This window comes from Tabrizicola soli (assembly GCF_015999335.1).
GTDB lineage: Bacteria > Pseudomonadota > Alphaproteobacteria > Rhodobacterales > Rhodobacteraceae > Tabrizicola > Tabrizicola soli.
In genome coordinates, this window is the sequence record NZ_JAEACP010000001.1 from 223,337 (window position 1) to 278,362 (window position 55,026).

Annotated in this window: 56 protein-coding genes and 1 tRNA gene (1 of these 57 running past the window's edge); 32 read left to right on the plus strand and 25 right to left on the minus strand. The window is 68.2% G+C overall.

Translation table 11 applies throughout. From position 1 onward, the window contains the following. The first annotated feature begins 108 nt into the window (after positions 1 to 108). The 4 genes from I7S92_RS01050 (at position 109) to I7S92_RS01065 (ending at position 4,831) form a co-directional block, all read left to right on the plus strand. A complete protein-coding gene (locus I7S92_RS01050) occupies positions 109 to 723 on the plus strand; it encodes a DUF6778 family protein (protein WP_197641616.1) in 615 nt (204 codons plus the stop codon). Positions 724 to 910: 187 nt separating this feature from the next. Continuing rightward, positions 911 to 2,305, plus strand: a complete 1,395-nt coding sequence (gene cysS / locus I7S92_RS01055) for a cysteine--tRNA ligase (protein ID WP_197641617.1) — start codon at positions 911 to 913, stop codon at positions 2,303 to 2,305. A 154-nt stretch (positions 2,306 to 2,459) separates the two neighbouring features. Further along, positions 2,460 to 4,082 carry a citramalate synthase gene (cimA, locus tag I7S92_RS01060; RefSeq protein WP_197641618.1) on the plus strand — a complete coding sequence of 541 codons (1,623 nt, stop codon included), beginning with the start codon at positions 2,460 to 2,462 and terminating at the stop codon, positions 4,080 to 4,082. After that, positions 4,079 to 4,831, plus strand: a complete 753-nt coding sequence (locus I7S92_RS01065) for a phytoene/squalene synthase family protein (RefSeq protein WP_197641619.1) — start codon at positions 4,079 to 4,081, stop codon at positions 4,829 to 4,831. Before cimA ends, I7S92_RS01065 begins: the two co-directional genes overlap by 4 nt. Before the next feature lie 69 nt (positions 4,832 to 4,900). Here the strand turns inward: I7S92_RS01065 and I7S92_RS01070 are convergent, their stop codons facing one another. Next, positions 4,901 to 6,109, minus strand: a complete 1,209-nt coding sequence (locus tag I7S92_RS01070; protein ID WP_197641620.1) for an MFS transporter — start codon at positions 6,107 to 6,109, stop codon at positions 4,901 to 4,903. 82 nt (positions 6,110 to 6,191) lie between these two features. Between I7S92_RS01070 and I7S92_RS01075 the strand changes: the two genes are divergently transcribed. Together I7S92_RS01075 and I7S92_RS01080 are read left to right on the plus strand one after the other, a co-directional pair. Continuing rightward, the gene (locus tag I7S92_RS01075) at positions 6,192 to 6,821 is read left to right on the plus strand and encodes a DNA-3-methyladenine glycosylase family protein (RefSeq protein WP_197641621.1); all 630 of its coding nucleotides are present in this window, start codon (positions 6,192 to 6,194) and stop codon (positions 6,819 to 6,821) included. Then, entirely contained in the window at positions 6,818 to 7,477 is a 660-nt protein-coding gene (locus I7S92_RS01080; RefSeq protein ID WP_197641622.1) for an alpha/beta hydrolase, read from the plus strand. Before I7S92_RS01075 ends, I7S92_RS01080 begins: the two co-directional genes overlap by 4 nt. A gap of 51 nt (positions 7,478 to 7,528) precedes the next feature. On the opposite strand, the gene I7S92_RS01085 is transcribed toward I7S92_RS01080, so the two are convergent. Continuing rightward, positions 7,529 to 8,128: an outer membrane protein gene (locus I7S92_RS01085; RefSeq protein WP_197641623.1), complete on the minus strand. Its 600-nt coding sequence runs from the start codon at positions 8,126 to 8,128 to the stop codon at positions 7,529 to 7,531. A 181-nt stretch (positions 8,129 to 8,309) separates the two neighbouring features. Then, the gene (locus tag I7S92_RS01090; protein ID WP_197641624.1) at positions 8,310 to 10,115 is read right to left on the minus strand and encodes an ABC-F family ATP-binding cassette domain-containing protein; all 1,806 of its coding nucleotides are present in this window, start codon (positions 10,113 to 10,115) and stop codon (positions 8,310 to 8,312) included. A gap of 137 nt (positions 10,116 to 10,252) precedes the next feature. Here I7S92_RS01090 and I7S92_RS01095 point away from each other — a divergent pair, with 137 nt between their 5' ends. From I7S92_RS01095 to I7S92_RS01105, 3 genes are all read left to right on the plus strand, one after another. Further along, positions 10,253 to 12,301 (plus strand): ASKHA domain-containing protein, encoded by a 2,049-nt coding sequence (locus I7S92_RS01095; protein WP_197641625.1) that lies wholly within the window; start codon positions 10,253 to 10,255, stop codon positions 12,299 to 12,301. A 136-nt stretch (positions 12,302 to 12,437) separates the two neighbouring features. After that, positions 12,438 to 12,899: an anti-sigma factor domain-containing protein gene (locus I7S92_RS01100; protein ID WP_197641626.1), complete on the plus strand. Its 462-nt coding sequence runs from the start codon at positions 12,438 to 12,440 to the stop codon at positions 12,897 to 12,899. A gap of 118 nt (positions 12,900 to 13,017) precedes the next feature. Further along, a tRNA-Gly gene (locus tag I7S92_RS01105) sits at positions 13,018 to 13,091 on the plus strand. Positions 13,092 to 13,137: 46 nt separating this feature from the next. Here the strand turns inward: I7S92_RS01105 and epmA are convergent. Then, positions 13,138 to 14,178: an EF-P lysine aminoacylase EpmA gene (epmA, locus tag I7S92_RS01110; RefSeq protein WP_197641627.1), complete on the minus strand. Its 1,041-nt coding sequence runs from the start codon at positions 14,176 to 14,178 to the stop codon at positions 13,138 to 13,140. A gap of 85 nt (positions 14,179 to 14,263) precedes the next feature. Here epmA and efp point away from each other — a divergent pair, with 85 nt between their 5' ends. From efp to I7S92_RS01125, 3 genes are all read left to right on the plus strand, one after another. Next, entirely contained in the window at positions 14,264 to 14,830 is a 567-nt protein-coding gene (efp, locus tag I7S92_RS01115; protein ID WP_197641628.1) for an elongation factor P, read from the plus strand. Between the two features lie 159 nt (positions 14,831 to 14,989). Then, the gene (locus I7S92_RS01120) at positions 14,990 to 15,772 is read left to right on the plus strand and encodes a formate/nitrite transporter family protein (RefSeq protein ID WP_197641629.1); all 783 of its coding nucleotides are present in this window, start codon (positions 14,990 to 14,992) and stop codon (positions 15,770 to 15,772) included. Between the two features lie 150 nt (positions 15,773 to 15,922). Beyond that, entirely contained in the window at positions 15,923 to 17,059 is a 1,137-nt protein-coding gene (locus I7S92_RS01125) for an acyltransferase family protein (RefSeq protein ID WP_206760971.1), read from the plus strand. A 91-nt stretch (positions 17,060 to 17,150) separates the two neighbouring features. Here I7S92_RS01125 and I7S92_RS01130 read toward each other — a convergent pair whose 3' ends face one another. Then, entirely contained in the window at positions 17,151 to 17,891 is a 741-nt protein-coding gene (locus I7S92_RS01130) for a DUF1684 domain-containing protein (protein ID WP_197641630.1), read from the minus strand. Beyond that, positions 17,891 to 18,703 carry a glutamate racemase gene (gene murI / locus I7S92_RS01135; protein WP_197641631.1) on the minus strand — a complete coding sequence of 271 codons (813 nt, stop codon included), beginning with the start codon at positions 18,701 to 18,703 and terminating at the stop codon, positions 17,891 to 17,893. The genes I7S92_RS01130 and murI overlap by 1 nt, the downstream gene beginning before the upstream one ends. Positions 18,704 to 18,897: 194 nt before the next feature. Between murI and I7S92_RS01140 the strand changes: the two genes are divergently transcribed. From I7S92_RS01140 to grxD, 7 genes are all read left to right on the plus strand, one after another. Then, positions 18,898 to 19,803, plus strand: coding sequence for a LysR family transcriptional regulator (locus I7S92_RS01140; protein WP_197641632.1), 906 nt, complete (start codon positions 18,898 to 18,900; stop codon positions 19,801 to 19,803). Positions 19,804 to 20,102: 299 nt separating this feature from the next. Next, positions 20,103 to 22,265 carry a phosphoribosylformylglycinamidine synthase subunit PurL gene (purL, locus tag I7S92_RS01145; protein ID WP_197641633.1) on the plus strand — a complete coding sequence of 721 codons (2,163 nt, stop codon included), beginning with the start codon at positions 20,103 to 20,105 and terminating at the stop codon, positions 22,263 to 22,265. Next, on the plus strand, positions 22,265 to 22,756 hold the full coding sequence (locus I7S92_RS01150; protein ID WP_197641634.1) for a GNAT family N-acetyltransferase: 492 nt from the start codon (positions 22,265 to 22,267) through the stop codon (positions 22,754 to 22,756). Before purL ends, I7S92_RS01150 begins: the two co-directional genes overlap by 1 nt. 27 nt (positions 22,757 to 22,783) lie before the next feature. After that, the gene (locus I7S92_RS01155) at positions 22,784 to 23,020 is read left to right on the plus strand and encodes a BolA/IbaG family iron-sulfur metabolism protein (protein ID WP_197641635.1); all 237 of its coding nucleotides are present in this window, start codon (positions 22,784 to 22,786) and stop codon (positions 23,018 to 23,020) included. Between the two features lie 11 nt (positions 23,021 to 23,031). Next, positions 23,032 to 23,343: a hypothetical protein gene (locus I7S92_RS01160; RefSeq protein WP_197641636.1), complete on the plus strand. Its 312-nt coding sequence runs from the start codon at positions 23,032 to 23,034 to the stop codon at positions 23,341 to 23,343. Positions 23,344 to 23,363: 20 nt separating this feature from the next. Continuing rightward, positions 23,364 to 23,612: a hypothetical protein gene (locus tag I7S92_RS01165; RefSeq protein ID WP_197641637.1), complete on the plus strand. Its 249-nt coding sequence runs from the start codon at positions 23,364 to 23,366 to the stop codon at positions 23,610 to 23,612. Next, positions 23,609 to 23,968: a Grx4 family monothiol glutaredoxin gene (gene grxD / locus I7S92_RS01170; RefSeq protein WP_197641638.1), complete on the plus strand. Its 360-nt coding sequence runs from the start codon at positions 23,609 to 23,611 to the stop codon at positions 23,966 to 23,968. The genes I7S92_RS01165 and grxD overlap by 4 nt, the downstream gene beginning before the upstream one ends. Before the next feature lie 49 nt (positions 23,969 to 24,017). Here grxD and I7S92_RS23425 read toward each other — a convergent pair whose 3' ends face one another. The 5 genes from I7S92_RS23425 to I7S92_RS01195 all read right to left on the minus strand — a co-directional run bounded on the left by I7S92_RS23425 (position 24,018) and on the right by I7S92_RS01195 (position 25,712). Next, positions 24,018 to 24,272: a CcdB family protein gene (locus tag I7S92_RS23425; RefSeq protein WP_197641639.1), complete on the minus strand. Its 255-nt coding sequence runs from the start codon at positions 24,270 to 24,272 to the stop codon at positions 24,018 to 24,020. A 43-nt stretch (positions 24,273 to 24,315) separates the two neighbouring features. Next, positions 24,316 to 24,441: a type II toxin-antitoxin system CcdA family antitoxin gene (locus tag I7S92_RS23430; RefSeq protein WP_197641787.1), complete on the minus strand. Its 126-nt coding sequence runs from the start codon at positions 24,439 to 24,441 to the stop codon at positions 24,316 to 24,318. A gap of 94 nt (positions 24,442 to 24,535) precedes the next feature. Further along, positions 24,536 to 24,853, minus strand: a complete 318-nt coding sequence (locus tag I7S92_RS01185) for an MliC family protein (protein WP_197641640.1) — start codon at positions 24,851 to 24,853, stop codon at positions 24,536 to 24,538. Then, a complete protein-coding gene (locus I7S92_RS01190) occupies positions 24,850 to 25,215 on the minus strand; it encodes a cell division protein ZapA (RefSeq protein WP_197641641.1) in 366 nt (121 codons plus the stop codon). The genes I7S92_RS01185 and I7S92_RS01190 overlap by 4 nt, the downstream gene beginning before the upstream one ends. After that, positions 25,215 to 25,712, minus strand: a complete 498-nt coding sequence (locus tag I7S92_RS01195; RefSeq protein ID WP_197641642.1) for a hypothetical protein — start codon at positions 25,710 to 25,712, stop codon at positions 25,215 to 25,217. Before I7S92_RS01195 ends, I7S92_RS01190 begins: the two co-directional genes overlap by 1 nt. 228 nt (positions 25,713 to 25,940) lie before the next feature. Here I7S92_RS01195 and tkt point away from each other — a divergent pair, with 228 nt between their 5' ends. Then, positions 25,941 to 27,956 carry a transketolase gene (gene tkt, locus I7S92_RS01200; protein WP_197641643.1) on the plus strand — a complete coding sequence of 672 codons (2,016 nt, stop codon included), beginning with the start codon at positions 25,941 to 25,943 and terminating at the stop codon, positions 27,954 to 27,956. 156 nt (positions 27,957 to 28,112) lie between these two features. After that, on the plus strand, positions 28,113 to 29,207 hold the full coding sequence (locus I7S92_RS01205; RefSeq protein ID WP_242070002.1) for an HPP family protein: 1,095 nt from the start codon (positions 28,113 to 28,115) through the stop codon (positions 29,205 to 29,207). Here I7S92_RS01205 and I7S92_RS01210 read toward each other — a convergent pair. Together I7S92_RS01210 and I7S92_RS01215 are read right to left on the minus strand one after the other, a co-directional pair. Further along, positions 29,195 to 29,689, minus strand: a complete 495-nt coding sequence (locus I7S92_RS01210) for a DUF2934 domain-containing protein (protein ID WP_197641645.1) — start codon at positions 29,687 to 29,689, stop codon at positions 29,195 to 29,197. The two genes, I7S92_RS01205 and I7S92_RS01210, sit on opposite strands and share 13 nt — an antisense overlap. Positions 29,690 to 29,739: 50 nt before the next feature. After that, positions 29,740 to 30,714, minus strand: coding sequence for a DUF808 domain-containing protein (locus I7S92_RS01215; protein ID WP_197641646.1), 975 nt, complete (start codon positions 30,712 to 30,714; stop codon positions 29,740 to 29,742). Positions 30,715 to 30,899: 185 nt separating this feature from the next. On the opposite strand from I7S92_RS01215, the gene gap (I7S92_RS01220) reads away from it, so the two are divergent. The 4 genes from gap (I7S92_RS01220) (at position 30,900) to I7S92_RS01235 (ending at position 33,492) form a co-directional block, all read left to right on the plus strand. Then, entirely contained in the window at positions 30,900 to 31,901 is a 1,002-nt protein-coding gene (gap, locus tag I7S92_RS01220; protein ID WP_197641647.1) for a type I glyceraldehyde-3-phosphate dehydrogenase, read from the plus strand. Between the two features lie 30 nt (positions 31,902 to 31,931). Then, the gene (locus tag I7S92_RS01225) at positions 31,932 to 32,075 is read left to right on the plus strand and encodes a hypothetical protein (RefSeq protein WP_197641648.1); all 144 of its coding nucleotides are present in this window, start codon (positions 31,932 to 31,934) and stop codon (positions 32,073 to 32,075) included. A gap of 82 nt (positions 32,076 to 32,157) precedes the next feature. Further along, a complete protein-coding gene (gene gap, locus I7S92_RS01230) occupies positions 32,158 to 33,159 on the plus strand; it encodes a type I glyceraldehyde-3-phosphate dehydrogenase (RefSeq protein ID WP_197641649.1) in 1,002 nt (333 codons plus the stop codon). Positions 33,160 to 33,321: 162 nt separating this feature from the next. Next, complete coding sequence (locus tag I7S92_RS01235; protein ID WP_197641650.1) at positions 33,322 to 33,492, plus strand: DUF1127 domain-containing protein; 171 nt, start codon at positions 33,322 to 33,324, stop codon at positions 33,490 to 33,492. A gap of 50 nt (positions 33,493 to 33,542) precedes the next feature. Here I7S92_RS01235 and coaD read toward each other — a convergent pair whose 3' ends face one another. The 4 genes from coaD to I7S92_RS01255 all read right to left on the minus strand — a co-directional run bounded on the left by coaD (position 33,543) and on the right by I7S92_RS01255 (position 36,668). After that, a complete protein-coding gene (gene coaD, locus I7S92_RS01240; RefSeq protein ID WP_197641651.1) occupies positions 33,543 to 34,034 on the minus strand; it encodes a pantetheine-phosphate adenylyltransferase in 492 nt (163 codons plus the stop codon). 71 nt (positions 34,035 to 34,105) lie between these two features. Further along, complete coding sequence (locus I7S92_RS01245) at positions 34,106 to 34,540, minus strand: CBS domain-containing protein (protein WP_197641652.1); 435 nt, start codon at positions 34,538 to 34,540, stop codon at positions 34,106 to 34,108. 27 nt (positions 34,541 to 34,567) lie between these two features. Then, positions 34,568 to 35,503: a LysR family transcriptional regulator gene (locus I7S92_RS01250; protein ID WP_197641653.1), complete on the minus strand. Its 936-nt coding sequence runs from the start codon at positions 35,501 to 35,503 to the stop codon at positions 34,568 to 34,570. A 1-nt stretch (position 35,504) separates the two neighbouring features. Then, on the minus strand, positions 35,505 to 36,668 hold the full coding sequence (locus I7S92_RS01255; protein ID WP_197641654.1) for a glycosyltransferase family 4 protein: 1,164 nt from the start codon (positions 36,666 to 36,668) through the stop codon (positions 35,505 to 35,507). A 138-nt stretch (positions 36,669 to 36,806) separates the two neighbouring features. On the opposite strand from I7S92_RS01255, the gene I7S92_RS01260 reads away from it, so the two are divergent. The 3 genes from I7S92_RS01260 to I7S92_RS01270 all read left to right on the plus strand — a co-directional run bounded on the left by I7S92_RS01260 (position 36,807) and on the right by I7S92_RS01270 (position 39,225). After that, entirely contained in the window at positions 36,807 to 38,306 is a 1,500-nt protein-coding gene (locus tag I7S92_RS01260) for a CoA-acylating methylmalonate-semialdehyde dehydrogenase (protein WP_197641655.1), read from the plus strand. A 79-nt stretch (positions 38,307 to 38,385) separates the two neighbouring features. Then, positions 38,386 to 38,727 (plus strand): hypothetical protein, encoded by a 342-nt coding sequence (locus tag I7S92_RS01265; protein WP_197641656.1) that lies wholly within the window; start codon positions 38,386 to 38,388, stop codon positions 38,725 to 38,727. Positions 38,728 to 38,829: 102 nt separating this feature from the next. Beyond that, positions 38,830 to 39,225, plus strand: a complete 396-nt coding sequence (locus I7S92_RS01270; protein ID WP_197641657.1) for an excinuclease ABC subunit A — start codon at positions 38,830 to 38,832, stop codon at positions 39,223 to 39,225. Between the two features lie 29 nt (positions 39,226 to 39,254). Here I7S92_RS01270 and uvrA read toward each other — a convergent pair whose 3' ends face one another. After that, on the minus strand, positions 39,255 to 42,119 hold the full coding sequence (uvrA, locus tag I7S92_RS01275) for an excinuclease ABC subunit UvrA (RefSeq protein ID WP_197641658.1): 2,865 nt from the start codon (positions 42,117 to 42,119) through the stop codon (positions 39,255 to 39,257). Between the two features lie 160 nt (positions 42,120 to 42,279). On the opposite strand from uvrA, the gene I7S92_RS01280 reads away from it, so the two are divergent. Continuing rightward, positions 42,280 to 42,645, plus strand: a complete 366-nt coding sequence (locus tag I7S92_RS01280) for a rhodanese-like domain-containing protein (protein ID WP_197641659.1) — start codon at positions 42,280 to 42,282, stop codon at positions 42,643 to 42,645. On the opposite strand, the gene I7S92_RS01285 is transcribed toward I7S92_RS01280, so the two are convergent. The 7 genes from I7S92_RS01285 to I7S92_RS01315 form a co-directional block, all read right to left on the minus strand. Continuing rightward, complete coding sequence (locus I7S92_RS01285) at positions 42,635 to 43,795, minus strand: MFS transporter (protein ID WP_197641660.1); 1,161 nt, start codon at positions 43,793 to 43,795, stop codon at positions 42,635 to 42,637. The two genes, I7S92_RS01280 and I7S92_RS01285, sit on opposite strands and share 11 nt — an antisense overlap. Positions 43,796 to 43,953: 158 nt before the next feature. Continuing rightward, positions 43,954 to 45,351: a dihydrolipoyl dehydrogenase gene (lpdA, locus tag I7S92_RS01290; RefSeq protein WP_197641661.1), complete on the minus strand. Its 1,398-nt coding sequence runs from the start codon at positions 45,349 to 45,351 to the stop codon at positions 43,954 to 43,956. 74 nt (positions 45,352 to 45,425) lie between these two features. Further along, positions 45,426 to 46,007 carry a DUF924 family protein gene (locus I7S92_RS01295; protein ID WP_197641662.1) on the minus strand — a complete coding sequence of 194 codons (582 nt, stop codon included), beginning with the start codon at positions 46,005 to 46,007 and terminating at the stop codon, positions 45,426 to 45,428. 60 nt (positions 46,008 to 46,067) lie between these two features. Beyond that, positions 46,068 to 47,312 (minus strand): MFS transporter, encoded by a 1,245-nt coding sequence (locus I7S92_RS01300; protein WP_197641663.1) that lies wholly within the window; start codon positions 47,310 to 47,312, stop codon positions 46,068 to 46,070. A 14-nt stretch (positions 47,313 to 47,326) separates the two neighbouring features. Beyond that, on the minus strand, positions 47,327 to 47,677 hold the full coding sequence (locus I7S92_RS01305) for a DUF3147 family protein (protein WP_197641664.1): 351 nt from the start codon (positions 47,675 to 47,677) through the stop codon (positions 47,327 to 47,329). Continuing rightward, entirely contained in the window at positions 47,674 to 48,720 is a 1,047-nt protein-coding gene (gene queA / locus I7S92_RS01310) for a tRNA preQ1(34) S-adenosylmethionine ribosyltransferase-isomerase QueA (RefSeq protein WP_197641665.1), read from the minus strand. Before queA ends, I7S92_RS01305 begins: the two co-directional genes overlap by 4 nt. Further along, entirely contained in the window at positions 48,717 to 52,073 is a 3,357-nt protein-coding gene (locus I7S92_RS01315; protein WP_197641666.1) for a hypothetical protein, read from the minus strand. The genes queA and I7S92_RS01315 overlap by 4 nt, the downstream gene beginning before the upstream one ends. A 122-nt stretch (positions 52,074 to 52,195) precedes the next feature. Between I7S92_RS01315 and I7S92_RS01320 the strand changes: the two genes are divergently transcribed. The 3 genes from I7S92_RS01320 to I7S92_RS01330 form a co-directional block, all read left to right on the plus strand. Continuing rightward, complete coding sequence (locus I7S92_RS01320) at positions 52,196 to 52,657, plus strand: peroxiredoxin (protein ID WP_197641667.1); 462 nt, start codon at positions 52,196 to 52,198, stop codon at positions 52,655 to 52,657. Between the two features lie 44 nt (positions 52,658 to 52,701). Then, positions 52,702 to 53,511, plus strand: coding sequence for a ferritin-like domain-containing protein (locus I7S92_RS01325; RefSeq protein WP_242070003.1), 810 nt, complete (start codon positions 52,702 to 52,704; stop codon positions 53,509 to 53,511). Between the two features lie 190 nt (positions 53,512 to 53,701). Further along, positions 53,702 to 55,026 carry the 5' portion of a DUF5930 domain-containing protein gene (locus tag I7S92_RS01330; RefSeq protein WP_197641668.1) on the plus strand. The gene runs 13 nt beyond the window's last position, so only the first 1,325 of its 1,338 coding nucleotides appear in the window; the start codon lies at positions 53,702 to 53,704; its stop codon lies off the right edge, out of view.

Genomic DNA, 55,026 nt, shown 5'->3' on the forward strand with positions numbered 1-55,026 from the left:
ACCGCAACCGCCTGCCTGATCCCGACACGCCGCCTCCTTGTTGCGGCCATTGTCCTTTCTTAAGGATCGGCGCGCATGATCGTCGAATCCGCCAGTAAGAGGTTGCCCATGATCGTCACCCGCCGCTTCGCCCTCTTCGGGGCCGCCGGACTTCTACTTTCCGCCTGCGTGGGCGCCAGCTTCAGGACCGACTACGACCCGCTGCCCGCAAGCCTGGCCCAGGCCTGGCGCCTCGCCGATGTCCGCGTCAGCGTGCCGCGCTCGCTTTCGGTCAGCGAGGCGAAGACCCTCCTGCCCGATGCCGACATCGTCTGGCGCGAGGATCCGATGGGCGACCGCCATGCCCAGGTGGCCGCGATCATCGACACCGCCGTCACCCGTGGCGCCCAGGGCCTGCGCGGCAAGCGGCCGGTCCGCATCGACATCACCGTGACCCGCTTCCACGCCCTCACCTTCGAGGCCGAGACCCGCGGCCAGGATTGGGGCGTCCACAACATCGACTTCACCGCCCGGGTCACCGATGCCGCCACCGGCGAGGTGCTGGTTCCCCCCACCCCGATCCGGGCCGAGCTTCCCGCCCTCGCAGGCCAGGCGATGCGCCAGGCGCGGCAGAAGGGCATCACCCAGAAGTCGATGATCACCGACCATGTCGCGCGCACCGTGGCGGGCTGGCTGGGCATCGGTCCCGACAACCGCGGCGAATTCAACCGCCAGGGCAACTGATCCCTGCCCGCCTGCCCTCCGTCCGGCTTGCGCGCCGCTGCCCGGCCGTGCTAGGCCCGGCGCATGACGACGTTGCAGAACCTCCGCATCTGCTGCATTACCCGCTGACCCAAGGGCGCGGGCGCTTCGTCATTCCCATGGATGAGTGAACCCCGCGCCAAGGGCCGCGCGTTCAGGGACGACTGACATGGTGACCATCCGCCTGACCAATTCGAAGACCCGCCGGAAGGAGGATTTCGTTCCGATCGACGACCGGGACGTGCGGATGTATGTCTGCGGCCCCACCGTCTATGACCGGGCACATCTGGGCAACGCCCGCCCCGTCGTGGTCTTCGACACCCTGTACCGGCTTCTCCGCCACGTCTACAGGCCGGAGCATGTGACCTATGTCCGCAACTTCACCGACGTCGACGACAAGATCAACGCCGAGGCCTTGCGCCGCCAGCAGGCCGGCGCGCCGGGAACGCTGGAAGAGCTGATCCACCAGCGGACCGAGGAGACCATCGCCTGGTACCACGCCGACATGGACGCGCTCGGCGCGCTGCGCCCCAACCACGAGCCGCGGGCGACGGAATTCATCGGCCAGATGATCGCGATGACCGAGGGCCTGATCGCCTCCGGCCATGCCTATGCCGTCGAGGGGCATGTGTTGTTCCGGGTGCGGTCCTACGAGGATTACGGCAAGCTCTCCGGCCGCTCGGTCGACGACATGATCGCGGGCGCAAGGGTCGAGGTCGCGCCGTTCAAGGAAGACCCGATGGATTTCGTCCTCTGGAAACCCTCCAGCGGCCAGGAACCCGGCTGGGCCTCGCCCTGGGGCAAGGGCCGCCCCGGCTGGCACATCGAATGCTCGGCCATGAGCCATGAACTGCTGGGCGAGAGCTTCGACATCCACGGCGGCGGTCTCGACCTGCAGTTCCCGCACCACGAGAACGAGATCGCCCAAAGCGCCTGCGCCCATCCCCACGGCGACTTCGCGCATTACTGGCTGCACAACGAAATGCTGCAGGTCGAGGGCAAGAAGATGTCCAAGTCCCTGGGCAATTTCTTCACCGTGCGGGATCTGCTGGACCAGGGCATCCCGGGCGAGGTGATCCGCTTCGTCTTCCTGATGACGCATTACCGCAGCCCGATGGACTGGACCGCCGAGAAGGCGCGGCAGGCCGAGACGACGTTGCGGAAGTGGCGTGCGGCGACGGCTTCGGTCGCGCCCTCCGCGCCGCTCGCGGGCGTTGTGGAGGCGCTGGCTGACGACCTGAACACCGCCGGCGCTCTGGCGGCTCTGCATGCCGCCGCAGGCGAGGGAGATTGGCCGGGGGTGAAGGCTTCCGCCGCGCTTCTCGGCCTGCTGACCGCAGGAATGGGCGATTGGGCCATGGCGCCGCAGGTCGACCTGTCGGCGCAAACCGAGCGGCTGTCCGATCTCCGCGCCGCCGCCATGGCCTCCAAGGACTTCTCCGTCGTCGACGCCCTGAAATCCGCCCTGGTCGCCGCCGGGGTCGAGGTGCGCATGTCCAAGGCCGGGGTCGAGCTCGTCCCCGGCCCCGACTTCGACCCGGCAAAACTGGAGGCGCTCCAGTGACCCTCCGCGCGCGCCAAATTTCTTCGAAGAAATTTGCAAAATCCTTCGAAGGATTTTGTCCCCCGGCCACAACCGTGGTTAAGCCCGCGTTAACGCGGCCCCGCAACCCGTTGAATTCCCTCACTCCGAATTCTGTCCACGCGTGGCGTCTCCCATGACCAAAGACCGTCTCCACCTCTACGACACCACCCTGCGCGACGGCCAGCAGACCCAGGGCGTCCAGTTTTCCACCCCCGAGAAAGTCCAGATCGCCCGCGCGCTCGACGCTCTCGGGGTCGATCATATCGAGGGCGGCTGGCCCGGCGCGAACCCGACCGACAGCGACTTCTTCGCCGCCCCCCCGGAGACGAAGGCGACCCTCACCGCCTTCGGCATGACCCGCCGGGTCGGCCGCTCGGCCGAGAACGACGACGTCCTCGCCGCCGTCCTGAATGCCGGCACCCCCGCCGTCTGCCTGGTCGGCAAGACCCACGATTTCCACGTCACCACCGCCCTCGGCGTGACCCTCGATGAAAACCGCGAGGCCATCGCCTCCTCGATCCGCCACCTCGCTGCGAAAGGCCGCGAACCCCTGTTCGACGCCGAGCACTTCTTCGACGGCTACCGCGCCAACCCCGGCTACGCCCTCTCCTGCCTGCAGGCCGCCCTGGACGCGGGCGCCCGCTGGGTCGTCCTCTGCGACACCAACGGCGGCACGCTCCCCGCCGAGGTCGGCCGCGTGACGGCAGAGGTCATCGCCGCCGGCATCCCCGGCGAAAGACTCGGCATCCATTGCCACGACGACACCGGCAATGCCGTCGCCAACTCCCTGGCCGCCGTCGAGGCCGGCGCCCGCCAGATCCAGGGCACGCTGAACGGGCTGGGGGAACGCTGCGGCAACGCCAACCTGACGACGCTGATCCCGACGCTCCTCCTCAAGGAGCCCTACGCCAGCCGCTTCCAGACCGGCGTCACCCGCGAGGCGCTGCAGAGCCTCCTCAAGACCTCGCGGATGCTGGACGACATCCTGAACCGCGTCCCCCTGCGCTCGGCCCCCTATGTCGGGGCCTCGGCCTTCGCCCACAAGGCGGGCCTGCATGCCAGCGCGATCCTGAAGGACCCGACCACCTACGAACACATCGACCCGGCGCTGGTCGGCAACGAGCGCGTCATCCCGATGTCGAACCAGGCGGGCCTGTCGAACCTGCGCGCCCGGCTGGCCGCCGCCGGGATCGAGGCCGATCCGAAGGACCCGCGCCTCGGCCGGATCATCGAGACGATCAAGGCGCGCGAGGACCAGGGCTATGCCTATGACGGCGCGCAGGCGAGCTTCGAGCTGGTCGCGCGGCACGAGCTGGGCCTCTGCCCCGAGTTCTTCGAAGTCAAGCGCTACCGGGTCACGGTGGAGCGGCGGAAGAACAAGTACGACCGGATGATCTCGCTCTCCGAGGCGGTGGTGGTGGTCAAGATCGGCGAGCGCAAGAACATGTCGGTCTCCGACAGCATGGACGAGGACGGCCACGACCGGGGCCCGGTCAACGCGCTGGCGAAGGCGCTGGCCAAGGACCTCGGCCCCTACCAGGCCTGCATCGACGACATGAAGCTGGTGGATTTCAAGGTCCGCATCACCAATGGCGGGACCGAGGCCGTAACCCGCGTCATCATCGACAGCGAGGACGGCCAGGGCCGGCGCTGGTCGACGGTCGGGGTCAGCGCCAACATCGTCGACGCCTCGTTCGAGGCGCTGCTCGATGCGATCCAATGGAAGCTGATCCGCGACATCGGAACCCCGGCATGAGCATCGAGGCCTGCGCGGGACTGGTGCAACGCGGCGATCCCGACCGCTTCCTGGCGGTGATGGCCGCCCCCCTTGATGCCCGCGCGCAGCTTCTGCCGCTGTATGCCTTCAACCTGGAGGTCGCCCGCGCGCCCTGGGTGACGCAGGAGCCGCTGATCGCCGAGATGCGGCTGCAATGGTGGCGCGACGTGGTGGAGAATGCGGCCTCGGGTGCCGCGCAGGCGCATGAGGTGGCGGGGCCGCTGCACGAGCTGATCCGGGATTTCGGTCTGCCCGTGGCGGCGCTGGACCGGCTGATCGCCGCCCGGCGCTGGGACATCCACCGCGACCCGCATGCGGGCCCGGAGGCGCTGGCGGAATATCTGGAGGATACCGGCGCCGGGCTGATGTGGCTGGCGGCGCGGGCGCTGGGCGCGCCGGACGGGGCCGAGACCGCGGTCCGGGCCTATGGCTGGGCCTCGGCGGCGGCAGGCTATCTGCGGGCGGTCCCGGAACTGGAGGCGCGCGGGCGGCAGCCCTTGCCGCAGGGGATGGGCGCGCAGGATCTGGCGCGGCTGGGTCTGGAACGGCTGGCCGAGGCGCGGGCCGCGCGGCGGGCGGTGCCGAAGGCCATTGCCCCGGCGCTGCTGGCGGGGTGGCAGGCGGAAGGGTTGTTGCGTCAGGTGGTTGCGGGGCGAAGCGCACCCGAGCTGTCCGAGGCGCAGCGGCGCTGGCGGCTTCTGTGGCAGGCCTTCACCGGCCGCTGGTAGCTGCTCCTCGTGCGACTTCGTCGTCTCGTCGCGGCGACGAGCGCATGAAATGCGACGAGGAGCGGTGCCTCAGGCCCGGCGCGATTCCTGCGGGCGCAGCCAGAGCCAGATCAGCGCCCCGCCGGCGAGGATCAGGAAGGGCAGCATCGCCAGGTTGACCATCTGCCAGCCGGCCTGAACCGAGCCGCCGGAGCAGTTCATCAGCCCGCCCGAGGAGAACGAGGCCAGCGTGACGCCGCCGAAGACCACGAGGTCGTTGAGCCCCTGCAGGCGGCCGCGCTCCTCGGGGCGCTGGGCGGTGGTCAGCATGGTCGTGGCCCCGATGAAGCCGAAGTTCCAGCCCAGGCCGAGGAGCATCAGCGCGATGAAGAAGTTCTCCAGCTGCACCCCCGCCATGGCGACGGCCCCCGCCGCGGCCAGGATCGTCAGGCCGAGGGCGATGATCCGCTCGGTCCCGAAACGGGCGATCAGGTGGCCGGTGAAGAACGAGGGCGCATACATCGCCAGCACATGCGCGGTCACCACGTCGGCGGCGTCGCCCTTGTCGAAGCCGCAGCCGACCACGGCCAGCGGCGAGGAGGTCATCACCAGGTTCATCAGCGCATAGGAGACGGTGGCGCAGATCATCGCGACCAGGATCGTCGGATTGCGGATCAGCTCGCCCCGGCTGCGACCGAGCGGGCTGCCCTGGGCGGCGGGCTTCGGCTTCGGGATGTCGAGCGCGAGGAACAGGAAGGAGCCGAAGATGTTCAGCGCGATGACGGCGAGGTAGGAGCCGAGGAAGGTCACGGCCATCGCATCGGCGGTGACTTTCACCAGCTGCGGGCCGACGACGGCGGACAGGAGCCCCCCCGCCATGACCCAGCTGATCGCCTTGGGCCGGAAGGCCTCTGAGGCGGTGTCGACGGCGGCAAAGCGGTAAAACCCGTTTGCCGACATGTAGATGCCCGAAAGAAGCGCGCCGATGTTGAACAGAAGGAAGCTGCTGGTCGCAAGCCCCCAGGCGCCGATCACCGCGCCTGCCGCCCCGCCTGCCGCACCGAAGAAGAACCCGGCCCGCCTTCCGTAGCGCTGCATCAGGGCCGAGATCGGAGTGGCGGTCAGCATCGAGCCCACGACCATCATCGTCACCGGCAGCGTGGCCCAGCAGATGTTCGGGGCAAGGCTGGAGCCTGCGAGCCCGGCGATGGTGAAGATCATCGGCAGCTGCGCGCCGAGGATCGCCTGGGCGGCGACGAGGACGAGGACATTGCGGCGGGCGGTGGAGTCGCTGGTCATGGGCTATCGGTAGAACTGCCTACCGGGATCGGCAAGGGGAAAGGGCGGTTGCCTCCGGCGGGGATATTTGGGAACAGAAGAAATGGTGGGTCGGATCATCACATCGCTGGATTGCGTTGCCGAAGGGGCGGAGTGGCTTGCGTGCCGGGAGCCGCGCTTTGCCGCAGCCCTGCCGCTGGTCGGTGACTTGCCGCTGCGGCGCGAGGCGGACGGCTTCGCGGCGCTTCTGCGGGCCATCGTCGGGCAGCAGGTCTCGGTCGCCTCGGCCCGGGCGATCTGGGGGCGGCTGGAAGGGCTGGGGCTGACCGAGGCGGCGGCGATGGCGACGGCCACCGACGAGGACCTGCGGGCGGCGGGACTGAGCCGGCAGAAGGCGCGTTATGGCCGGGCTCTGGCGCAGGCCGGTATTGATTTCAACGCATTGCGCGGCGTTCCTGATGCGGATGTGGTGAAGACTTTGGTCGCCGTGCCGGGGATCGGGGTCTGGACGGCGGAGATTTACGCCATGTTCGCGCTGGGGCGTGCGGATGTCTTCGCGCCAGGGGACCTGGCCTTGCAGGAAGCAGCACGGATGCTGTTCGGGCTGGAGGCGCGACCCTCGGACAAGGCGCTGCGGAAGATGGCGGAGGACTGGTCGCCTTGGCGGTCGGTTGCGGCGCGCATCCTCTGGGCCTACTACCGGGTGGCGAAGGAACGCGAAGGAGTGATGTGATGCGGGAATTGCGGTTCGGACGGAAGGGTGTCGCGAAGGGGCAGGCGAAGAATCTGCTTGTCTTCCTGCATGGTTACGGGGCAGACGGGGCCGATCTTCTGGGCCTTGCCGATGTGCTGGAGCCGCATCTTCCGGGCACGGCCTTCGTCGCCCCCGACGCGCCGGAGCCCTGCCGGGGCGGCGGGTTCGGCTGCCAGTGGTTCCCGATCCCCTGGATCGACGGATCGAGCGAGGTGGAGGCCGGGGCCGGGCTGGCCGCGGCGGCGGATGACCTGAACGGGTTTCTGGATGCAAGGCTGGCAGAGGAAGGGCTGACGGCGGACCGGCTGGTGCTGGTGGGCTTCAGCCAGGGCGCGATGATGAGCCTGCATGTCGCGCCGCGCCGTGACAAGGAAGTGGCTGGGATCGTTGCGATTTCCGGGCGGTTGCTGCGGCCCGAGGCGCTGGCGGCGGAGACGAGGGTGAAGCCGCCGGTGCTGCTGATCCATGGCGACCAGGACCCGGTGGTGCCGTTCTCGGATATGGCGAAGGCAGGGGATGCGCTGGTGGCGGCGGGGTTCCGGACCTATGGCCATGTCATGCAGGGCACCGGCCACGGGATCGCGCCCGACGGGCTGGGCGCGGCGCTGCAGTTCATCCGCGAGCGGCTGGCGTAATGAAAAGGGCCGCCCCCGGCGGGAGCGGCCCCTGATGCGGTGCCGGATGGCTTAGAAGCGCATCGAGACCTTGGCTTGCAGCGTGTTCACGTCGAAGTCGGTGCCCGTGCCATCGAAGTCGTCGAACTGGTGATGCAGGAACTCGGCGCCGACGGTCCAGCGGTCGGAGACCGCATAGTCAAGCCCGGCGCCCAGGAACCAGCCAGTGTCCGACAGGTCCACACCCGCCGCATCCGTCGCGCTGGCATGGGCTGCGCCGAGCGCACCGTAAACCAGGCTGCGGCCCATCTCGGTACCGACAAGCAGCTTCAGGCGGGTCATGTCGTCCAGCGTGCTGCCGGCGGCGCCCAGGTCGATGTCGGCCGAGTCATAGCTGACTTCCGCACCGGCAACCACGTTGCCGAAGTCCCAGAGGTAGCCGCCGTGGATGCCGCCGAGGAAACCGTTGCCGTCAAGGCCGCCGCCGTTCGAGTCGATATCGGCATAGCCCAGCTGGACACCGGCATAGGCGCCCGACCAGTCGATGCCGGGGGCGACGACCGGCGTCACCACCGGAGCCACGGTGGGCTCGGGCTCGACGGCGATGGGGCCGCCGGCGAGGGCGGGTGAAGCGATGGCAACGGTGGCCAGAAGTGCTGCGATAGATCTCATCTTTGTCTCCTTGTTCCGGCGGTCCGGGCGATGAAGTCCGGACGGCTCGCGCAGGATGTGGGACGTCGGGCGGTCGAGAACAATCCCCGTTCACGCGGCGTTGAAGTCCCTTATTCAACTTGCGCGGGTTATGGCGCATCGGTCCGGGGAGTGTCGGCCGGTTCCCGCCGGTTTCCCGGCCTCAGGCCCGGTCGGCGAGATCCAGCCACTCGCTTTCGGCCGTCTCCAGCGCGGTCTGGCGCTCGGCCAGGACCTCGGTCGCCTTGCGGAACTTGACCGGCTCGCGGCTGAAAAGCTCGGGGTCGGCCAGGAGGGTCGAGAGCTTGCCGATCTCGCCCTCCAGCCGCTCGATCAGCGCGGGAAGCTCTTCCAGCCGCTTGCGCTCGGTGAAGGTCAGGCCCTGGGGCCTTGCCGCCCCGGGCTTCGTTGCGGGCTCCGGGCGCGCTGCGGGGCGGTCGGGCGTGGCGGCGGGCGCAGGCGCGGGGCGCTGCGCGGTATAGTCCGACCAGCCGCCGGGGTAGACCGTCGCCCTGCCCTGCCCTTCGAGCGCCACGGTGGTGGTCGCCACCCGGTCGATGAAATCGCGGTCGTGGCTGACCAGGAGCACCGTCCCGTCATAGTCGCCGAGGATGTCCTGCAAGAGGTCCAGCGTTTCCACGTCCAGGTCGTTCGTGGGTTCGTCCAGGATCAGAAGGTTCGAGGGCTGCGCCATCAGCTTGGCCAGGAGGAGCCGCGCCTTCTCGCCCCCCGAGAGGCTGCGGACCGGGGCGCGGGCCTGGATATCGTCGAAGAGGAAGTCCTTGAGATAGCCCACCACATGCCGGGGCTGGCCGCGCACCATGACCTGATCCGCCGCGCCGGAGACGCGCATCAGGGGGTCGCCGGTCAGGTTGTCCCAGAGGCTGGCCTCGGGGTCGAGGCGGGCGCGGGTCTGGTCGAAGACCGCGATCTCCAGGTTGGTGCCCAGGGTGACGCGGCCCTGATCCGGTTGAATTTCGCCCGTCAATAGCTTGAGAAGCGTGGTCTTTCCCACGCCGTTAGGCCCGACGAAGGCCACCCGGTCGCCGCGCAGGATGCGCAAGGAGAAGTCGCGGATGATGGTCTTGTCGCCATAGGTCTTCCAGATCCCCTCGGCCTCGATCACCTTCTTGCCCGATACGGTGCCCGCGTCGAAGGCCAGGGCCGCCGTGCCCTGCCGCCGGATCTGCGCCGCCCGGTCGGCGCGCAGCTGTTGCAGGGCGCGGACCCGGCCCATGTTGCGCTTGCGCCGCGCGCTGATGCCCTCGACCGCCCAGCGGGCCTCGGCCTTGATCTTGCGGTCGAGCTTGTGGCGGGCCTCGTCCTCTTCGGCCCAGACGGTCTCGCGCCAGTCCTCGAAGCCCTGGAACCCGGCCTCGCGCCGGCGCAGCACCCCCCGGTCGAGCCAGAGCGTCGCCTTCGTCAGCGCGCGCAGGAAGGCGCGGTCGTGGCTGATCAGGACGAAGGCTGCGCGGGTGTCGCGCAGTTCCGCCTCCAGCCATTCGATCGCCTGGATGTCGAGATGGTTGGTCGGCTCGTCCAGGAGCATCAGTTCCGGCGCCTCGGCCAGCAGCTTGGCCAGCGCGGCGCGGCGGCGTTCCCCGCCCGAGGCGGTGGCGACGGGGGTGGCGGGGTCGAACTTCAATCCCTCGGCCACCACGGCCAGCCGGTACTCCTGGCCGTCCGGCAGGGCCGAGGCGGCGAAATCGCCGAGCGTGGCGAAGCGCGACAGATCGGGATCCTGCTCCATGTAGCCCACGGTCACGCCGGGCGGGATCGTGCGCTGGCCCTGGTCGGGATCGACCAGCCCCGCCATCAGCTTCATCAGCGTCGACTTTCCGCTGCCGTTACGCCCGACCAGCGCCAGCCGGTCGCCGGGCTGCACGGTCAGCGAGACCTGATCCAGCAGGGGATTGCCGCCGAAGGTCAGCGAGACGGAGTTCAGTTGCAGAAGCGGTGCGCGTGCCATGGGCGCGAGGTAGAGGGCCGCGCGCCCCGCGTCAACGACTTGCCGTGCCGGATTAGGTGCCGGACCTGCCGCTTCCGGTCCTTGCATCCGGCCCGCCCCGGTTTACAACCGGCTGGCGCTAGCAGACGGGGCCCGAAATGACTGCCGAGACGAACGACGCACTGGTGATCTTCACGCCTTCGGGCAAGCGGGGCCGTTTCGCCCTGGGCACTCCGGTCCTGACGGCCGCGCGGCAGCTGGGCGTGGACCTGGATTCGGTCTGCGGCGGTCGCGGCATCTGCTCGAAATGCCAGATCACGCCGGGCTATGGCGAGTTTCCCAAGCATGGCGTCACGGTGTCCGAGGACGCGCTTTCCGACTGGAACGCGGTCGAGGACCGCTACAAGCGCATCCGCGGGTTGATCGACGGCCGCCGGCTGGGCTGCCAGGCCAAGGTGATGGGCGACGTGGTGATCGACGTGCCGCCGGAAAGCCAGGTCCACAAGCAGGTGATCCGCAAGTCGGCGACCGAGCGGGTCATGGTCATGGACCCCGCCACCCGCGCCGTCTATGTCGAGGTCGAAGAGCCCGACATGCACGAGCCGACCGGGGATTTCGAGCGTCTGGCCCGCGCGCTGGCCGCGCAATGGCAGGTGGAGGGGATCGAGGCCGACCTGTCCGTCCTGCGCCGCCTGCAACCCGTGCTGCGCAAGGGCGAGTTCAAGGTGACGGTCGTCCTGCACAAGGGCAACCACGACAGCGTGACGCGCGTGCTGGACATCTTCCCCGGCTTCCACGAGGGGCCGCTCCTGGGCATGGCGGTCGACCTCGGCTCGACCACCATCGCGGCGCATCTGTGCGACCTGACCGACGGGCGGGTGCTGGCCTCCAGCGGGTTGATGAACCCGCAGATCCGCTTCGGCGAGGACCTGATGAGCCGGGTCTCCTATGCGATGATGAACCCCGGCGGCGACATCGAGATGACCCGCGTCGTGCGCGAGGCGATCAACACGCTGGCGCAGGCGGTCGCCGGTGAGGCGGGCGTCGATCCGGCCTCGATCTACGAGATGGTCATCGTCTTCAACCCGGTCATGCACCACCTGTTCCTGGGCGTCGATCCGGTCGAGCTGGGCCAGGCCCCCTTCGCGCTGGCGACCAGCGGAAGCCTGTCGCTGGATGCGCGCGACCTGGACCTCACGAACCTGAACCGCACCGCCCGGGTCTATGTCCTGCCCTGCATCGCGGGCCATGTCGGCGCGGATGCGGCGGCGGTGGCCTTGTCGGAAGAACCGAACAAGTCCAAGGACATGGTGCTGATCGTCGACGTGGGCACCAATGCCGAGATCCTGCTTGGCAACGAAACCCGCGTGCTCGCCTGTTCCTCGCCCACCGGCCCGGCCTTCGAGGGCGCGCAGATCTCCAGCGGCCAGCGCGCGGCGCCGGGCGCGATCGAGCGGGTCGAGATCGACCCCGTGACCAAGGAGCCGCGCTTCCGGGTGATCGGGTCCGAGGTCTGGTCCGACGATCCCGCCTTTGCCGAGGCCACCAAGGCGGCCGGCGTCACCGGCATCTGCGGCTCGGGCATCATCGAGGCGGTGGCCGAGATGCGGATGGCGGGGCTGGTCGATCCCGGCGGGCTGATCGGCGGCCCGGACCAGACCGGCAGCGCGCGCTGCGAGCCGCATGGCCGGACCTTCGGCTACCTCCTGCACGACGGCAGCGCCGAGGGGGGGCCGCGGATCAGCGTGCTGCAGGGCGACATCCGGGCGATCCAGCTGGCCAAGTCCGCGCTCTATGCCGGCGCACGGCTGCTGATGGACGAGATGGGCGTCGAGACCGTGGACCGGGTGACGCTTGCGGGCGCCTTCGGCGCGCATATCAGCCCGAAACACGCGATGATCCTGGGCATGATCCCCGACGTGCCGCTGGAGAAGGTGACGAGCGCGGGCAACGCGGCCGGGACCGGGGCGCGGATCGCGCTTTGCAGCGTCGCGGCGCGCGACCAGATCGAGGCGACCGTGCACGATATCCACAAGGTCGAGACCGCGATCGAGCCGCGCTTCCAGGAGCATTTCGTCAATGCCAACGCGATCCCGCACGCGGTGGACCCGTTCCCGAACCTGAACGGCATCGTCACCCTGCCCGAGGTCAGCTTCAACCCGAAGTCCGGTGGCGACGAGGGCGGGCGCAGGCGGCGGCGCGGCTGATCCCTCCTCGTTCGCCCTCCTCGTTCGACTGCGTCTCCTCGTCGGCGGGCCCCGGCGAGGAGTGCATGGAATGCATCGACGAGCCTTGGCCCGAACCAGGCCTTGCGCCACGGGCCAGAACCCGTAACCTCTCGGCATGGATGATCCTGTCGCCGAGTTGACCGCAACCGCGCCGCCGCCGACCCTGCGCCCGAAGCGCGGCCTGCCGCTCCTGCGCCGGCTTTCCGGCATGGCCGTCGCCATCGTCCTGGTGCTTGCCGCGCTGGTGACGCTGGGCCCTCCCGACCGGCTGCCGGTCGCGATCCTGGCCACCGCCGACAACCGCCTCGCCTATGAGGTGACAAGCCTTGGCGACACGCTGCATGTCGCGCGGGTGGCGGGGGTCCCGGCGGTCGAGGGCCAGGTGCACGAGCTTTGGCTGATCGCCCCCGGCGAGGCGCCGGTCTCGCTGGGCCTGTTGCAGGACGCGCCGCTCGTCGTCTCCTCGCCGGCGCCCCCGGCGGGCTGGATGCTGGCCGTCTCGGTCGAGCCCGCGGGCGGCTCGCCCACCGCGCATCCGACCGGCCCGGTGATCCTGACCGTGAAGATCGGGGCCTGATGCAATCCCCGCCCCTCCGGACGCCGGGCGGCCACCAGGCCCCCCGCTTCTTCCCTGCCGTTGCCCGCCGCAACCGCCTTGACCTCGCCCCGCGCTTCGCTTAGGTCAGGGCCAACGCGCGGGTGTAGCTCAATGGTAGAGCAGAAGCTTCCCAAGCTTACGACGAGGGTTCGATTCCCTTCACCCGCTCCAACGAAACCGCCGCCCCCTCCGGGCGGCGGTTTCGTTTTCCGGGGGTTTACGGCACCGGGGTCCAGAGCACATCGTCGATCCGGGACGCGCCGGTGGCCAGCATAACCACCCGGTCGAAGCCCATTGCGATCCCGGCGGCGGGCGGCATCAGGGCCAGGGCGTCCAGGAAGTCCTCGTCCAGCGGATAGGTCTCGCCATAGACCCGCGCCTTTTCCGCCATCTCGGCCTGGAAGCGCAGGCGCTGTTCGGCCGGGTCGGTCAACTCGCCGAAGCCGTTCGCCAGTTCCACCCCGCAGGCATAGACCTCGAAACGCTCGGCCACCTGCGCGTCGCCCGGCACCTTGCGCGCCAGTGCCGCCTCGGCCGAGGGGTAGTGGTCCAGGATCGTCACCCTGCCCTGCCCGAGCTTCGGCTCGACCTTCTCGGACAGGACCCGGCTCAGCATGTCGGACCAGGTGTCGTCCGGGGCACGGCGGAGGCCGATCCGGTCCAGTTCCTGCCCCAGACCGGCGGCATCGGTGGTGCCGTCGGCGCGGATCGAGGCCATGAGGTCCACGCCGGCATGGATCCGGAACGCCTCGGCCACCGAAAGGCGCTCGGGCTCGGCGAAGGGATCGCAGCTCCGGTCGCGGAAGCGGAGGAGACCGGCCCCCGCCTCGCGCAAGGCGAGGCGCAGGAAGGCCAGGGTGTCGGCCATCAGCACCTCGTAGCCCTCGCCCACCCGGTACCACTCCAGCATCGTGAACTCGGGGGAATGCAGCGGACCCCGTTCCCGGTTGCGCCAGACATGCGAGAAGGCATGGATCCGGGTCTCGCCGGCCGCGAGGAGCTTCTTCATCGCGAATTCGGGCGAGGTATGCAGATACATCGGCCGGGGCCGGCCGTCGTTGCCGATCGCCTGGGTGGCGAAGCCGTGCAGATGCGCCTCGTTGCCGGGACTGGTGGCAAGGGCGGCGGGGTCGACCTCGGTGAAACCCTCGCCCGCCAGCCAGACCCGGATCGCGGACTGGATGCGGTTGCGGGTCACCAGAAGCGGGCGGCGGTCGGCGTGGAAGGCGGGGCTCCACCAGCGGGACGAGGGATTCATCTGGAAATTCCGGTCTGGATGGGTTAGGGCGCGCGGGCAAAGGCCGGTCTAGGGGACCGGACCACCGATCACAAGGACCAGACCTTTGAAAGTCATCGCCTCCTCGCTTCGCAAGGGCAACGTCGTCGAGATGGACGGCAGGCTCTATGTCGTGCTGACCGCCTCGAACTTCCACCCCGGCAAGGGCACGCCCACCACCAGCGTCGACATGCGCCGGATCTCGGACGGGGTGAAGGTCTCGGAACGCTGGCGGACGACCGAGATGGTCGAGAAGGCCACCGTCGACGAGCGCGAATATGACTACCTCTACGAGGATGGCGAGGGGTTCCACTTCATGGAACCGAACACCTACGAGCAGGTCGTCGTCACCGAGGACGTGATGGGGGCGAACAAGCCCTACCTGCAGGAAGGCATGCGCTGCTACGTGAAGACCTTCGAGGGGGTTCCGATCGCGCTGGAAGTGCCGCAGAAGATCACCGTTGAGATCACCGAGACCGAGCCGGTGGTGAAGGGGCAGACGGCCTCGTCCTCCTACAAGCCGGCGATGACCTCGAACGGGCTCAGGGTCATGGTGCCGCCCCATATCGGGCCGGGCACGCGGATCATCATCAACACCGATGATGACACCTATGTCGAGCGGGCGAAGGACTGATCGTCCACGCGTGGACGCCCCGGCCCCCTGAAGCATATCAAGGGGTTGGCTCCGGGCGTTAAGAAAGTCGAAAGCTTTGGAAGGCACGCCGCGGGGGCGTGCCTTTTCGCTTTTCCGGCGTCCGCAAGCGGCTATTCTGACGCCGCAGGGAGGGCCATCATGCCGTCAGACACCCATGACGCCTACAAGCCCGCCGAGATCGCGGCGCTGATCGAGACGGCGGGGGTCGCCAAGGCCGCCCTGCCCCTGCACCGGATGGCCATGCTGGCGCTGCTGGCGGGGGCCTTCATCGGCTTTGGTGCGGCCTTCTGGTGCATGGCGGGGGTGGGCGCGGACCCCGGCTTCGGGCCGCAGCGGGTGCTGGGCGGCATGGTCTTTGCGCTGGGGCTGATCCTGGTCGTGGTCGGAGGGGCGGAGCTTTTCACCGGCAATGCGTTGATGGTGATGGCGGCGGTGGACCGGCGGATCACGCTGGGGGCCCTCTTGCGCAACTGGGGGATCGTCTGGCTTGGCAACCTGGCCGGCGCCCTGGGGCTCGCCCTGGCCTTCGGGCTTTCCGGGCTGCTGGACGGGCCGATGGGCGGGGTCGCGGCGAAGGCGGCGACGGCAAAGGCATCGCTGCCGGCGATGGAGGCCTTCGTCCGGGGGGCCCTGTGCAATGCGCTCGTCTGCCTTGCGGTCTGGCTGAGCTTCGCGGCGCGCTCGGCGACGGACAAGATCCTGGGCGTCCTCTGGCCCGTCGCGGCTTTCGTGGCGCTGGGGCTGGAGCATTCGGTGGCGAACATGTTCCTGTTTCCGGCGGGACTCTGGGCCGGATCGGATGCGGGCACGGCGGGGGTGCTGGGGAACCTTTTCTGGGTGACGCTGGGCAATGTGGCCGGCGGCGCGGGCGGCGTCGCGCTGGCCTATCGCTATGCCTATGGGGCGATGCGGGAAACGTAGGGTGGGCAATATTGCCCACCTTACGCCTGCTCTCCGAACGGCGGTCGGTGGCGGATTGCGCATGGTTTCGGCAACAGCACTTTTCCCCTTCGGCAACTTGCGTCGCAGCCGGAAACCTCCATTGTGGCAAAGCAACTGGAGTCAGGATCCTTGACCATCACGCTCCCCGACCCGGTGACAGGAGAAACGGCACCGGCCGGGACCGCCGGGGCGGCCCATTCGGCCTATGCCGCCCGGTCGCGCTTTGGCAGCCTGGACGGGTTGCGCTGCCTGTGCATCCTGGCGGTCATCTGGCACCACAGCCCCTGGTGGACCGGGATCGCGGGGCGGCCGCGACTTCTGGAGCGTGGCTTTGTCGGGGTGGATTTCTTCTTCGTCCTGAGCGGATTCCTGATCACGACCCTCTTGCTGCGCGAGGCTGGCCGCAAGGGCCGTTTCTCCCTGGCCGGATTCTATTGGCGGCGGGCGCTGCGTATCCTGCCGGTCTACTATTTCGTCGTCACCTTCGTGGCGGCCTATCTGTACTTCGTCTCGGGACGGGCGGAGATCCTGCCGCTGCTGCCCTGTTATTATGCCTTCCTGTCCAACTTCCTGGTGGAGCAGATACCGCTCCTGTCCCCGACCTGGTCGCTTGCGGTGGAGGAGCAATATTACCTGATCTGGCCGCTGGCCCTGCTGATCCTGCCCCGGCGGCTGGTGCTTCCCGTGCTGGCGCTTGTCATCGGCGCCAACGTATTGGGGGCGAGCGGGGTGTTCGGCCTGTCGCCGGCCACGCTGGGTCCGCTTCGCTTCAGCCTGCCGAGCGCGACCTATGCGCCGATCCTGATCGGATCGGCACTGGCGCTGCTGCTGGACCGGGGGCCGGTCTTCGCCGCGCTCTGGCCGGTGCTCGGGCGGCGGGGTGCCGCACCGCTGGCCTTTGCGGCGATCCTCGTTCTCTTGCAGAGCCTGCCCGATGATCTGCGCGGCCTGCCGAACCTGGTCCTGCACCTTGCCATGGCGGTTGCGCTGGCCGCCCTGGTCATGCGCGAGGACCATATGCTCGCCGCGCCGTTGCGCTGGCGGCCGATCGCCCGGATCGGCGAGATCAGCTATGGCATCTACCTGTATCACCTGCTGGCCCTGCATGCGGCCGGTCTCGTGCTTGAAAGACTGGGACTTGCCTCGGGACCCGTCGTCCTGGTCGCCTACCTGGCCCTTTCGATCCTGATCGCCGAGATCAGCGACCGGACCCTGGAAAGCTTTTTCCGCAAGTTCCGCAACCGGGGACCCGGGGCCGGGGCCTGAATCCGGTCGGGATCTCTCGGGACGCATGGCGATCGGCCGGCTCTGCGCGCCGGCCCCGCTGGTCGCCGGGCCGGCAGTCCTTCAGCGGCGTTCAGGGGGCCAGTTCGCCCGCCTCGATGCGGAAGGGCAGGATGTTTCCGGGGGGCGGCAGCGGGCAGATGGCGAAGTCGGTGAAGGCGCAGGGCGGCGAGATGGCGCGGTTGAAGTCAAGCGTGATCTCGGTTTCGCTCGGATCCTCGCCGAAGAGGAAGCGGCAGGCCGGGTAGGTCTCGCCCGCCGTGCGGTCGCGGAAGACGAACATCGGCTTGCCGGATTTCCAGTGCGTAGGCATCAGACTGAAGGTCTGCCCGTCATGGAGGAAGTTGGCGCGATGAGTGAGGGAAACCTCGGCCTTCGAGCCGTCTTTCATCGTGATTTCCGTGGGCTGCGCCTCGATCTTCTCCCACCGGGCGCGGATATTCCAGGCCGGGGCATCGGGGAAGTGGCGCAGCGTGGCGGCCGGCCGGAGGGTCAGGTCGCGGACGCGCAGCGCAGGCGTGCCGTCGACGGTATGGATCTCCAGCAGGAAGGGATCGACCCGCAGTTGCGGGAAAGCGTCGGGGACGGGCTGGAAAGGCCGCGGCGCCTCGCCCGGACGGGCGAAGATGGCGTCGGTGCCGGTGAGGTCGAGCGTGCCGAGGAGGTCGGGACCGGAGGGCAGCCGCACCTCCTGCCCCGCGCCGACGAGATGGCGGCCGGGGGCCAGGTCGATGCGGGCGACGAGGTTCAGCCAGCCGTCGGGCGCGGTCAGCGCGGCAAGGCGGGCGGCGCGGTGGTCTGACAGGGACAGCATCACGCGGCCTCGAAGGTGATCTTCCGGCGCAGGAACTGGGTCGCCTTGTTCGAGACATAGGCCGGGTCGCCGGTGGTGAGGAACCGGGACTGGGCGCCGGACCCGCGGAACTCGGGGCGGCGCTGCAGGTAGTCAGCAAGGCTTTCGGCGACGAGGTTGGCCTGGGAGTAGACCTTGACCTCGGGACCCAGCGCCTCCTGGAAGATCTTTTCCATCAGGGGGTAATGGGTGCAGCCAAGGATCGCGGCCTCGGGGTCGGGCATCCTGCGTTTCAGGGCCTCGACATGGGAGCGGACGAGGGCCTCGGCCAGGATCTCGTCGCCCTGTTCGATGGCGTCGACCACGCCGCCGCAGGGCTGGGCCTCGACATCGACGCCGATGGCGCGGAAGGCGAGTTCCCGCTGGAAGGCGCGGGAGGCGACGGTGGCGGGGGTGGCGAAGAGGGCGACGTGTTTCACCGAGACCTCGCGCGGGGGGGTGTTGTCGCCCCACTGGCGCTCGGTCAGCGCCTCGATCAGGGGCACGAAGACGCCGAGGACGCGCTTTTCCGGCGGCACCCAGGTTTCCTGCATCCGCTTCAGCGCGGCGGCGGAGGCGGTGTTGCAGGCGAGGATCACCAGATCGCAACCCTCGGCCCACAGGCGTTCGGTGGCGGCGCAGGTCAGGTTGAAGATGTCGTCGGCCGTGCGGACGCCGTAGGGGGCGTGGGCATTGTCGCCGAAATAGACGAAGGGGACTTCGGGCAGGCGCTTTGTCAATGCGTCAAGGACAGTGAGCCCGCCAAGGCCCGAATCGAAGACTCCAACCGCCATGCCTGTCCCTTTCCCCGGCGCGGAAACCCCCGCGCGGCCTGCCTTTCGGGGGATCATAGGGCGCTCGGGCCGGGGGCGAAAGGGCCAAGCGGCGGGGTGGCGGGTCGGGGTGCCCAGGGTTTACTTGCGTTCGGGTTTCCCTATGTAGGATCGGATATGATAGGGTGGCCGACGATTTCCGGAAAGGATTGCGCATGGATTGGGACAAGCTGAGGATCTTTCACGCCGTGGCGGAGAAAGGCAGCCTGACCCATGCGGGCGACGTGCTGCACCTGTCGCAATCGGCCGTCAGCCGCCAGATCCGGGCGCTGGAGGAAAGCCTGAACGTCACGCTCTTCCACCGCCATGCGCGGGGGCTGATCCTGACCGAACAGGGGGAGCTTCTGTTCGACGCCACGCAGGCCATGGTCAAGCGGCTGGACGCCACCGCCGCGCGGATCCGCGACAGCGAGGACGAGGTCTTCGGCGAGCTTCGGGTCACGACGACGATGGGCTTCGGGACCTTGTGGCTCGCCCCGCGTCTGGCGCGGCTTTACGAGAAGTATCCGGCGCTGAAGATCGACCTGATGCTGGAGGAGCGCGTCCTGGATTTGCCGATGCGCGAGGCGGATGTGGCGATAAGGATGAAGGAGCCGTCGCAGGCCGACCTGATCCGCAAGCGGCTGATGAACATCCGCATGCAGCTTTTCGCGACGCCGGAATACCTGGCCAAGCATGGCACGCCGGAGACGATGGACGACTTCAGCTCGCACCGGCTGATCAGCCAGCACGCCGGCACGCCGCAGGTGGCGGCCGGGGCGCTCTTGGTGCAGGACCTGATGACGCATGACATCCCCTCGACCCTGACGGTGAACAACTATTTCGGCGTGCTACAGGCGGTGTTGAATCATCTCGGGATCGGGGTGCTGCCGGATTACCTGACCGACGACTTTCCCAATCTGGTCCGCGTCCTGCCCGATGTGGAAAGCGCCGAGGTGCCGGTCTTTCTGGCCTATCCCGAGGAATTGCGCCATTCCAAGCGGGTCGCGGCCTTCCGCGATTTCGTGACCGAGGAGATCATGACCTTCCGCCGCCGCCATGCCGAGGAAGCGGCCGCCTGAGCGGGCGGAATTGCTGCCATGCAGCAAGTGCATATCGGGATTGCCGAATTTGCGGGCACCCTGCCCTTGTCTGCAGCACCATTGGGGCCTATCTGCATCCCAGAAGCGGCGATGAGCGTGCTCTTGCCCCTTCTACCTCCCTGTTGGACTTGGCCGAGCGGAAGCTCGGCCTTTTTTTTTGGCAGCCGCCCCCGGCGGCCGGACAATTCCGTGAAAAAGTGGCGATGGGGCCCTGCGGGGCCTTTGCCCTTCGGCGGGCTTTCCCTTATGAGGCGGGCCAAGCCGCCAGAGGGGATGCCATGCAAGAGCCCGCCATCACGCCGGAAGTCGTCGCCAGCCACGGGATCAAGCCCGACGAATGGGAGCGCCTGCTGGGCATCCTGGGACGGCAGCCGAGCTTTACCGAGCTGGGCATCTTCAGTGCGATGTGGAACGAGCATTGTTCCTACAAATCCTCGAAGATCCACCTGAAGAGACTGCCGACCAAGGGGCCGCAGGTGATCTGCGGACCGGGCGAGAACGCGGGCGTCGTCGACATCGGCGACGGCCAGGCGGTGATCTTCAAGATGGAGAGCCACAACCACCCCTCCTACATCGAGCCGCACCAGGGTGCGGCGACCGGCGTCGGCGGCATCCTGCGCGATGTCTTCACCATGGGCGCGCGCCCCATCGCAGCGATGAACGCCCTGAGCTTCGGCCTGCCCGACCATCCCAAGACCGCGCATCTGGTGAAGGGCGTGGTCGAGGGGATCGGGTCCTACGGCAATGCCTTCGGCGTGCCGACCGTGGGTGGCGAGGTACGCTTCCATGCCGCCTATAACGGCAACTGCCTGGTGAACGCCTTTGCCGCGGGCCTCGCCGATGCGGACAAGATCTTCTATTCGGCCGCCTCGGGCGTCGGGATGCCGGTGGTCTACCTCGGCGCCAAGACCGGACGCGATGGCGTCGGCGGCGCGACCATGGCCTCGGCCGAGTTCGACGATACGATCGAGGAAAAGCGCCCGACGGTGCAGGTCGGCGACCCCTTCACCGAAAAGCGGCTGCTGGAGGCCTGCCTGGAGCTGATGGCCAGTGGCGCGGTGATTTCCATCCAGGACATGGGTGCGGCGGGGCTGACCTGCTCGGCGGTCGAGATGGGCGACAAGGGCGGCCTTGGCATCAAGTTGCAGCTGGACGACGTGCCGCAGCGCGAAACAAACATGACAGCCTACGAGATGATGCTGTCGGAAAGCCAGGAGCGGATGCTCATGGTGCTGAAGCCCGAGAAGGAGGCCGAGGCGCGGGCGATCTTCGAGAAATGGGACCTGGATTTCGCCATCGTCGGCGAGACCATTCCCGAGGACCGCTTCCTGATCCTGCATGGCAACGAGGTGAAGGCGGATATTCCGCTGTCGAAGCTCTCGTCCAGCGCGCCGGAATATGACCGGCCCTGGGTCCCGACCCCGGCGGCGGCCCCCCTGGGCCATGTGCCGCCGATCGAGGCGCTGGACGGGCTGCGGGCGCTGATCGGCTCTGCGACCTATGCGCACAAGGCCTGGGTCTACGAGCAGTACGACAGCCAGGTGGGCGCCGATACGCTGGTGACGCCGGGCCTGCCGGCGGGCGTGGTGCGGGTGCATGGCACGGAGAAGGCGCTGGCCTTCACCAGCGACGTGACGCCGCGCTATGTCAAGGCGAACCCAGTCGAGGGCGGCAGGCAGGCGGTGGCCGAGGCCTACCGCAACCTCTGCGCGGTGGGCGCGCGGCCGCTTGCGACGACCGACAACCTGAACTTCGGCAACCCGGAAAAGCCCGAGATCATGGGCCAGTTCGTCGGCGCCCTGCAGGGGATCGGCGAGGCCTGCCTGGCGCTGGACATGCCGATCGTCTCGGGCAACGTCAGCCTTTACAACGAGACCGACGGCAAGGGCATCCTGCCGACGCCGACCATCGGGGCGGTGGGGCTTCTGGCCAGGATGGACGAGCTGATCGCCGGGCGGCCGGCCGAGGGCGACCTGGCCGTGGTGCTGGGCGCGACCAAGGGGCATCTGGGGCAGTCGGCATTGCTGGTCGAGGCCTTCGGGATCGAGGCCGGGGACGCTCCGCCGGTCGATCTGGCGGCCGAGCGCCGGGCGGGCGAGTTCGTGCGCGCCAACCGCAAGGCGATCCGGGCCTGCACCGACCTGTCGGACGGGGGCCTCGCGCTGGCGGCCTTCGAGATGGCCGAGGGCGCGGGGCTGGGCGTGAAGATCGACAGCGGCGAGATCGGGTTCCTGTTCGGCGAGGATCAGGGGCGTTATTTGGTCGCGGTCCGGGCCGAGGCTTTGCAGGGCCTTCTGGCGGCGGCAAGGGCGGCGGGCGTGCCGATGGCGCTGGTCGGCCAGTTCGGCGGCGACACGGTGGCTTTCGGCGCCGAGGTCGCGCCCCTGGCCGATCTGTCGCGGCTTTACCGCACGGCGTTTGCCGAGATGGTCGGCGTCTGATGCTGCGTCCGGCAGCGGCGGGGGATTTCGCCTTCATCCGGGGGCTGGCCCGCCGTCCCGACTATGCGCCCTTCATCACCGATGAGGACGAAGCGGCGCTGGCGGCCTATCTGGCCGATCCGGCCGCGCGCCTGCTGATCTGGGAGGTCGGGAGCCAGCCGGCCGGCTTCGCGCTGTTCTGCCAGGCGGGGCCCGTGGTCGAGCTGCGGCGGCTGGCGCTGGCCGAGGCGGGCCAGGGCCGGGGCCGGGCCTTCGTGCGGGCGCTGGTCGATCATGGCTTCGGCGCGATGGGGGCGGAGCGGCTGTGGCTTGATGCCTCGGGCGAGAATGCGCGGGCGCAGGCGCTTTACCAGCGCATTGGCTTCACGCTGGAGGGGCGGATGCGCAGGCACTGGTTCCGTCCGGCGCTGGGGCGGGTGGTCGACCTGGTGCTTTACGGCATGTTGCGGGACGAGTGGGAGGGCCTTGAACCCCTTCCGGCGCGGGCCTAGTCTAAAGGGATTGTTCAGGAGACCCCGATGCCAGTCGAAGCCAGCGATATCGAAGCCCTGCTGCGGGAAAGCTTTCCCAACGCGAAGATCACGGTGCAGGGCGACGACGGCGCGCATTTCGCGGCCGAGGTGATCGACGAATCGTTCCGCGGCCTGAACCGGGTGCAGCAGCAGCGCGCGGTCTATGCGGCGCTGAAAGGCAGGATGGACGGGCCGAACGGCGCGCTGCACGCGCTGGCGCTGACGACGAAGGCACCCGACTGACGGAGGCGGCCATGGCGGCGGACAAGGCAAGGCAGGAGCGACTTGGCGTCACGGTCCTGTCGATCGGCGCCTTGTTCCTGGCGGCGATGGGCATTCTCGACCGGCCGGAACCGGGCGAGATCGCCGAGGAACTGCCGGCCTGGTACATGAACTTCAAGGCGGTGCTGCATGGCGCGATGGTGATCTTCCTGCTGGTCGGTCTTGCGCGGCTGCAGGGGATGACCGCCGACCGCCCTGCCCTGCGCCTGCCGCTGCTTCTGCTGATGCTTGCAGGAGTGCTTGGGGCCGCCTATGTGCTGGGACAGGATCTGGGGCTGGTCTAGGTCCGGCAAGGAGTGGACGGATGGCAACGGCAGGCGGCTTCGGGGCGCTGATCCCGGTGGCGATGACGCTGGCGGGGATCGTGTCGATGGCAAGGGCCAGATCCCGGCGGCGGCGGGGCGAAGCGCCCCCGGCGGACAAGGATTTCGAGCGGCGCCAGGCGGCCGCGGCGGAAATGGAACGGCGCATGGCCTCGTATCTGGCGGGGCGCAGCGCGGGGGGCTGGGACGAGGCCCCCGCTGAGGACCGGAAACAGGAGACCGAAAGATGAGCGCGCAGGATCAGATCCGCGAGACGATCGAGAAGAACGACGTGGTGCTGTTCATGAAGGGCACCAAGATGATGCCGCAATGCGGGTTCTCGTCCCGCGTGGCGGGGGTCCTGAACTTCATGGGGATCGACTACCAGGACGTGAACGTGCTGGCCGACGCCGAGATCCGCCAAGGGATCAAGGACTTCAGCGAATGGCCGACGATCCCGCAACTGTACGTCAAGGGCGAATTCGTCGGCGGCTGCGACATCGTCACCGAGATGACGCTCTCGGGCGAGCTGGACCAGCTCCTGGAAGCCAAGGGCGTGGCCTTCGACAAGGAAGCGGCGGACAAGATCCGCGAAGCCAACGCCTGAGATCCGGCGAGGATCGCAAGGCCTGCCGGGACCGGCGGGCCTATTGCCTTCATGCCCCGGTCAGCATCGAGTCGACCGCGCGGATGCTCCGGTCACGCTCATGCGCAAGGCTGAGGACGAAGGTTCCCGGTTCGGCAACGGTCAGGGTCGCGACGACATGCGGCACGATCCGCAACCGGACATCCCCGGCCGTCAGGACGGGCGAGAGGGCGGCGAAGCCGCGGACTTGCCGGCTTTCCGGCGCCGCCGGGCAGACGGTTCGGGTGTCGAGATCTTCCAGCAGGTCCGATTGCAGGACAACCACGAAATCGCCGTCTGCGATGCGGTAAGGTCGAACCGGCGGGCCATCAGACCTTGCGGAACCGGCACAGCGGCATGCCGTTCTCCTTGACCCATTTGTGGCAGTCGGCGACGGCCTCGGCGTTCTCTGCCTTCCAGCGCCGGGCCCGGGCGGCGCGGACCTGGGCGAGGATGCCGTCAGGATCGAGGTGGAACGGCGGGTCATCGGCCGACCTCCTTCACGACAAGGATAACCGCAAGACATACCGCATCGGAAGCGGTATGCCCCTACCCTGCCCGGCAGGTCAGGAGCGGGACCTCGTCCGCGGGCGTCTTCCAGTAGAGCGTCGCCTCGTCGCCCTTGGTCCACCAGACATAGCCCGACCCGTCCGAGGGCCAGCCGTAGCGCGCGCCGGAGGCGGCGGGTTCGTTCACCAACGTGATCTGGCGGCCCTCGACCTGGATCACCACCAGGCTGAGGTCCGGCCCGTTGACATAGGTCGCAGGCACCACGACGCCACGGTCGCAGGCATAGCTGTCGGTCGCGAAGTCCTGCGCGGCAGCGGCCTGCGGCAGGAACGCCGCCAGAAGGGCGAGGCGCTTCATCCGCCGACCTGCTCCTCGACGCGGGCGGCCATGGCCTCGGCCCGGGCGGCGATCTCGGCCAGGGTCTCGAAGACCCGGGGCGGGACCACGGCCACGTCGCGGGTGGCGACGGGGCGGGCCTCCAGCTCGGCCACACGGGCGCGCAGGGTGCGGTTCTCGTCCTCGACCGCGGCGGTCTTGTCGGCCAGCATCAGCCCGGCCATCAGAAGCATCCGCACCTCGGGCAGGCGGCCAAGCTGGGCGACCAGGGGTGCCGCCTCGGCGTCCAGCATGGCGGCGGCGGTCTGGAGGAAGTGCTCCTCACCCGCCTGGCAGGTGACCTGGAAACCGCGGCCGCCGATCATCACTTCAAGTTCGGGCATCAGCGGGCCTCCGTCAGATGGGGTTCGAGGGCGGCGAGAATCTCGTCCATCTCGGCGATCTCGGTCAGGCGCAGGGCGCGGAAGGCGTCCAGCTCGGCCGCCATCGCCTTGTTGATCTGCTGCGGCTCGGTCAGGCCGGAGTCCTGCGCGGCACGCAGCGCGGCGAGCTGTTCGCGCAGGGCAAGGTTGGTGCGGCGCATCCGCTGCAGCTCCAGCCCCTGCACGTCGAGCTGGTGGGTCAGCTTGTCCAGCTTCTGCTGCAGGTCGCCCTTCGACTCGCGCTCCTTCAGGCTGCGCAGGCGTTCCTGGAGCTGGGCGGTGAGGGCTTTCTCCTCTTCCAGCTGGGCGCGCAGGGCGGCATCGGCGGGCGCGGCGGGCACCGGCGCCGGGCGTGCGGGCGGCGGCGCCGGCGGCGCGGCGGCAAGCCGGTCCACCCCCTTGCCGATCCGCTCCAGCGCCGCGGTTATCCGCTGTTCCAGCCGGGAGATTTCCTGCATCGCCACCCCTTTCGCCCGCATCCTGCCTGTCCGGGCGCGGCCTGACGCACCCGGCCCGTCCAGTGTCCGAATCGCACCGGGCGGGTCAAGGGCGATCTTAGCCCGAATCCCGGCGAAGGGGACGGGCCTTTCTTCCCAAGCACTTGGGCACCAAGCTTGATCTTGCCGGGTGCGGCCGTTAGGAGGCTGGGGCAAATTCCCCCTCTCCTTGCCGAAGGAAGCCGCTCCGTGGACATCCAGACCCTCCGCCAGACGCACCCCGATCACTGGATGCGCGCGACCGCGATCCGCGCCCTGACGCTGGATGCGGTGGCGGCCGCGAATTCCGGCCATTCGGGGATGCCGATGGGCATGGCCGACGTGGCGACGGTGCTGTTCGAGAAGCACCTGAAGTTCGACCCCAAGGCCCCGCGCTGGCCGGACCGCGACCGCTTCATCCTGTCGGCGGGGCATGGATCGATGCTGATCTATTCGCTCCTGTACCTGACCGGCTACGAGGACATGACGCTGGACCAGATCAGGAATTTCCGCCAGTGGGGCGCGATCACCGCCGGTCATCCGGAATACGGCCATGTCGCGGGAGTGGAGACGACGACCGGGCCCCTGGGCCAGGGGATCTCGAACGCGGTCGGCTTCGCCATCGCCGAGGAAAGCCTGCGGGCGCGCTGGGGCGCGAAGGTGCAGGACCACCACACCTGGGTCATCGCGGGCGACGGCTGCCTGATGGAGGGCGTCAGCCAGGAGGCGATCGGCCTGGCCGGTCGGCAGCAGCTGGGCCGGCTGATCGTGCTGTGGGACAACAATGGCATCACCATCGACGGCAAGGTCTCGCTGTCGGACGTGACCGACCAGAAGGCGCGGTTCGCGGCCTCGGGCTGGGACGTGTTCGAATGCGACGGGCATGACCCGGTAGAGATCGACCGGGCGCTGACGGCGGCCAAGGCCTCGCCCCGCCCGGCGCTGGTGGCCTGCAAGACGCATATCGCCATCGGCCACGCGGCGCAGGACACGTCGAAGGGCCATGGCGCGCTGACCGACAAGGCGCAGCTGCAGGCGGCGAAGGATGCCTATGGCTGGAAGGGCGGGCCGTTCGAGGTGCCGGCGGACATCAAGACATGGTGGGAGGGGCTGGGTGCCCGTGGGGCGAAGGCCCGCGCGGAGTGGGAGGCGCGGATGGCCGCCCTGTCCCCGGCCAAGCAGGCCGAATTCGCCCGCATCTTCGCGCTTGAGGCGCCGTCGAAGCTGGCCTCGGCCATTCGCGGGGTGAAGAAGCAGGCGGTGGCCGACCTGCCGAAACTGGCCACCCGTGCCGCATCGGAGAAGGTGCTGGCCGCGGTCAACCCGGTGGTGCAGGAGACCATCGGGGGCTCGGCCGACCTGACCGGGTCGAACAACACCAAGACCGCCGACCTGGGCGTCTTCACCGCCGAGGACCGCAAGGGCCGCTATGTCTATTTCGGCATCCGCGAACATGGCATGGCCGCCGCGATGAACGGGATGGCGCTGCATGGCGGCGTGCGGCCCTATGGCGGGACCTTCATGTGCTTCACCGACTATGCCCGCCCCTCGATGCGGCTGTCGGCGCTGATGGGCATCCCGGTCGTCTATGTGATGACGCATGATTCCATCGGTCTGGGCGAGGACGGGCCGACCCACCAGCCGGTGGAGCATCTGGCGATTTCGCGGGCGACGCCGAACACGCTGGTGATCCGCCCCGCCGACCTGGTGGAGACCGCCGAGGCCTGGGAGATCGCGCTGACCGAGAAGACCCGGCCCACGGTGCTGGCACTGAGCCGCCAGAACCTGCCGGCGGTGCGCAAGTCGCATACCAACCAGAACATGGTCGCCAAGGGCGCCTATGTGCTGGCCGAGGCGACGGGCAAGCGGCAGGTGATCCTGATGGCGACGGGCTCCGAGGTGGAGATCGCGCTGAAGGCCCGCGAGGCGCTGGAGGCGGAGGGGATCGGCACCCGTGTGGTGTCCATGCCGTCGATGGAGCTGTTCGCGGCACAGGACGAGGCCTGGCGGCGCAAGATCCTGCCGCCCGGCCCGGTGCGGGTCGCCATCGAGGCGGGCGTGCGTCAGGGCTGGGACCGCTGGCTTCTGGGCGAGCGCGGCCGCGAAGCGAAGGCCGGCTTCGTCGGCATGTCCAGTTTCGGCGCCTCGGCCCCGATGGAACGGCTTTACGCCGAGTTCGGAATCACGGCGGAAGCCACGGTCGCCACGGCGAAATCGCTGCTCTGACCGCCGCAGGGCGGGCAATCTGCCCACCTTTCCGTGCCGGATGGCGCAAATCGAAGGTCGCCTGTCGTGGGCGGCCTTTTTTTGTCGCGGGACGCGGGGCAGGTTCGGCTCCTGGGAGGATCGCTCATGGCGTGGTGGCGAGGATTGGCTCCGGCGATGGCCGGGCCCAGAGCGGTGGATGTCGGCCGGGCCGGATTGGGCGCGGGGCTGGGGCTTCTGCTGGCCGGGCTCGCGCTGCGCAGTTCGGGCCTCGGCTGGCTGATCGCGCCGCTCGGGGCCTCGGCGGTGCTGGTCTTCGCGGTGCCGAACAGCCCGCTGGCGCAGCCCTGGTCGGTGGTCGTCGGCAATACTCTCTCGGCGCTGGTGGCGCTGGCGGTGATCACCGCCCTGCCCCATGTCGACTGGGCGGTGCCGCTGGCGGTCGGGCTGGCGATCGGCATCATGCTGGCGGCGCGTGCGCTGCATCCGCCGGGCGGCGCGGTGGCGCTGCTCGTCAGCCTGGGGGCCTCGGGGGATTTTGCCGCCACGATGGGGCCGATCCTGGCGGGGTCCTGTCTCTTGGTCGGGATCGGCGTCCTCTGGAACCGGGCGGTGGGCCGGGTCTATCCCTTTCGCCAGCCCGCGCAGCTGGGCCCGCATGGCACGCATGACCCGACCCCGGAAGAGCGGATCGGCCTGGACCCGTCCGACCTGGCCGCGATCCTGGAGGAATACCGGCAATCGGCCAACCTGGGCGTGGCCGACCTTGCCCGGCTGGTGGGCGCGGCCGAACAGGCGGCGGCGGCGCGGCGGATGGAGGGGTTCACGGCGGCCGACATCATGTCGCGCGACCTGGTGACGGTGGGGCCGCAGGCGCCGCTGGCGCAGGTGGCGGACCTCTTTCGCAAGCGGGGCTTCACCTCGCTGCCGGTGGTGGCGGAGGATGACCGGCTCCTCGGCCTGATCTTCCAGATCGACCTGATCCGCCGCGCGCGCGAGGATGCCTTCCGCCAGCACAAGAGCCTGATCAGCGCGCTGGCCCGGCTGATCGACAACCACCGCGCCAAGCCGCCGAAGGCGGGCGAGATCATGGAGACCGGGGTGCCGCAGATCAGCCCGGAGACGCCGGTGGGGGCGCTTCTGCCGCTCTTGGCCGATGGCGGCGCCGAGGCTGTGCCCGTGGTCGACGGGCCGCGCATCGTCGGCATCGTGACGCGGACCGACCTGGTGTCCGCGCTGGCGCAGCGGCTGGCGCTGGTTCAGGCGGTCTGATCGCCGCGCGGGTCAAGCGGCCTGGGGTCGGGCATGCCGTCGTCGTTCAGGTCGTCGTTCTGCGGCCCGTCTTCGGCGTTCACCGCGCTGGAGGTGATGTCGGCCTCGGCCTGCGAGACCTGCGGCAGATCCTCCTCGGGCAGATCCTCGACCGGCAGGACGCCGCCCTCGGCCGAGGCGTCGCCGTCCGACAGGCGGGGCCCGTCGTCGTCCTCGACATGGGGATAGGTCTCTTCCTCGCCCTGGTCGGTCAGGGTGGGGAATTCGCCCAGATTGCCCTGGATCGCGGCCTCTTCGATCACCGGCTCGGCGGCCTTTTCGGGGTCGAGCGTCGGGGGCGGCACTTCCTCGATCGCCAGCAGCTCGCGCGCGCGGCCGAGAAAGCGGTCGGGCCCGCCTGCGGGTCGGCCTTCCTCCTGCCAGAGGAGATCGGCACGGTCGCGGATGCGGGCTTCCCAGGCGTCGAAGTCTTGGCGGTTCATGGCGGCCTCCCTTTGCGGGGTACAACGTCCGGGGGGCCCGCGAAGTTCCGTCAGTGGGCGGCGGGCTTGCCCCCGGTGGCGGCGGCCCAGAGCGGACCGATGACCCGGGTGGCGACCGGGATCAAGAGGAAGCCGAGGAGCATCCCCAGCACGCCATCCAGCGCGGCGGTGACGAGCCAGGCGACAAGGCCCGGCGCGGCGGGAACGGCATGGGCGGCGGCCTCGGCAAGCTGGTGGATCGTCTCGTAGGGCCAGGGCCAGAGATGCGTGACCTCAAGCCCGTGCACCACGATGCTGCCCCCGACCCAGAGCATCGCGGCCGTGCCCACGGTCGACAGGAAGGTCATCAGCTTCGGCATCGCGCGCACCAGCCCCCGGCCAAGCGCCCTGCCCGCCCCGGTCCGCCCGGTGGCGGCCATGTGCAGGCCCACGTCGTCCATCTTCACGATCAGCGCGACCGCGCCATAGACCGCGACGGTGATGAAGATCCCGACAATGGCCAGCGTGACCGCCTGCATCCAGAGGCTGGGGCTTTCGATCGTGGCCAGCGCGATGGTCATGATCTCGGCCGAGAGGATGAAATCGGTCTTGATCGCACCCGAGACCTTTTCCTCCTCGAGATGCGCCGGATCCCGGGTGTCGAAATCCGCCTCGACCGTCTGGTCCGCATGGGGGGCGAAGGCGTGCAGGAGCTTCTCGGCCCCCTCGAAGCAGAGATAGGCCCCGCCCAGCATCAGAAGCGGCGTGATCAGCACCGGCGCGAAGTAATCCAGCGCCAGAAGGCCGGGCAGCAGCACGACCAGCTTGTTGCGGAACGAGCCGAGAGAGATGCGCCAGATGATCGGCAGTTCTCGGTCGGCCGAGAAGCCGTGGACGTATTTTGGCGTCACCGCCGCATCGTCGATCACCACGCCGGCCGCCTTGGTCCCCGCCTTGGCGGCCGCACCCGCGATGTCATCGACCGAGGCCGCCGCCACCTTGGCGATGGCCGCCACATCGTCCAGAAGCGCCAGAAGTCCGCTCATACCCTGCTCCACTTGGTCCGGATTCGATGTAGCGCGGCCGGCGCAGGAAGGCAAAGCGGGGCCGAAGGTTAGCGCAAACAGGCGAAGATTGCGCTAACATGCTGAAAACCCGTCGCTTTTCGCCTTGCATACGGGTCAAAGCAAGCTATCCACCTTTGGGACGGATCCACAAGGGGCATTGCGACATGACCATCACCATCGGCATCAACGGCTTCGGGCGGATCGGGCGCTGCACTCTGGCCCATATCGCCGAGGCCAACCGCAACGATGTGCAGGTGGTGGCGATCAACGCGACCGGGCCGGTCGAGACGAACGCCCATCTTCTGAAATACGACAGCGTGCATGGCCGCTTCCCCGGCACGGTCAATGTGGTGGACGGCGCGCTGGACCTGGGCCGCGGGCCGATCCGGATGATGTCGACCTACAACCCCGAGGAACTGGACTGGGAAGGCGTGGACGTGGTGCTGGAATGCACCGGCAAGTTCAACGACCGCGACAAGGCGGCGGTGCATCTGGGCCGCGGGGCGAAGCGGGTGCTGGTCTCCGCCCCGGCCAAGCGCGCGGACCTGACCGTGGTCTATGGCGTGAACCACCGCAGCCTGCTGCCGGAACACCTGGTCGTCTCGAACGCTTCCTGCACGACGAACTGCCTGGCGCCCCTGGCCAAGGTGCTGAACGACACCATCGGGATCGAATCGGGCATCATGACCACGATCCACAGCTATACCGGCGACCAGCCGACGCTGGACCGGCGGCACAAGGACCTCTATCGCGCCCGCGCGGCGGCGATGGCGATGATCCCGACCTCGACCGGGGCGGGCAAGGCCATCGGCGAGGTCCTGCCGGAGCTGGCGGGCAGGCTGGAAGGCAGCGCGATCCGGGTTCCGACGCCGAACGTCAGCGCGGTCGACCTGACCTTCATCGCCAACAAATCCGTGACGGTGGCCGAGGTGAACGAGATCGTCCGCGAGGCCTGCGCCGGCTACATGGGCATGGTCATGGCCTATGATCCCGAGCCCAAGGTCTCGATCGACTTCAACCACACGCCGCAGTCGTCTATCTTCGCCCCGGACCAGACCAAGGTGGCGGGCCGTTCCGTCCGCGTGCTGGCCTGGTACGACAACGAGTGGGGCTTCTCCTGCCGGATGGCCGATGTGGCCGGCGTCATGGGGCGGCTGGCAAAGTAGGCAGGGCCGCGCGGCCCTTCGGGGGCAGACGTGACCGACCGCATCGCACTCTGGCTGGGACTGATCCTTGCCGCCGCAATCCTGGCCGACCTTGCCCTGAACGGCGGGTCGGCCTTGATGTTTCTGCTGCGCAAGTTCCTCGACCTGGTTGACTGGCTGGCATTCTGGCGCTGACCGCGCCGGCCTGTGCGTTGCCTCCCTTGCGATTTTGTCTTGTTAGCGCTATCAGTGCGCAGGCTATTCGAAAGGGCAAGACATGGCTGTCACGGTTGCCATCAATGGATTCGGGCGCATCGGGCGCAATATCCTGCGCGCCATCATCGAGTCGGGCCGCACCGACATCGAGGTGATCGCGATCAACGACCTCGGCCCGGTCGAGACCAACGCGCATCTTCTGCGCCATGATTCGGTGCACGGGAAATTCCCGGCCAAGGTCACCACCGGCGCAGACACGATCGACGTCGGTCGCGGGCCGATCCGGGTCACCGCGCTGAAGAACCCTGCCGACCTGCCCTGGGGCGATGTGGATATCGTGCTGGAATGTACCGGGATCTTCACCTCGAAGGAGAAATGCCTGCCGCATCTGGAAAACGGCGCCAAACGGGTGCTGATCAGCGCGCCGGGCGAAGGGGCGGACAAGACCATCGTCTATGGCGTGAACCACCAGACGCTGACCCGGGACGACATCGTCGTCTCGAACGCCTCCTGCACCACCAACTGCCTTTCGCCCGTGGCCCAGGTCCTGCACCAGGCCATAGGGATCGAGAAGGGGATGATGACCACCATCCACAGCTACACCGGCGACCAGCCGACGCTGGACACGATGCACAAGGACCTCTACCGCGCCCGGGCGGCGGCGCTGTCGATGATCCCGACCTCGACCGGCGCGGCCAAGGCGGTGGGGCTTGTCCTGCCCGAGCTGAAGGGCAAGCTGGACGGTTTCGCCATGCGGGTGCCGACGCCGAATGTCAGCGTGGTGGACCTGAAGTTCATCCCCGCACGCCCGACCAGCGTCGAGGAGATCAACGCCGCGATCAGGACGGCGGCGGACGGCCGGCTGCAGGGAATCCTCGGCTATACCGAGGAGAAGCTGGTCAGTTCCGACTTCAACCACGATCCGCATTCCTCGGTCTTCCACATGGACCAGACCAAGGTGATGGACGGAAGCTTCGTCTCGGTCCTGGCCTGGTACGACAACGAATGGGGCTTCTCGAACCGCATGGCTGATACCGCCGTGGCGATGGGCAAGCTGATCTGAACCCTGGGAAACCGGGGAAAGGGCGCCTTTCGGGCGCCCTTTTTGTTTCAGCCATGCGATTCTTGCATAGCCGCAGCGCAGCATTGGACGTTGCTTGGGGCCGGGGAAAGCATATGTTCCGCGCAGTCAAGGCGTTCGGCCTTGCAACAAGAGGACGAGAGAATGCTCAACGTGTTCGACATGCTGAAGACCGCCGCCGTGAACTATGCCCGCTACGTCCAGACCCGGAACGAGATCGCCAACCTTCCGGCCGAGATCGCCCAGGACCTTGGCATCCTGCCGAGCGATGCCGAGCGGATCGCGCGCGAAGCCGTCTACGGCAAAGCCGCCTGATCGCGGCTTGCGGGACGGATATGCAGGGGCCTTCGGGCCCCTTTTGCATGTCAGCCGTATTTGCGCCCCAGCGCCTCGACCACCGGCGGGGTGACGAACCTGGACACATCGCCCCCCAGCCGCGCGATTTCCTTGACCAGTTTCGACGCGATGGCCTGACGCCGGGCGTCGGCCATCATGAACACGGTCTCGATCGAGGCATCGAGGGCCCGGTTCATGCCGACCATCTGGAATTCGTATTCAAAATCCGCCACCGCGCGCAGGCCGCGCACGATGATCCCCGCCCCCACGTCGCGGGCGCAGTCGATCAGCAGGTTCTCGAACGGATGCACCACGATCTCGCCGCCGGTGCGGGCCTGGATCGCAGCGCATTCGGCCTCGACCATGGCGACGCGTTCTTCCAGCGCGAAGAGCGGCGACTTGTCCCGGTTGATCGCCACGCCGATCACCAGCCGGTCGACCAGCGCCATGGCGCGCTGGATGATGTCGATATGACCCAGCGTGATCGGATCGAAAGTGCCCGGATAAAGCCCGATGCGCATGGATCGCCCCCAAGTGACTGCCAGCGCACGCAACAATATTGCGCGGGCGGGCGCAAGGGAAAACCGAAGGCTCAGAAGCCCTTGATCATGCCCTCCAGCGCCTCCTTCTCGGCGCCAAGCTCCATCAGCCGGGCCTTGACCACGTCGCCGATCGAGATGAGGCCGACCATCTCCTCGCCCTCGATCACCGGCATGTGGCGGAAGCGGCCCTCGGTCATCCGGCCCAGCACCTGATCGGTGGTTTCCCCCCGGGTGCAGCCGATGATCTTCGCCGTCATCAGGCTTTCGACCGGATCGCCAAGACAGGCCGCGCCGCGCCGCCCGATCTCGCGCACGATGTCGCGCTCGGACACGATGCCGGTGGCGCGCTTGCCGTCGGGCGAGACGATCACCGCGCCGATCCTGCGGCTGGACAGCAGTTCGGCGACCGCCTGCACCGTGGAGCCCGGACGCACCGTGACCACGTCGTCGTTACCCTTGGACTTGAGGATCTGCTGAACGAGCATCGGGCGGTCCCTCCTCGTGACCTTGGCTCAAGGGTCGGGCCGCAAAGGGGATTCTGTCAAGACTTGTTCATCTTGCAGCAGAATTGCCTCGAGCCGCGCCATCTCGGCCCGCACCTCGCGGGTCAGCTGTTCGGCAAAGCGGGTCAGCCGGTCGGAGCGGGCGTCGCTTTCGTGCCGGATCAGCCAGAACGACCGGACGAGGCTGATCTGTCCGGTCAGGATCCGGGTGACGCCGGGGGCGGCCGGCAGCGAGAAGTCGTGCACCACGCCGACCCCTGCCCCGGTCCGCAACCAGTTGAGCTGGACCGAGACCGAGTTCGAGCTGAGCCTGGCCGGACCGACCCCGATCTCGGCCAGATAGTCCAGTTCCTTGTCGAAGATCATGTCGGGGATATAGCCGATGATGCGGTGCGTCTTGAGGTCGGAGGCGTCGCGGATCGGCGGGACACGGGCGAGATAATCGCGGCTTGCCGCCAGATGCAGGCCGTAGTCGGTCAGCTTCTGCACCGTCAGCCGCCCGGCCTCGGGGCGCGAGACCGCGATCGCCATGTCGGCCTCGCGCTTCGAGAGGTTGAAGACGCGGGGAAGCGCGACGATCTGCACCTCCAGCCCCGGATTGGTGTCGCAGATCCGGGCAAGAACCTGCGGCAGAAGGTAGTTCGCGCAGCCGTCCGGCGCGCCGAGGCGGATCAACCCGGTCAGCCCGCCGGGGCCGGAGAGGCTTTCCCCGGCCGCGAGCGCGGCGCGTTCCGCCCGTTCGGCATGGGGCAGAAGCCGGGCGCCCTCCTCGGTCAGGGCATAGCCCTGCGGGGACTTGGCGAAGAGCCGGGCCTGCGTCGCCTCCTCCAGCCGCGCGATGCGGCGGCCGACGGTGGCCGGGTCGATCTTCAGCCGCTTTCCGGCCGCGGAAAGGCTTTCGGTCCGGGCGACCGCCAGAAAGACGCGCAGGTCGTCCCAGTCCACCTCAGCCTCGCTTTCGGGCGGAGGTATCTGCCAGAACCTCGCCCAGAAGCACCTGCCACTTCGCATTGATCGCAGAGGGGGTGAAATCCGTTTCGATCTTAAGCCGGGCGGCAGCGCCCATCTTTTCGGCCAGCGCAGGATTGGCCAATAGTTGGTCAACCCGATCGGCCATGGCCCGCACCGACCGGGCCGGGACCTGGAACCCCGTAACCCCGTCCTCGATCAGGCTGTCCAACACCGGCATACGGTAGGCGACGACCGGCAGGCCGGTCGCCATGGCCTCTAGAACCACCTTTGGCAGCCCCTCGGCATGGGTCGAGGGGAACAGGAACACAGACGCGCCCGCCAGGCGCTGCGGCACCTCCTCGTGCTGCACGGGGCCAGGTGTGGTGTAACGGTCTGAAATGCCTCGCCGACGTGCGTGGCCCGCAGCAGCCCTACGAACCTTGTCAGACCCCGGCCCCATACACTCCAGCGTCACAGTCCGGTCCCTGAGCAGGGCAACGACGTCGATCATCGGGAGAACCCCTTTGTCCCATGCCAGCCTTCCAAGCGAGACAAGCCGCGCCGGTTCACTCGCCGAAGGTAGTTTCGGCTGGTAAAGGGATGTGTCGAACCCATAGACGATTGCCTGCGTCGTATAAGGCCGCCACCATGACGCTCGGCGAAGCGCGCTGGCAAGCTGTGGTGAATTGCAGACAACCCGCGCAGCCCGGCGCATGAAGGCGTGGGCCTTGCGGTTCTTCAATGCGAAGATCGGGGCGAGAGGAAAGGCAAGCAGTGGTGCCAGCCAATCGGCGCGGCTTTCGATCTGATGCAGCCAGCGCGGATAGGTGCCCTCATGCAGGACAATCGGCACCTCGGATGCAAAGCTGCTATGCTGTAGAAAGCCCCAGGTCGCCATGCCGCGCCCGAACACGATGTCGAAGGGCCGCTCGGCATGCAGCAGGTCAAAGGCCGTCGCGCTGTTCTGCCAGAACCGGCCACCCTTCTTTTCGGGAGGGGTTCCCGCCAGATAATGGATCTCGGCTCCGTCCTCCTGCTCCACAGCCCCGCCGCCTTCGGGCAGTTCCGCAGTCAGCACCACGACCTCATGCCCCAGCCCAGCCAGCACCTTTGCAATCAGGCCGGAATGGGGAGTGAAATAGCCACGGTGACGCCGCATGACTGGCGCGAAGATACAAAGGCGCAGCGGGCGTTGAAGAGGCATCATTGCACTTTCGCAAAACACTTTTGGGAGATTGCTCCTTTGTCTAGCGTTTCCGCAAGGGTAAAAGCGCCCTATCATATTCGGGAGGATTCCATGCAGGACATCGGACACTGGATCAACGGCAAGCTCGTCGCGGGGACTTCGGGCCGCTTCAGCGACATCTACAACCCCGCCACCGGCGAAGTGCAGGCCCGCGTGGCGCTGGCCACTCCGGCCGAGCTGGACCATGCGATCCAGGAGGCCGCCAAGGCCCAGATCGGCTGGGCCGCCACCAACCCGCAGCGCCGGGCCCGGGTGATGATGGCCTTCGGCGCGCTGATCAACCAGAACATGGACAAGCTGGCCGAGATGGTTTCGCGCGAGCACGGCAAGACCATCCCCGACGCCAAGGGCGACGTGCAGCGCGGCCTTGAGGTGATCGAGGTCTGCATGGGCGCGCCTGCCATGCTGAAGGGCGAGATGATGGATTCGGCCGGCCCCGGCATCGACCTTTACGCCATGCGCCAACCCCTTGGTGTCGTTGCCGGAATCACGCCGTTCAACTTCCCGGCGATGATCCCGTTGTGGAAGATCGGCCCGGCGCTGTCTTCGGGCAACGCGATGATCCTGAAGCCGTCGGAGCGGGTGCCGTCGACCTCGCTGTTCCTGGCCGAGCTGCTGCAACAGGCAGGCCTGCCGGATGGTGTGTTGCAGGTGGTGAACGGCGACAAGGAAGTGGTGGACGGCATCCTCGACCATCCGGTGATCCAGGGCGTGGGCTTCGTCGGCTCCACCCCGATCGCGCAATACATCTATGGCCGGGCCGCAAGCAACGGCAAGCGCGCGCAATGCTTCGGTGGCGCGAAGAACCACATGATCATCATGCCCGACGCCGACCTCGACAAGGCGGCGGATGCGCTTGTCGGTGCAGGCTATGGCGCGGCGGGCGAACGCTGCATGGCGATCTCGGTCGCCGTTCCGGTCGGCGAAAAGACGGCGGATGCGCTAGTCGAACGCCTGATCCCGCGGATCGAGAAGTTGAAGGTCGCCCCCTATACCGCTGGAAACGATGTGGATTTCGGACCGCTGATCACCAGGCAGGCGCAGGAGCGCGTCAAGGGGTTGATCACCTCGGGCGTGGAACAGGGCGCGAAGCTGGTGGTCGACGGGCGCGACCTGAAGATCCAGGGCTACGAGAACGGCTTCTTCGTCGGCGCGACGCTGTTCGACAACGTCACCCCCGAGATGGACATCTACAAGCAGGAGATCTTCGGGCCGGTCCTGTCGACCGTGCGGATGCCGACATATGACGACGCGCTGAAGCTGGTGATGGACAACGAATACGGCAACGGCACCGCGATCTACACCGCCGACGGCGACACGGCGCGCGATTTCGCCTCCCGCGTCAACGTGGGCATGGTCGGGATCAACTTCCCGATCCCGGTGCCGCTGTCCTACTTCTCCTTCGGCGGCTGGAAACGCTCGGCCTTCGGCGACCTGAACCAGTACGGGCCGGACGCCTTCCGCTTCTACACCAAGACCAAGACCGTCACGGCGCGCTGGTTCTCGGGCATCAAGGAAGGTGCCAGCCTGAACTTCAAGGCGCTGGACTGATACTGTCGGGCGCGGTTTCCCTGCGGAACCGCGCCCGCAACTTTCGCGTTCCCTCGCCGAACCGCAGGCGAGGTGTGACATGCGACCCCTTCTCCTATCGCTTCTGCTTCTGGGTCCGGCCACGGCGGCGGCGGCCGATTGCGGCTCGATCGTGCCCTCGGTCTGCGTCATGGCCGTGGAAGACCTCTCCTCGGCGCCGAAGATGCTGAAGGTGAAACCCGGCGTGACGCCCTTTCTCGTGGGCGACAGGTTCCCGGTCGAGTCGCGCTCGCTGCTGATGGACCCGGCGCGCTATGGACTGGACCCCTCGGACGGCAGCTGGCGCTACTATGCGATGGCGGGGGTGGTCTACCGGATCGAGAACGGCACAGGGCTGGTGCTCGAGGTGATCCGAAGCCGCAGCACGGCCTATCTGCGCTGATCTGTGCTGGCCCGATCGGTGGAAAGCCGCCGAGGCAGGCCGGACGTTCTGGAACCGAAGCAAGGGCTTCGGCATCTACTTCCGAGTTAGAAGGAGGTCCCCATGACCCGCACCAGCCCCGTCCTCGCGCTGATCCTGGCGCTGACTGCCGCCTTCGCCCTTCCGGCCGAGGCGAAGAACAAGCATTGCCCGCCGGGCCTGGCCAAGAAGGACGTGCCTTGCGTACCGCCCGGGCAGGCGAAGAAATGGGATCGCGCCGATCGAGACCATGACCATGACCATGACCATGATCATGACGACGACTGGCACTGGCATGCCGGCGACCGGGTGCGCGGCGATTATGTTCTGATCCCGCGCTCGGAATGGGAGCGGCTGCGCCTGCGGGATTACCGCGACGGCAGCACCTACCTGCGGACCGACAACCAGATCTTCCGCGTCATGCGGGACACGCTGGTGGTGATCGAGGCCGTCCGCATCCTGGACCGAGTCCTGAACTGATCCCGGGCGCAGGAGGCGCACGACAACCCTTACTCGGCCGCGATCTTCCGCGGTTTCAGCAGGTCCTTGAGATAGCGGCCGGTGTGGCTCGCCTCGACCCTGACGATCTCCTCGGGCGTGCCGGCGGCCACGATCTCGCCGCCGCCATCGCCGCCCTCGGGGCCGATGTCGATCACCCAGTCGGCGGTCTTGACCACATCGAGGTTGTGCTCGATCACCACCACCGTATTTCCCTGTTCCACAAGGGAATGAAGCACTTCCAGGAGTTTCCTCACATCCTCGAAATGCAGGCCCGTGGTCGGTTCGTCGAGGATATAGAGCGTGCGGCCCGTGGCCCGGCGGCTGAGTTCCTTCGAGAGCTTCACCCGCTGCGCCTCGCCGCCGGAGAGCGTGGTCGCCTGCTGGCCGACCTTGATGTAACCAAGCCCCACCTCCACCAGCGCGTCCATCTTCTCGCGGATCGCCGGGACCGCCTGGAAGAACTCGCGGGCGTCTTCGCAGGTCATGTCAAGAACGTCGGCGATGCTCTTGTTCTTGAACTTGATTTCCAGGGTCTCGCGGTTGTAGCGCTGGCCCTTGCAGGTCTCGCAGGTGACATAGACGTCCGGCAGGAAGTTCATCTCGATCTTCAAGACACCATCGCCCTGGCAGGCCTCGCAGCGGCCGCCCTTGACGTTGAAGCTGAAGCGCCCCGGCCCATACCCCCGTGCCTTACTTTCGGGCAGGCCGGCGAACCAGTCTCGGATCGGGGTGAAGGCCCCGGTGTAAGTGGCTGGATTTGAACGCGGAGTCCGGCCGATAGGGCGCTGGTCGATGTCGATCACCTTGTCCAGATGCTCGAACCCCTTGATCGTCTCGCAGGGGGCCGGCGTCTCATGCGCGCCATTCAGCCGCATCGCGGCGGTCTTGTAGAGCGTCTCGATGGTCAGCGAGGACTTGCCGCCGCCCGACACCCCTGTCACGCAGACGAACTTGCCCAGCGGGAATTCGGCGGTGACGCTTTTCAGGTTGTTCCCTGTGGCCCCGACGACCACCAGCTTCTTGCCGTTGCCCTTGCGCCGGGCCTTTGGCACCGCGATTTCCCGGGTGCCGGAAAGATACTGGCCGGTCAGGCTGGCGGGATCGGCCGCCACCTGCTGCGGCGTGCCGTGGCTGACCACCATACCGCCATGCACCCCGGCCCCCGGCCCCATGTCGAAGACATAGTCCGCCTCGCGGATCGCATCCTCGTCATGCTCTACCACCAGCACCGTGTTGCCCGCATCGCGCAGGTTCTTCAGCGTGATGAGCAAACGGTCGTTGTCGCGCTGGTGCAGGCCGATGGAGGGTTCGTCCAGCACATAGAGCACGCCGGTGAGGCCGGAGCCGATCTGCGAGGCCAGCCTGATCCGCTGCGATTCCCCGCCCGAAAGCGTGCCCGCTGCCCGGCTCATCGTCAGGTAGTTCAGGCCGACATTCACCAGGAACCCAAGCCGTTCGCGGATTTCCTTCAGAATTGCCCGGGCGATCTCGTTCTGCTGCTTGGTCAGCGTGTCGGCCACGCCCTCGACCCAGGAGAAAGCCTCGGTGATCGACATCTGCACCACCTGCCCGATATGCAGCCCGGCGATCTTCACCGCCAGCGCCTCGGGCTTCAGCCGGTAGCCGCCGCAGGCGCCGCAGGCGCGGTTCGACTGGTAACGCTCCATCTCCTCGCGGGACCAGGCCGAGTCGGTCTCGCGGTAGCGGCGTTCCATGTTGGGGATGATCCCCTCATAGACCCGGCGGACCTGGTAGACGCGACCGCCCTCGTCATAGCGGAACTCGATCTCCTCGCCCTTCGAGCCGCGCAGGAAAAGGTCCTTCACCGGCTCGGGCAGGTCTTTCCACTTGGCCTTCAGGTTGAAGCCGTAGTGCTTGGACAAAGCCTCCATCGTCTGCGTCAGGTAAGGCGATTTCGACTTGGCCCAGGGCGCGATGGCGCCTTGCATGAGGGTCAGGTTCTGGTCCGGGACCACCAGCCGTTCGTCGAAGAACAGCTCCATCCCCAGCCCGTCGCAGACCGGGCAGGCGCCGAAGGGGGCGTTGAAGCTGAATAGCCGCGGTTCGATCTCGGCAATGGTGAAGCCGGAAACCGGGCAGGCGAATTTCTCGGAATAGGTGATCCGGGTGGGCTCCTCGCCCTCCTTCACGTCGGCCAGCTCGATGACGGCGATCCCGTCGGCCAGGTTCAGCGCGGTGCGGAAGCTGTCGGCCAGCCGGGTCTCGATCCCCTCGCGCACCACGATCCGGTCCACCACCACGTCGATGTTGTGGCGGAACTTCTTGTCCAGGACCGGCGGCTCCTCCAACTCATGGAAGGCGCCGTCGACCTTCACCCGCTGGAAACCCTGTTTGCGCAGCTCCAGGAATTCCTTCTTGTACTCACCCTTGCGGTCCCGGATGATCGGGGCCAGCAGGTAGGCGCGCGTCCCCTCCTCCATCGCCATGACGGCGTCGACCATGTCCTGCACCTGCATCGCGGTGATCGGGAGGCCGGTCGTGGGGCTGTAGGGCGTGCCGACGCGGGCGAAGAGAAGACGCAGGTAGTCGTAGATCTCGGTCACCGTGCCGACGGTCGAGCGCGGGTTCTTCGAGGTCGTCTTCTGCTCGATGGAAATCGCCGGCGAGAGGCCGGAGATGTGGTCGACATCCGGCTTGCCCATCATGTCCAGGAACTGGCGGGCATAGGCGCTCAGCGACTCGACATAGCGCCGCTGGCCTTCCGCATAGATCGTGTCGAAGGCGAGGCTGGACTTGCCCGAGCCGGAAAGCCCAGTGATCACCACCAGCTGGTCGCGCGGGATCGCGACGTCAACGCCCTTGAGGTTGTGTTCGCGCGCACCGCGCACCTCGATGAACTTCTGTTCCGCCATGGTCTACCCCAAAAGGTGCAGGGGCAAGACATAGGACGGATCGGGCGAGTCTCCAACCGGAAAAAGTGAACGTAGAGTGAACGTGAGGCCGGGGCAAGTCGGGCCTTTAAATTTTAATCTTCTAAGCTATAAAGATGAAGAAATCAACCACGAGGTCGCCATGTTCAACTTCCTTCGTCCGGGCCGGTCCGCCGCCCGTCCCGATGCCGCTGCCCTGTCGCGCGAAATTGCGGCCGGGCGGCTTGTGCTGATCGACGTGCGCGAGGTGGCCGAGGCGCAGGCTTCGGGCCTGGCCGAGGGGGCGCGGCTGATCCCGCTCTCGCTGTTGCCGCTGAAATGCGATCCGCGCCAGCCGGGTTGCGAGTTGCCGCAAGGGGTTCCGGTGGCGGTCTATTGCGCCGCCGGCGGACGGTCGGGGATGGCGGCCGACACGCTGCGGCGGATGGGCTATGCCGAGGTGACCAACCTTGGCGGCCTTGGCGACTGGGCGGCGGCGGGGGGGAAAGTGGTGCCCTTCACGCGCTGAAGTGATGCCGCCGCGCGCGCTGCGCCTGGTGGATCGCGATCCCCAGGGCGCAGAGGGTGACCGCTGACAGGACCAGCCCCGTCGGGCCAGTGGCGGCCAGCAGGGCGGCCAGGACCGGCGTGCCCGTGGTGGTGCCCAGGTTCCCCAGCTGGGCCACCGCCCCGGCAGCGCGGGCGCGGTCCTCGGCGCTGGCATTGAGTTCCGGGATCGCGGCAAAGCTTGCGCCCTGCACGATTCCGAGGGCGGCGGAGAGGAGGAACCCTCCGGCCGCCATCACCTCCCCCTGTCCCCAGCCGAGCCAGAGCAGCAGGAAGCCGGGCACGGCGGCCGCATAGCCCGCCTGCACCAGGTGCACCGCGCTCATCCTTCCGAGGAGCCAGACGCCCAGAGTGAGCGAGACGGCGATGGAGACCAGCGGCATCCCCGCGGCGATCAGGGCGCGGTGGCTCTCGGGCGTCGCGGGCGGCACCAGGGTCAGGAGCGCGACGTAGAGGAAGGTATAGCAGCAGAAGCCCATGGCCGGGGCGGCGAGACGGGGCGAGGCGTAGATCATGGCATGTTGCGCCAGGAGATTGCCCATCGGCAGCGCCCCGTGCCGGGGATCGGCGGGCAGCGCCAGGGCGAGGATCGCGGCCAGCACGGCCATGTAGCCGGAATGGCCGAGGAAAAGGCCGGTGGGCGTGACATGCGGGCCGATCAGGGCGAGGACCGCGTAGGTCACGCCGAAGAAGCTGGACCAGAGAGTCATCGCCAGCGGCCGGCGATGCTCGGGCGCGAGAGCGGCGATCATCGTGGGGCCGACGACGACGATGGCAAGATGGCTTGCGCCTTCGACGACGCGGCTGGCAAGCATCAACGGATAGGACGGCAGCAGCGATTGCAGCGCGGACATGGCGGCCCCGGCGACCAGTGCCGCGACGATGGCCCGGCGCGGACCGATGCGGGCCACGAGGAGGCCCGCCGTGGTGCCGAAGACCAGCCCGACCATGCCGACGATCGAGACGACGAGGCCGAGGGCGACCTCGCCATTTCCGCCGTAGTTCGCGCGGAGAGTCTCGTACAGGATCGAGATCTTGCCGAACTGGGCGGCGGCGCCGAGACCGGCGCACCAGAGCAGGAGGACGAGGAGCATGGGGGGCAGCGCGCGCATGGCAGGGTGGTAGCCCGATCCGCGCCGCAATTCCAGAGAGATGGACCGGGGCTGACTTGCCGGCGCTTGCGCCCGCGCCGGATGCGCTCGTCGACGACTTCGTCACTCCTCGCCGAGGGGCCGAGGAGGAGACGAAGTCGAACGAGGAGGCGGTGGGATCAGATGTGCAGCGCGCGGCCGTAGGCGTCGAGCACGGCCTCGTGCATCATCTCCGACAGCGTCGGGTGCGGGAAGACGGTGTTCATCAGGTCTTCCTCGGTCGTCTCCAGCGTGCGCCCGACGACATAGCCCTGGATCAGCTCGGTCACTTCCGCGCCGACCATATGGGCGCCCAGAAGTTCGCCCGTCTTCGCGTCGAACACGGTCTTCACCATGCCCTCGGGTTCGCCGAGCGCAATGGCCTTGCCGTTGCCGATGAAGGGGAAGCGGCCGACCTTGACCTGATGGCCCGCTTCCTTCGCCTTCGCCTCGGTCAGCCCGACGCTGGCGACCTGCGGCTGGCAATAGGTGCAGCCGGCGATGGAATTCGGCTTGATCGGGTGCGGGTGCTTGCCGGCGATGAGTTCCGCGACCATCACGCCCTCATGGCTGGCCTTGTGCGCGAGCCAGGGCGCCCCGGCGATGTCGCCGATGGCGTAGAGGCCCTCCACCCCGGTGCGGCAGAATTCGTCGGTCACGACATGGGTGCGGTCGATCTTCACGCCCAGGGATTCGAGGCCGAGGTTTTCCACATTGCCGACGATGCCCACGGCAGAGATCACCGTGTCGAAGTCCTGCGTCTCGACCTTGCCGCCGACCTCGATATGGGCGGTCACGCCCTGCCCCGGCTTGCGGTCCAGCTTCTTGACTGCGGCCTTTTCCAGGATCTTCATGCCCTGCTTGACGAATTGCTTCTTCGCGAAGGCGCTGATTTCGGCGTCTTCCACCGGCAGGATGCGGTCCATCACTTCCACGACCGTGGTATCCGCGCCCAGGGTGTTGAAGAACGAGGCAAATTCGATGCCGATCGCGCCCGAGCCGATCACCAGGAGCTTCTTCGGCATCCGGGTCGCGACGAGGGCGTGCTTGTAGGACCAGACCAGATCGCCGTCGGCCTCGAGCCCCGGAAGCTCGCGCGCGCGGGCGCCGGTGGCGAGGATGATCGACTTCGCGGTCAGTTCCTCGCTGCCCTTGTCGGTCTTGACGGAAACCACGCCCTGCTTCGGCAGCGTCGCCGCGCCCATGAAGACGGTGACCTTGTTCTTCTTCATCAGATGGCCGATGCCGCCGGAAAGCTGCTTGGCCACCGCGCGGCTGCGCGCGACGACGGCGGGAAGGTCATAGCCGATACCGTCGGCCTTCAGCCCGAAGTCCTTGGCGCGGTGCATCAGGTGGAAGACCTCGGCCGAGCGCAAGAGCGCCTTGGTCGGGATGCAGCCCCAGTTCAGGCAGATGCCGCCCAGATGCTCGCGTTCGATGATGGCGACCTTGAGGCCCAGCTGGCTGGCGCGGATGGCGGCGACATAGCCCCCCGGTCCCGCACCGATCACGATCACGTCGAAGTTCTGGCTGGCCATCTTTCCCTCCCAAGAAAAGTAGTTTGCCCTTAAACTATTCCCCAAACCCAAGCAACAAAGGGCGCGCCGTGGCCCTATGCGTCCGGCGCATGGCTTTTCAGCCGGCTGACCACGGTCCTGTAGCCGCCGTCGTCGAGATAGCCCTGCTCTTCGGCGCTGCTTTTCCGCCCCAGCGCCGCGTTCCTTGTCGGGAAGCGGCCGTAGCGGGCGATGACCCATTGATGCGCGCGGGCATGCAGGGCCAGCTCGGGATCCGAAGCGAGGCGCTCAGTCATAAGTTGCACGGCGAGGGCCTGGTCCTTCGGATCCTCGGAATGCTCGAAGGGCATGTAGAAGAACTGCCGTTCCGGCTCGGGGGCGTTCAGGTCCCAGCCCTCGGCCAGCGCCTTGCGGGCGGCGGCGCGCGCCTGCGGATCGGTGGCGAAGGCCAGCGCCGTGCCACGGTGGATGTTGCGCGGGATCTGGTCGGTCAGGATCAGATAGGCCAGCGTCCCGACCGTGCCGTCGACCCAGTGGTCAAGCCCGCCCTCGCGCGCGGCCTGCCAGAGGTCGGCGAAGCGGGCGCAGGCGAGGTCGATCTCCTCACCCCCGGCATACCAGCCTTTCTCGCCGATCTCGTGCAGCCAGAACTCCAGAACCTCGACCGGATCGGACATCGGCATCCCTCCCTTTCGGCAAAGCCTTGCAGGGAAAGCGCGCGGCCGCAACCGTTGATCTCAGGCCCGCTCCGCCTGCGCCTCGACCGAGGCCTCGTCCAGCACCGCGCCCACCGCGAGCGGCGATGCCGTGGGGCTGACGCCCCGGAAGGCGCCGGTGACGACGGGCGTGGCGCGGCGGGTCATGCGGTAGGCGGCATAGGCGGCAAGCGCGACATAGAGGAGCGCGATGAACAGGAAGAAGCCGCGGGGGCCGACCGTCTCCATCATCCAGCCGGTGGCCGTGGGGCCGAAGATCGCGCCGACGCCGTTCAGGAAGATCAGCCCGGCCGAGGCGGCGGCCATCTGGTCGCGGCCGAGGAAGTCGTTGGTATAGGCGATGAGAAGGGCGTAGATCGGGTTGGTGATCCCGCCCAGCAGCAGCGCCACTCCGATCAGCGCCGGGAAGGGAAGTGCGACGAAGGCCGGGACCAGCATGGTCAGCGCGGCCAGCCCCGCAAGGCCGGTGATCAGCTTGCGCCGGTCCATCCGGTCCGAGGCCCAGCCGATCGGATACTGCAGGACAAGGCCGCCGACATACATCGCGCCGACGAAGATCGAGATCTCGCGCACGCCCAGCCCCTCGCGCGCGCCCCAGACGGCGGCCATGCCGAACATGGCCGAGAAGACGCCCCCGGTCAGCAGCATTCCGACGCAGCCGAGCGGCGAGATCTGGAACAGGTCGCGGAACGGCAGGCGGCGGGTGGTGTCGAACGCCGGCGCGGGCGTGGGAGCCAGCAGGATCGGCATGAAGGCCAGCGAGACCAGCACCGAAGGGATGATGAACAGCGCAAAGCCCGAGGAGTCCGGCAGGTTCAAAAGGACCTGGGAGGCGATGATCCCCAGCATCTGCACGATCATGTAGGCCGACAGCGCCTGGCCGCGGGTGTCGTTCGAGGCGGTGTTGTTCAGCCAGCTTTCGGAGGTGATGTAGACGGCGGAAAAGCAGAAGCCCGCCAGCACCCGCAGCACCGTCCAGACGATCCAGTCGGGATAGACCGGGAAGACCACGAGGATCGCCGAGATCAGCGAGCCCATGGCGGCGAACACGCGGACATGGCCGACATGACGGATCATCTGCGGCGCCGCGCGCGAACCGAAGAGGAAGCCAAGGAAGTAGGCCGCCATGACATAGGAGAGCTGGTAGGTCGTGAAGCCCTCGGTATTTCCGCGGATGCCGAGGAGCGTGCCCTGGATGCCGTTGCCGACCATCAGCAGCATGATCCCGAGGAGAAGCGGCCAGGACTGGGAGAGGACCTTGAACATGGGGTGGGTGTCCGTCAGAGCGGCAGGTTGAAACGCGGCGCGAGCCAAGTGAGGAGGAGATAGAGCGCGACGGTCAGCGCCACCCCCAGGCCAAGAGCCGGCCAGAAGCCCATGCCCTGCCGGATCAGCCAGGGCAGGAGCAGGAACATCGGCAGCGAGGGCAGGACGTACCAGAAGGTCGCCTCGGCATGGGCAGCGAGGCGTCCCGCGTCGGAGGTGTCGCGCCAGAGCCAGATCATCCCCAGGATCGAGACCAGCGGCAGCGAGGCCACCAGCGCCGCAACCGCCGGAGAGCGCCGGGCGATCTCGGAGATGGCGGCGATCAGCAGGCCGGAGAGGATGGCCTTGAGGGCGAGGTAGCTCATCCGTGGGACTCCGGGATCAGGAGCGAGCTGTCGCCATAGGAGAAGAAGCGATAGCCCGCGCGGATGGCATGGTCGTAGATGCGGCGGATGCGCGTCTCGCCCATAAGCGCCGCGACAAGCATCACCAGCGTCGACTTCGGCAGGTGGAAATTGGTCATCAAGGCGTCGGTCACGCGAAAGCGGTAGCCGGGATAGATGAAGATGTCGGTCTCGCCTTCCCAGGGATGCAGCACGCCCCCCGCATCGGCCGCGCTTTCGATCAGCCGCAACGCGGTGGTGCCGACCGGGATCACCCGTGCCCCTGCCCGCTTCGTGGCGTTGATCTCCGCCGCCGCCGCAGCGGTCACCCGGCCCCATTCGGCGTGCATCCTGTGGGTGGTCACGTCCTGAACCTTGACCGGCAGGAAGGTGCCCGCGCCGACATGCAGCGTGACTTCGGTGAACTCCACCCCCTTGGCGGCCAAGGCGCGCAGCAGGTCCTCGTCGAAATGCAGCGAGGCGGTGGGTGCGGCGACGGCCCCGGCGTGGCGGGCAAAGACGGTCTGATAGTCGGTGCGGTCCCGGTCGTCGGCGGCGCGCTTGGCGGCGATATAGGGCGGCAGCGGCATCACCCCAGCCTCGGCCAGGGCCTTGTCGAAGTCGTCGCCGGTCAGGTCGAAGGCCAGGGTCAGGTCGGTTTCCGACTTTTCGACCACGGTGGCGGAAAGGTGGTCGGAGAAGCGGATCACCTCGCCCGGCTGCACCTTGCGCAGGGGCTTGGCCAGCGCGCGCCAGCCTTGGGCGCGGGGCTCCAGCAGGGTGATTTCCACCTTGGCCACGGCTTCGCCGCGCCGGCGCGTTCCGAACAGACGCGCGGGGATCACCCGGGTGTTGTTCAGCACCAGCCGGTCGCCGGGGCGCAGGATGTCGATCAGGTCGGAAACCCGCCGGTCGCCGATCCGGTCGCCCTCGGCCAGCAGCAGCCGGGCAGCGGTGCGCGGCCGCGCGGGGCGGGTGGCGATCAGCGCCTCGGGCAGGTGGAAGTCGAAATCCTCAAGCTTCATCCGGCGTCCTTCAGGTTGGGGGGCGCGCGGCGGAAGATCTCGCGGAACATGCCGGGGGTGAAGACGGAAAGCGGATTGACCGAGACCACCGGAGCGTCGGCCGTCCCGGTCAGCCGGTAGTTGAAGCCGAACAGCCCCTCGCCCGGGCGGGAAAAGATCTGACCCACGCCATTCACCAGATAGATCGGCGAGACCACCCCCTGCAGGTCCAGCCGCGCCCCGGCGGTCTGATAGAGACCGGCGAAGGAAATGCCAAGCGAGGCGCCGACGGCCGAGCCTTGCGTGATCTCGACCGCGTCCGGGGTCAGGATGAAGCGGACCTCGCCGTTGTTGAAGGCCAGCCCCTCGCCGCCCATCTGCTCCAGAAGGCCCACGACCGAGATCGCGGACAGAAGCTCGGCCAGCGCAGGCGCGCCCTGCACCCGCATCCGGCTGAAGGTGGCGGTGCCGTTGTAATGCCCGGCAGGCCCGCGCGGAAAGAGGGTCATGTCCAGCTCTCCGCCCCGGCCCTTGTCGAAGATGCCGGCCGCCGCCATAACGGTGCCCGCATTGTCCGAGGTGATGCGGAAGGCGCTGCCGCCTTCGGCCGGGGCGACGATGCCGCGGATCTGGCCCTGGCCGTTGACCCCGGCGCTGAAGCTGCCGTTCATGCCGCCGCGCGGGCTGAAGCCGCCGCGAAAGCCGGTCAGGCTGATCCCCTCGCTGAGGACGAGCCGGTCGAGCGCCAGATCGATCGGCCCGCCGGTGCCGGTGTCGCCCTTACCCCCCGGCATCTTGCGGATATCGAGCCGCCCGCCGGTCACGGCCACATCCAGCGCACCCCCCTTGCCGGTGCCGGTCAGAACCACCGGCGCATCCAGCCAGTCGCCTGCACGCACGCGCGAAAAGCGCGCCTCCTTCAGCCCGCCGCCCTCGGCGGTGGTGATCATGCCTTCGGCGGTCAGGCCGGGGGCCTTGAGGGTGAGCCGCTCGACCACCGGCTCGCGCGAGAGTCGGGCCTCGAGATCAAGCGTGGCGCGGGTCTTCGCCCCCTTCGTCCAGCCAAGCGCGTCCAGCCGCAGACCAAGGCCGGCGAGATTGGAGGCGAGCGTGAGTTGCGGTGGCTCGCCTGCGACAAGCGCGATGTCGATGGCGGCCGGCCCCTCGCCGCTGACCGACCCTGCGGGCAGATCCACGCCCAGGTCGCGCAGCGCCGCATCCGAGAGCACCACCGTCCCGTTGACCCGCGCGCGGCCCTTCTGCTCCGGCCCGAAGCCCTGCACATAGGTCAGGTCCACCGGCATCGTGTCGAGCAACCCCTGGCCCGAGAGGCTGAGCCCTTCGGTGTCCACCGCGACGGAAACCTCGGGGGCGGTCAGGATCCGGCCCGGCACCAGCGAGGGCGAGGTGAAATCGACGATCCGGCCGCTGACGGTGAAATCCACATCCTGCAGCGTGACCCTGGCTTTCAGCGGCATCAGGAGCGTGGTCTTCAGTTCCGCCCGCCCGTCGCCCAGGTTCACCGGCTGGCCGGCCTTGGAGAAGAAGCTGAACGGCGGCTGGTCCAGAAGCGAAAGCGTCGCGGTCAGGGGCGAGGCGGTGACGAGGTCGATCTTCGCCGTCGCCGGGCGCTGGGTGATGTCGGCGATCTGGAAGACCGAGCCGTCGGCCTCGATCCGCCCGCCCTCGGGCGGCAGGACATGGCCCCGGTCCAGTTTCACGGTATAGGTCAGGTTCTCCAGCGTGGCATGGCCGCGCGCATTCAGCACCGGCGGCAGGGTGCGGACGAAGCGGACCTCGGCCTCGGAGAATTCGTAGCCCAGGCTGAAGCGCGGGGTGCTGCCGGGGGTCAGGCGCAGGCCCGCGCGGACATTGCTGAGCGTCGCCTCGCCCACGTTGTCGGCGAACCACATTCGCGTCCTGGGCACCGCCGACAGCGGCCAGATCTTCAGCAGGCGGTCCGAGTCGATCCGGTCGAGTTCGACATCCAGGCCGCCTTTCCAACCCTCGGGCGTGGTGGCCACGTCGCCCGACAAAAGAAGGCGCTCGCCCTCCTCCACCAGGGCAAGCTGGCCGATCTCCAGCCGGAACGGATCAAGCCGGAGCCGCAGGTCCAGCGCGCCCTGGCTGAAGCGGACCGGCTCGGCGAACAGGCCCTCGGGGTCGATCATCACCTCGGAAAAGGCGACCTGGCCCAGGATGGCCTGCGGCAGCGCGCCCGGCCCGATCGCGGCACCCGTCGCGTCCTGCAGATCGCCCTGCCCCGTCGCCTTCAGCCGCAGCGAGGGGCTTTCGACGGCAAGCCCGGTCATGTGGATCCGCGCCGGGCCGGGATCGTAGCTCAGGCCCAGCGAGGCGCGGTCGAAAGGCACCGGATTGGCGCCCTCGCCAGGGGCAAGGCTGCCCGCGCCGAGCTCAAGCTGGGCGGTGAGGCCGGTCAGCGCGCCCTCGGCGTCGATGCCGCCCTGCAGCGCGCCCGAGATCGGGGCCTGGACGAACTTCAGCCAGGCCAGCGGCGGGGCCATGGCGGCAAGGTCGCGGGCGCGCATCCGGTCCACCGTGGCCGCGACCCGCGCCGCGCCGCCGGAGCGGTCCACCACCAGCGTCACCAGCGCCTGCGCCGGTTCGACCCCGTCCAGCAGCGTCAGCGCCAGTTCCGCCGCCACCTCTCCCTGCCGGTTCTCGATCGTGAGGCGGCCGTCGCCCAGCTGCCAGCGCCGGTTGGCGCGGGCATCGGTGAGGGTGAGGCTGAGACCCTCGACCTCGACCGTGGCAAGGCTGGCAAGCGCGGGGGTGGTGAAAAGGCGGCCGACGATGTCCAGCACCTCGCCCAGGCTTTTCGGCCCCGGCCCGCCCGTGCCGAACTGCAGGTCGATCCGCCCCTCGGCATCGCGGCGCACCGCCAGCCGCGCACCGACCAGCCGCAGCGAGCTGGGCCGCAGCTTGCCGGTCAGCGCGGCCGATGGATCCAGCGCCAGATGCGCCTCGGGAAGGGAGAGGATCGAGCGGCCGTCGCGGTCGATCAGGCGCAGATCCTCGAGCCGGAAACGGGGGAAGAAGTCGTGGTCCACCGCCAGCTCGACCGAACCCACCGCCACCGCCGCGCCCTTCGGCAGGCGTTCGGCGACAAGACCCCGGTTCAGCCGGCCCTCGATCTCGGCCACGGCCCAGGTCGGCAGGCGCAGCGCCGCGCCGGTATAGGCCAGCGTCAGATAGCCGAAGCCCAGGGCCAGCGCGACAAGGGTGAAAAGGACGGTCAGGCTGATCCCGCCGCGGCGCCTGCGCGACGCACGACGCCGCTGCCCGGTCGCGGCTGCGGCCTGGTCCCGGTTCCCGTCGTCCACCCCGTCCGGCCCCGGTTCCCCGGGTCCCATCGCGGCACCTGCGTCCTGCATCCGGCCCTGGCGCCTTTTCCTTGTTGTTCTGCCCGCTACATCTTTCGCCGAAAGCGCCGGGATGCGAAAGTCACAAACCCTGACAAGGCAAGGAGCCGCCCATGATTTCCGAAGGAAGCACCGCCCCCGATTTCACCCTGCCCCGCGATGGCGGCGCGTCGATCACCCTCTCGGCGCTGCGGCCGGGCAAGGTGGTGCTGTATTTCTACCCCAAGGACGACACGCCGGGCTGCACGCTGGAGGCGCAGGACTTCACCGCCCGCCTGGCGGATTTCGCGGCCGCCGGGGTGACGGTGATCGGGATCTCGAAGGACAGCGTGAAAAGCCATGACAGGTTCTGCGCCAGGCACGGGCTGGGGATCGTCCTGGCCTCGGACGAGGGCGGGACGACCTGCGAGGATTACGGCGTCTGGGGCGAGAAGAAGAATTACGGCAAGACCTATATGGGGATCACGCGCGCAACCTTCCTGATCGACGGCGCGGGCAAGGTGGCGCGGGTGTGGCCCAAGGTCAGCGTCAAGGGCCATGCCGACGAGGTGCTGGCGGCGGCACGGGCGCTGTGACATAGGGCCCGGAACCTTTCGGAACGAGCTGCGGGAGCCGGGCGATGGCGCAGAGCCTTGCGGAAATGGCGGTCGAGGTGCTGACCACGGCAGACGGGCGCGCCAAGACCGCGCTCGGCCGGCGCCACGCGGCCGCCTGGTTCTCCGCGCGGGCGGCGGGCCGGTCTTTGCCCATTGGTCACGCGAACCCACCGGATCGCCCTGCCCGTCCCGACCGGCCCGAACTCCTGGCCCCGCGCGACGTGCCGCGCCGCCGTCCCGGCACCGAGGCGGGACGGCTCGCGCTTCTGCACGCCGTCGCGCATATCGAGTTGAACGCGGTGGACCTGCACTGGGACATCATCGCCCGCTTCACCGGCCAGCCGATGCCGCCGGGTTTCTACGACGACTGGGTGAAGGCCGCGGACGAGGAGGCGAAGCACTTCAACCTGATCTGCGACTGCCTCGAGGCGCTGGGCAGCCATTATGGCGCACTGCCCGCCCATGCCGGGATGTGGCGCGCGGCCGAGGACACGGCCGGGGACCTTATGGCGCGGCTTGCCGTCGTGCCCATGGTGCTGGAGGCGCGCGGGCTGGACGTGACGCCCGGCATGATCGAGATCTTCCGCAAGGCCGGCGTCACCGGGGCGGTCGCCGCGCTGGAGGTGATCTATGCCGAGGAAGTCGGCCATGTCGCCTATGGTTCGAAGTGGTTCAACTGGCTGTGCGGGCGGGACGGGCTGGACCCGAAGGAGGTGTTCCACGATCTTGTCCGCCGGCATTTCCACGGCGTTCTGAAGCCGCCCTTCAACGAGGAAAAGCGCGCCGAGGCCGGTCTGCCGCCCGACTTCTACTGGCCGCTGACCGGGGAATAGGCGATTTCTCGCCGATGAATTCCGGCGGCCGCGCGGGAAAACTCCTCATGTGGTCAAAATTGTTGCGAGGCTGAAATGCGCTGGGTAAGCAGTGCGCGGGCTTGGCCGACCGGCCGTTGCCGAACCGCCGCCCGGACTGCCGCCTAGACTGCCGCACGACCAGAAAGGCCCTGCAACGGATGATTTCAACGTGCTGAACCGCTTCGCCTACCGGATCCATCAGAGCCTGGAGCGGCATTTTCCCGAACAGCGCCTGTTCCTGAAATCCGACACCGAGACGCGCTTTGTCCGGCTGCGGCCGGTGACCCAGATCCTCGGCCTGGCCGGGGGCACGCTTGCGCTGGCCTGGACCATCGTCGCCACGGCGCTGATCATGATGGATTCGATCGGGGCCGGTTCGGCGCGCGAACAGTCCTTCCGGCAGCAGGCGATGTACGAGTCGCGGCTGAACGACCTCTCCGCCGACCGCGACCTGCGGGCCGAGGAAGCCGCCCGCGCGCAGGAACGCTTCAACATCGCGCTGGAACAGGTCTCGGAGATGCAGGAACGCCTGCTTTCCTCGGAGGACCGCCGCCGCGAGATGGAGACCGGGATCGACGCGATCCAGGAGACCCTGCGCCGCACGATCCGCGAACGCGATGAGGCCCGGGCCGAGGCCGACCGGGTGACGCTGGCGCTGAACGAGCAGGCCGGCGGCGCGACCGAGATGGGCCGCGCCCGCGACACGCTGGCGACGCTGGACTTCCTGACCGGCGCGCTGGGGGCCACGGCCGAGGCGCGGGACGAGACCCTGGCCGAGGCCGAGGCCGCGCGCGAGGAGACCCGGCTCGTCGCCGAGGAGAAGCGCGCGATCGAGATGCGCAACGACGCGATCTTCGCAAAGCTCGAGGAAGCGGTCACCGTCTCGATGGAGCCCCTGGACAACATGTTCCGCGAGGCGGGGATGTCGCCCGACGACCTGATCGATTCCGTGCGCAAGGGCTATTCCGGCCAGGGCGGGCCGCTGACGCCGATCGCGCTCTCGACCGCGGGCGGGCTGCCTTCGGCCGACGAGCTGCGCGCCAATGCGATCCTGTCGGGGCTGGACCGGATGAACATGTACCGGATCGCCGCCTATACCCTGCCCTTCGCCATGCCGGTGAAGGACAGCTTCCGCTGGACCTCGGGTTTCGGCTATCGCAAGGACCCCAAGGGCGCGGGCACCCGGATGCACGAGGGGACCGACATGGCCGGGGCCTATGGCACCCCGATCTACGCCACGGCCGAGGGCACGGTGACCTTTGCCGGCTGGCACTCGGGCTATGGCCGCCACGTCAAGGTGCGCCACGCCAACGGGATCGAGACGACCTATTCCCACATGTCACAGATCCGTGTGGAAGTGGGCCAAAGGGTCTCGCGCGGGGACCGGATCGGTGATATGGGCAATTCAGGCCGTTCCACCGGCACGCATCTGCACTACGAGGTTCACCTGAATGGAACTCCGGTGAACCCGATGACCTTCATAAAGGCAGCGAA

Coding starts and splice junctions, on each gene's coding strand:
- I7S92_RS01075 (WP_197641621.1), top strand. CDS start 6,192: ATGGTGGGTCGGATCATCACATCGCTGGATTGCGTTGCCGAAGGGGCG.
- I7S92_RS01315 (WP_197641666.1), bottom strand. CDS start 52,073: ATGGGACCCGGGGAACCGGGGCCGGACGGGGTGGACGACGGGAACCGG.
- I7S92_RS01235 (WP_197641650.1), top strand. CDS start 33,322: ATGCTCAACGTGTTCGACATGCTGAAGACCGCCGCCGTGAACTATGCC.
- I7S92_RS01305 (WP_197641664.1), bottom strand. CDS start 47,677: ATGAGCTACCTCGCCCTCAAGGCCATCCTCTCCGGCCTGCTGATCGCC.
- I7S92_RS01325 (WP_242070003.1), top strand. CDS start 52,702: ATGGCGCAGAGCCTTGCGGAAATGGCGGTCGAGGTGCTGACCACGGCA.
- I7S92_RS01215 (WP_197641646.1), bottom strand. CDS start 30,714: ATGAGCGGACTTCTGGCGCTTCTGGACGATGTGGCGGCCATCGCCAAG.
- I7S92_RS01120 (WP_197641629.1), top strand. CDS start 14,990: ATGCCGTCAGACACCCATGACGCCTACAAGCCCGCCGAGATCGCGGCG.
- queA (WP_197641665.1), bottom strand. CDS start 48,720: ATGAAGCTTGAGGATTTCGACTTCCACCTGCCCGAGGCGCTGATCGCC.
- I7S92_RS01270 (WP_197641657.1), top strand. CDS start 38,830: ATGACCCGCACCAGCCCCGTCCTCGCGCTGATCCTGGCGCTGACTGCC.
- I7S92_RS01265 (WP_197641656.1), top strand. CDS start 38,386: ATGCGACCCCTTCTCCTATCGCTTCTGCTTCTGGGTCCGGCCACGGCG.
- I7S92_RS01165 (WP_197641637.1), top strand. CDS start 23,364: ATGGCAACGGCAGGCGGCTTCGGGGCGCTGATCCCGGTGGCGATGACG.
- I7S92_RS01300 (WP_197641663.1), bottom strand. CDS start 47,312: ATGTTCAAGGTCCTCTCCCAGTCCTGGCCGCTTCTCCTCGGGATCATG.
- I7S92_RS01245 (WP_197641652.1), bottom strand. CDS start 34,540: ATGCTCGTTCAGCAGATCCTCAAGTCCAAGGGTAACGACGACGTGGTC.
- I7S92_RS01155 (WP_197641635.1), top strand. CDS start 22,784: ATGCCAGTCGAAGCCAGCGATATCGAAGCCCTGCTGCGGGAAAGCTTT.
- gap (WP_197641649.1), top strand. CDS start 32,158: ATGGCTGTCACGGTTGCCATCAATGGATTCGGGCGCATCGGGCGCAAT.
- I7S92_RS01195 (WP_197641642.1), bottom strand. CDS start 25,712: ATGCAGGAAATCTCCCGGCTGGAACAGCGGATAACCGCGGCGCTGGAG.
- I7S92_RS01070 (WP_197641620.1), bottom strand. CDS start 6,109: ATGACCAGCGACTCCACCGCCCGCCGCAATGTCCTCGTCCTCGTCGCC.
- cimA (WP_197641618.1), top strand. CDS start 2,460: ATGACCAAAGACCGTCTCCACCTCTACGACACCACCCTGCGCGACGGC.
- uvrA (WP_197641658.1), bottom strand. CDS start 42,119: ATGGCGGAACAGAAGTTCATCGAGGTGCGCGGTGCGCGCGAACACAAC.
- I7S92_RS01160 (WP_197641636.1), top strand. CDS start 23,032: ATGGCGGCGGACAAGGCAAGGCAGGAGCGACTTGGCGTCACGGTCCTG.
- cysS (WP_197641617.1), top strand. CDS start 911: ATGGTGACCATCCGCCTGACCAATTCGAAGACCCGCCGGAAGGAGGAT.
- I7S92_RS01085 (WP_197641623.1), bottom strand. CDS start 8,128: ATGAGATCTATCGCAGCACTTCTGGCCACCGTTGCCATCGCTTCACCC.
- murI (WP_197641631.1), bottom strand. CDS start 18,703: ATGGCGGTTGGAGTCTTCGATTCGGGCCTTGGCGGGCTCACTGTCCTT.
- I7S92_RS01295 (WP_197641662.1), bottom strand. CDS start 46,007: ATGTCCGATCCGGTCGAGGTTCTGGAGTTCTGGCTGCACGAGATCGGC.
- coaD (WP_197641651.1), bottom strand. CDS start 34,034: ATGCGCATCGGGCTTTATCCGGGCACTTTCGATCCGATCACGCTGGGT.
- I7S92_RS01210 (WP_197641645.1), bottom strand. CDS start 29,689: ATGAACCGCCAAGACTTCGACGCCTGGGAAGCCCGCATCCGCGACCGT.
- I7S92_RS01065 (WP_197641619.1), top strand. CDS start 4,079: ATGAGCATCGAGGCCTGCGCGGGACTGGTGCAACGCGGCGATCCCGAC.
- I7S92_RS01185 (WP_197641640.1), bottom strand. CDS start 24,853: ATGAAGCGCCTCGCCCTTCTGGCGGCGTTCCTGCCGCAGGCCGCTGCC.
- gap (WP_197641647.1), top strand. CDS start 30,900: ATGACCATCACCATCGGCATCAACGGCTTCGGGCGGATCGGGCGCTGC.
- I7S92_RS01095 (WP_197641625.1), top strand. CDS start 10,253: ATGACTGCCGAGACGAACGACGCACTGGTGATCTTCACGCCTTCGGGC.
- I7S92_RS01150 (WP_197641634.1), top strand. CDS start 22,265: ATGCTGCGTCCGGCAGCGGCGGGGGATTTCGCCTTCATCCGGGGGCTG.
- I7S92_RS01140 (WP_197641632.1), top strand. CDS start 18,898: ATGGATTGGGACAAGCTGAGGATCTTTCACGCCGTGGCGGAGAAAGGC.
- I7S92_RS01205 (WP_242070002.1), top strand. CDS start 28,113: ATGGCCGGGCCCAGAGCGGTGGATGTCGGCCGGGCCGGATTGGGCGCG.
- I7S92_RS01050 (WP_197641616.1), top strand. CDS start 109: ATGATCGTCACCCGCCGCTTCGCCCTCTTCGGGGCCGCCGGACTTCTA.
- I7S92_RS01255 (WP_197641654.1), bottom strand. CDS start 36,668: ATGCGGCGTCACCGTGGCTATTTCACTCCCCATTCCGGCCTGATTGCA.
- I7S92_RS01190 (WP_197641641.1), bottom strand. CDS start 25,215: ATGCCCGAACTTGAAGTGATGATCGGCGGCCGCGGTTTCCAGGTCACC.
- I7S92_RS01280 (WP_197641659.1), top strand. CDS start 42,280: ATGTTCAACTTCCTTCGTCCGGGCCGGTCCGCCGCCCGTCCCGATGCC.
- grxD (WP_197641638.1), top strand. CDS start 23,609: ATGAGCGCGCAGGATCAGATCCGCGAGACGATCGAGAAGAACGACGTG.
- I7S92_RS01285 (WP_197641660.1), bottom strand. CDS start 43,795: ATGCGCGCGCTGCCCCCCATGCTCCTCGTCCTCCTGCTCTGGTGCGCC.
- I7S92_RS01320 (WP_197641667.1), top strand. CDS start 52,196: ATGATTTCCGAAGGAAGCACCGCCCCCGATTTCACCCTGCCCCGCGAT.
- epmA (WP_197641627.1), bottom strand. CDS start 14,178: ATGAATCCCTCGTCCCGCTGGTGGAGCCCCGCCTTCCACGCCGACCGC.
- I7S92_RS01130 (WP_197641630.1), bottom strand. CDS start 17,891: ATGCTGTCCCTGTCAGACCACCGCGCCGCCCGCCTTGCCGCGCTGACC.
- lpdA (WP_197641661.1), bottom strand. CDS start 45,351: ATGGCCAGCCAGAACTTCGACGTGATCGTGATCGGTGCGGGACCGGGG.
- I7S92_RS01100 (WP_197641626.1), top strand. CDS start 12,438: ATGGATGATCCTGTCGCCGAGTTGACCGCAACCGCGCCGCCGCCGACC.
- I7S92_RS01260 (WP_197641655.1), top strand. CDS start 36,807: ATGCAGGACATCGGACACTGGATCAACGGCAAGCTCGTCGCGGGGACT.
- I7S92_RS01090 (WP_197641624.1), bottom strand. CDS start 10,115: ATGGCACGCGCACCGCTTCTGCAACTGAACTCCGTCTCGCTGACCTTC.
- purL (WP_197641633.1), top strand. CDS start 20,103: ATGCAAGAGCCCGCCATCACGCCGGAAGTCGTCGCCAGCCACGGGATC.